General features: G+C 71.5%; 41 protein-coding genes, 6 tRNA genes and 3 pseudogenes. 16 read left to right on the top strand and 34 right to left on the bottom strand.

All coding sequences use genetic code 11. The annotated features are described in order from the left end of the window. The coding region (locus tag IF37_RS0131750; protein ID WP_030750474.1) for a hypothetical protein at positions 1-388 on the bottom strand (388 nt) is incomplete at its 3' end. 281 nt (positions 389-669) lie between these two features. Next, the gene (locus tag IF37_RS0131745) at positions 670-1,020 is read right to left on the bottom strand and encodes a metallopeptidase family protein (RefSeq protein ID WP_030750472.1); all 351 of its coding nucleotides are present in this window, start codon (positions 1,018-1,020) and stop codon (positions 670-672) included. A gap of 60 nt (positions 1,021-1,080) precedes the next feature. Here IF37_RS0131745 and IF37_RS0131740 point away from each other — a divergent pair, with 60 nt between their 5' ends. The 4 genes from IF37_RS0131740 (at position 1,081) to IF37_RS0131725 (ending at position 3,011) form a co-directional block, all read left to right on the top strand. Further along, positions 1,081-2,649, top strand: coding sequence for a metallophosphoesterase (locus tag IF37_RS0131740; RefSeq protein WP_030750468.1), 1,569 nt, complete (start codon positions 1,081-1,083; stop codon positions 2,647-2,649). A gap of 80 nt (positions 2,650-2,729) precedes the next feature. Continuing rightward, positions 2,730-2,802 (top strand) — tRNA-Glu (locus tag IF37_RS0131735). A 36-nt stretch (positions 2,803-2,838) separates the two neighbouring features. Continuing rightward, positions 2,839-2,913, top strand: a tRNA-Asp gene (locus tag IF37_RS0131730). A gap of 24 nt (positions 2,914-2,937) precedes the next feature. Then, a tRNA-Phe gene (locus tag IF37_RS0131725) sits at positions 2,938-3,011 on the top strand. A gap of 92 nt (positions 3,012-3,103) precedes the next feature. Here the strand turns inward: IF37_RS0131725 and IF37_RS0131720 are convergent. The 17 genes and pseudogenes from IF37_RS0131720 to IF37_RS0131635 form a co-directional block, all read right to left on the bottom strand. Further along, positions 3,104-4,240 (bottom strand): tyrosine recombinase XerC, encoded by a 1,137-nt coding sequence (locus IF37_RS0131720; RefSeq protein ID WP_253915908.1) that lies wholly within the window; start codon positions 4,238-4,240, stop codon positions 3,104-3,106. 65 nt (positions 4,241-4,305) lie between these two features. Beyond that, positions 4,306-4,503 carry a helix-turn-helix domain-containing protein gene (locus IF37_RS0131715; RefSeq protein ID WP_030750461.1) on the bottom strand — a complete coding sequence of 66 codons (198 nt, stop codon included), beginning with the start codon at positions 4,501-4,503 and terminating at the stop codon, positions 4,306-4,308. A gap of 171 nt (positions 4,504-4,674) precedes the next feature. Continuing rightward, complete coding sequence (locus tag IF37_RS0131710) at positions 4,675-5,841, bottom strand: DUF3631 domain-containing protein (RefSeq protein WP_030750458.1); 1,167 nt, start codon at positions 5,839-5,841, stop codon at positions 4,675-4,677. Continuing rightward, positions 5,838-6,197, bottom strand: a complete 360-nt coding sequence (locus IF37_RS39935; protein ID WP_037857482.1) for a hypothetical protein — start codon at positions 6,195-6,197, stop codon at positions 5,838-5,840. Before IF37_RS39935 ends, IF37_RS0131710 begins: the two co-directional genes overlap by 4 nt. Continuing rightward, on the bottom strand, positions 6,194-7,675 hold the full coding sequence (locus IF37_RS46475) for a bifunctional DNA primase/polymerase (protein WP_301540363.1): 1,482 nt from the start codon (positions 7,673-7,675) through the stop codon (positions 6,194-6,196). Before IF37_RS46475 ends, IF37_RS39935 begins: the two co-directional genes overlap by 4 nt. A 109-nt stretch (positions 7,676-7,784) precedes the next feature. Then, a complete protein-coding gene (locus IF37_RS0131690; protein WP_037857480.1) occupies positions 7,785-8,057 on the bottom strand; it encodes a hypothetical protein in 273 nt (90 codons plus the stop codon). A 150-nt stretch (positions 8,058-8,207) separates the two neighbouring features. After that, positions 8,208-10,292, bottom strand: a complete 2,085-nt coding sequence (locus tag IF37_RS0131685; protein ID WP_030750452.1) for a cell division protein FtsK — start codon at positions 10,290-10,292, stop codon at positions 8,208-8,210. A gap of 88 nt (positions 10,293-10,380) precedes the next feature. Further along, positions 10,381-10,578, bottom strand: coding sequence for a DUF6257 family protein (locus IF37_RS0131680; protein ID WP_253915907.1), 198 nt, complete (start codon positions 10,576-10,578; stop codon positions 10,381-10,383). A gap of 77 nt (positions 10,579-10,655) precedes the next feature. After that, entirely contained in the window at positions 10,656-11,033 is a 378-nt protein-coding gene (locus tag IF37_RS0131675; RefSeq protein WP_030750448.1) for a DUF6251 family protein, read from the bottom strand. Continuing rightward, the gene (locus IF37_RS0131670) at positions 11,017-11,364 is read right to left on the bottom strand and encodes an RRQRL motif-containing zinc-binding protein (protein ID WP_030750445.1); all 348 of its coding nucleotides are present in this window, start codon (positions 11,362-11,364) and stop codon (positions 11,017-11,019) included. Before IF37_RS0131670 ends, IF37_RS0131675 begins: the two co-directional genes overlap by 17 nt. Before the next feature lie 527 nt (positions 11,365-11,891). After that, positions 11,892-12,488: pseudogene (locus IF37_RS46470) on the bottom strand (protein spdB); the annotation flags it as partial. Then, positions 12,485-12,769 (bottom strand): hypothetical protein, encoded by a 285-nt coding sequence (locus IF37_RS0131660; protein WP_030750439.1) that lies wholly within the window; start codon positions 12,767-12,769, stop codon positions 12,485-12,487. The pseudogene IF37_RS46470 and the gene IF37_RS0131660, both read right to left, overlap by 4 nt. After that, positions 12,766-13,215 carry a Pycsar system effector family protein gene (locus IF37_RS0131655; RefSeq protein ID WP_030750436.1) on the bottom strand — a complete coding sequence of 150 codons (450 nt, stop codon included), beginning with the start codon at positions 13,213-13,215 and terminating at the stop codon, positions 12,766-12,768. The genes IF37_RS0131660 and IF37_RS0131655 overlap by 4 nt, the downstream gene beginning before the upstream one ends. Then, on the bottom strand, positions 13,212-13,478 hold the full coding sequence (locus tag IF37_RS0131650) for a DUF6284 family protein (RefSeq protein ID WP_030750433.1): 267 nt from the start codon (positions 13,476-13,478) through the stop codon (positions 13,212-13,214). Before IF37_RS0131650 ends, IF37_RS0131655 begins: the two co-directional genes overlap by 4 nt. A 98-nt stretch (positions 13,479-13,576) precedes the next feature. Beyond that, positions 13,577-13,732, bottom strand: coding sequence for a hypothetical protein (locus IF37_RS45070; protein ID WP_173457046.1), 156 nt, complete (start codon positions 13,730-13,732; stop codon positions 13,577-13,579). A gap of 161 nt (positions 13,733-13,893) precedes the next feature. Beyond that, positions 13,894-14,073: a hypothetical protein gene (locus IF37_RS0131640; protein ID WP_030750429.1), complete on the bottom strand. Its 180-nt coding sequence runs from the start codon at positions 14,071-14,073 to the stop codon at positions 13,894-13,896. An 89-nt stretch (positions 14,074-14,162) separates the two neighbouring features. Then, positions 14,163-14,543 (bottom strand): RNase adapter RapZ, encoded by a 381-nt coding sequence (locus IF37_RS0131635; protein WP_030750426.1) that lies wholly within the window; start codon positions 14,541-14,543, stop codon positions 14,163-14,165. A gap of 369 nt (positions 14,544-14,912) precedes the next feature. Here IF37_RS0131635 and IF37_RS0131630 point away from each other — a divergent pair, with 369 nt between their 5' ends. The 3 genes from IF37_RS0131630 to IF37_RS0131620 all read left to right on the top strand — a co-directional run bounded on the left by IF37_RS0131630 (position 14,913) and on the right by IF37_RS0131620 (position 17,129). Beyond that, the gene (locus IF37_RS0131630) at positions 14,913-15,755 is read left to right on the top strand and encodes a GntR family transcriptional regulator (protein WP_030750422.1); all 843 of its coding nucleotides are present in this window, start codon (positions 14,913-14,915) and stop codon (positions 15,753-15,755) included. Between the two features lie 38 nt (positions 15,756-15,793). Further along, a complete protein-coding gene (locus IF37_RS0131625) occupies positions 15,794-16,438 on the top strand; it encodes an HAD family hydrolase (protein ID WP_253915906.1) in 645 nt (214 codons plus the stop codon). Between the two features lie 385 nt (positions 16,439-16,823). Further along, entirely contained in the window at positions 16,824-17,129 is a 306-nt protein-coding gene (locus tag IF37_RS0131620) for a hypothetical protein (RefSeq protein ID WP_030750416.1), read from the top strand. Between the two features lie 24 nt (positions 17,130-17,153). On the opposite strand, the gene IF37_RS0131615 is transcribed toward IF37_RS0131620, so the two are convergent. Beyond that, positions 17,154-18,212 carry a membrane protein gene (locus IF37_RS0131615; protein ID WP_030750413.1) on the bottom strand — a complete coding sequence of 353 codons (1,059 nt, stop codon included), beginning with the start codon at positions 18,210-18,212 and terminating at the stop codon, positions 17,154-17,156. Positions 18,213-18,300: 88 nt separating this feature from the next. Between IF37_RS0131615 and hrpA the strand changes: the two genes are divergently transcribed. From hrpA to IF37_RS0131600, 3 genes are all read left to right on the top strand, one after another. Beyond that, a complete protein-coding gene (gene hrpA, locus IF37_RS0131610; protein ID WP_030750409.1) occupies positions 18,301-22,245 on the top strand; it encodes an ATP-dependent RNA helicase HrpA in 3,945 nt (1,314 codons plus the stop codon). Positions 22,246-22,338: 93 nt separating this feature from the next. After that, a tRNA-Asp gene (locus IF37_RS0131605) sits at positions 22,339-22,413 on the top strand. A 193-nt stretch (positions 22,414-22,606) separates the two neighbouring features. Further along, on the top strand, positions 22,607-22,798 hold the full coding sequence (locus tag IF37_RS0131600; protein ID WP_030750407.1) for a DUF6274 family protein: 192 nt from the start codon (positions 22,607-22,609) through the stop codon (positions 22,796-22,798). Between the two features lie 471 nt (positions 22,799-23,269). Here the strand turns inward: IF37_RS0131600 and bldC are convergent, their stop codons facing one another. Both bldC and IF37_RS0131590 read right to left on the bottom strand, forming a co-directional pair. Continuing rightward, positions 23,270-23,476 (bottom strand): developmental transcriptional regulator BldC, encoded by a 207-nt coding sequence (gene bldC / locus IF37_RS0131595; protein ID WP_003949541.1) that lies wholly within the window; start codon positions 23,474-23,476, stop codon positions 23,270-23,272. A gap of 520 nt (positions 23,477-23,996) precedes the next feature. Next, entirely contained in the window at positions 23,997-24,839 is an 843-nt protein-coding gene (locus IF37_RS0131590; protein WP_030750405.1) for a hypothetical protein, read from the bottom strand. Positions 24,840-25,039: 200 nt separating this feature from the next. Here IF37_RS0131590 and IF37_RS0131585 point away from each other — a divergent pair, with 200 nt between their 5' ends. Then, positions 25,040-26,146 (top strand): Glu/Leu/Phe/Val dehydrogenase dimerization domain-containing protein, encoded by a 1,107-nt coding sequence (locus IF37_RS0131585; protein WP_030750402.1) that lies wholly within the window; start codon positions 25,040-25,042, stop codon positions 26,144-26,146. A gap of 289 nt (positions 26,147-26,435) precedes the next feature. Then, positions 26,436-26,687: a DUF3073 domain-containing protein gene (locus tag IF37_RS0131580; protein WP_030750399.1), complete on the top strand. Its 252-nt coding sequence runs from the start codon at positions 26,436-26,438 to the stop codon at positions 26,685-26,687. 82 nt (positions 26,688-26,769) lie between these two features. Here IF37_RS0131580 and purM read toward each other — a convergent pair whose 3' ends face one another. The 7 genes from purM to purS all read right to left on the bottom strand — a co-directional run bounded on the left by purM (position 26,770) and on the right by purS (position 34,484). Further along, on the bottom strand, positions 26,770-27,837 hold the full coding sequence (gene purM, locus IF37_RS0131575) for a phosphoribosylformylglycinamidine cyclo-ligase (protein WP_030750396.1): 1,068 nt from the start codon (positions 27,835-27,837) through the stop codon (positions 26,770-26,772). Between the two features lie 34 nt (positions 27,838-27,871). Then, entirely contained in the window at positions 27,872-29,401 is a 1,530-nt protein-coding gene (gene purF / locus IF37_RS0131570) for an amidophosphoribosyltransferase (RefSeq protein ID WP_030750393.1), read from the bottom strand. Between the two features lie 201 nt (positions 29,402-29,602). Then, positions 29,603-29,968 (bottom strand): META domain-containing protein, encoded by a 366-nt coding sequence (locus IF37_RS0131560; protein ID WP_253915905.1) that lies wholly within the window; start codon positions 29,966-29,968, stop codon positions 29,603-29,605. Between the two features lie 119 nt (positions 29,969-30,087). Then, positions 30,088-30,885, bottom strand: a complete 798-nt coding sequence (locus IF37_RS0131555) for a maleylpyruvate isomerase family mycothiol-dependent enzyme (RefSeq protein ID WP_030750373.1) — start codon at positions 30,883-30,885, stop codon at positions 30,088-30,090. A gap of 403 nt (positions 30,886-31,288) precedes the next feature. Then, complete coding sequence (purL, locus tag IF37_RS39930) at positions 31,289-33,547, bottom strand: phosphoribosylformylglycinamidine synthase subunit PurL (protein ID WP_037857477.1); 2,259 nt, start codon at positions 33,545-33,547, stop codon at positions 31,289-31,291. Beyond that, the gene (gene purQ, locus IF37_RS0131545; RefSeq protein ID WP_030750369.1) at positions 33,544-34,224 is read right to left on the bottom strand and encodes a phosphoribosylformylglycinamidine synthase subunit PurQ; all 681 of its coding nucleotides are present in this window, start codon (positions 34,222-34,224) and stop codon (positions 33,544-33,546) included. The genes purL and purQ overlap by 4 nt, the downstream gene beginning before the upstream one ends. Next, positions 34,221-34,484 carry a phosphoribosylformylglycinamidine synthase subunit PurS gene (gene purS / locus IF37_RS0131540; RefSeq protein WP_014673609.1) on the bottom strand — a complete coding sequence of 88 codons (264 nt, stop codon included), beginning with the start codon at positions 34,482-34,484 and terminating at the stop codon, positions 34,221-34,223. Before purS ends, purQ begins: the two co-directional genes overlap by 4 nt. 311 nt (positions 34,485-34,795) lie before the next feature. On the opposite strand from purS, the gene IF37_RS0131535 reads away from it, so the two are divergent. From IF37_RS0131535 to IF37_RS39925, 4 genes and pseudogenes are all read left to right on the top strand, one after another. Beyond that, on the top strand, positions 34,796-35,113 hold the full coding sequence (locus tag IF37_RS0131535) for an Lsr2 family protein (protein ID WP_030750366.1): 318 nt from the start codon (positions 34,796-34,798) through the stop codon (positions 35,111-35,113). Between the two features lie 167 nt (positions 35,114-35,280). Beyond that, a tRNA-Gly gene (locus IF37_RS0131530) sits at positions 35,281-35,352 on the top strand. Positions 35,353-35,432: 80 nt separating this feature from the next. Beyond that, positions 35,433-35,505 (top strand) — tRNA-Gly (locus tag IF37_RS0131525). 402 nt (positions 35,506-35,907) lie between these two features. Further along, positions 35,908-36,347, top strand: a pseudogene (locus IF37_RS39925) (response regulator); the annotation flags it as partial. A gap of 202 nt (positions 36,348-36,549) precedes the next feature. Here the strand turns inward: IF37_RS39925 and IF37_RS0131515 are convergent. From IF37_RS0131515 to IF37_RS0131495, 5 genes and pseudogenes are all read right to left on the bottom strand, one after another. Next, positions 36,550-37,449: a phosphoribosylaminoimidazolesuccinocarboxamide synthase gene (locus IF37_RS0131515; protein ID WP_030750363.1), complete on the bottom strand. Its 900-nt coding sequence runs from the start codon at positions 37,447-37,449 to the stop codon at positions 36,550-36,552. 73 nt (positions 37,450-37,522) lie between these two features. After that, positions 37,523-39,022, bottom strand: coding sequence for a N,N-dimethylformamidase beta subunit family domain-containing protein (locus tag IF37_RS0131510; protein WP_030750360.1), 1,500 nt, complete (start codon positions 39,020-39,022; stop codon positions 37,523-37,525). 253 nt (positions 39,023-39,275) lie between these two features. Next, positions 39,276-41,096, bottom strand: coding sequence for a membrane protein (locus tag IF37_RS0131505; protein ID WP_030750359.1), 1,821 nt, complete (start codon positions 41,094-41,096; stop codon positions 39,276-39,278). 318 nt (positions 41,097-41,414) lie between these two features. Then, positions 41,415-42,683 carry a phosphoribosylamine--glycine ligase gene (gene purD / locus IF37_RS0131500; RefSeq protein WP_030750356.1) on the bottom strand — a complete coding sequence of 423 codons (1,269 nt, stop codon included), beginning with the start codon at positions 42,681-42,683 and terminating at the stop codon, positions 41,415-41,417. A 68-nt stretch (positions 42,684-42,751) separates the two neighbouring features. Beyond that, positions 42,752-42,953 (bottom strand): annotated as a pseudogene (locus IF37_RS0131495) (DNA polymerase III subunit gamma/tau); the annotation flags it as partial.

The raw sequence follows: 42,953 nt of genomic DNA, 5'->3' as shown, positions 1-42,953 counted from the left end.
GGGCGGAGCTGGCCGGGGGCGTGGGCGGCGGCTCGGTCGGCTCGGGATCACCGGGCGCGACGGTCCCGCCCGGGTCCGCCGGCTCCCCCGGCTCTCCCGGCTCCGCCGGGGCCCCCGACGCGCTGCCCGTGCCCGACGGGGTGGCGGACGCCGGGGCGGACTCCCCCGGCTTCCTCTTGCCCCCGCGGCCGTGTTCGCCGTCCCCGGCCGCGCCGTCCCCCCAGAGGCCGCCGGAGCCCTCCGCCGGCCCGCCGTCGGGCGCCTGACCGCCGAGCCGTTCCGCCGAGTGGGAGGGGCGGGCGCGGCCGGCGTCGTCGCCCACGTTCACGCAGCCGGCGGCGGTGGAGACGGCCAGTACCGCGACGACGAGACGGGCGGGTACGTACATGGGGCGCACGGCGGCCACCTCCGGGGCAGGGAAAAGGAGTCAACCTGCCCAACTCCCGCCGCCCGCAAGAGGACACGCGCCCCGCGCGGCGACCCCCGGCCCCGCGAACCCACCGGCCCCGCCCCGCCGCAGCTCAGCCGCACGTCCGCGCGGCCGGGTGTCCGCGCGGCCACTCGGCCGCACATCCGCTCAGGCGCACGTCCGTACGCGCGCACAGCCGTACCAGCCGCACAGCGACACGGCCTCGCGTCCGCCCGGCCGCCTCCCCGGGCGCTCCCCGCTCAGCCGTAGCCCAGCGAGTGCAGCCGCGCGTCGTCGATCCCGAAGTGGTGGGCGATCTCGTGCACCACCGTCACCTCGGTCTCCGCGACCACGTCCTCCCGGTTCTCGCACATCCTCAGCGTCGGTCCGCGGTAGACGGTGATCCGGTCCGGCAGGACGCCCGCGTACCACTCCCCCCGGTCGGTCAGCGGTGTCCCCTCGTAGAGCCCGAGCAGCTCGGGGTCGTCGGCGGGCGGTTCGTCCTCGACGAACACCGCGACGTTGTCCATCAGCCGTGTCAGCTCCGGCGGGATCCGGTCGAGCGCCTCGGCGACCAGTTCCTCGAACTCCTCGCGCGTCATCTCCAGCACACGGCCATTGTCCGGGAAGCGCGTCGCATATCCACCCCGTGACGTGGGCATATGGGACCAATGGCCCGCGTCCCCGCCGCCGACCTGCGCAAGCCGCCGTACCGGAGCCCGAAACGCTCCCGTCCGCCCGCCCGTCCCGGACTCGCCGCCCGCCCCCGGCCCTGGGCGCGGGCCCTCGGTCTCACCGCGGTCGTCCTCGCCGGCGCCTGGCTGGGTCTGCTGGTCGTCGGCAGCGTCCGGGTCCCGGTCGGCCCGATGGACACGACGATGGCGCTGCGCCCCTCCCTCACCGGCGGCACGAAGGTCAACGTGTCCCCGCTGGGCGCGCTCACGCTGGACAGCCATGTGGCACCGGTCCGGCTGGACGTGAACGTCGACCAGCTGGACCCGCCGCGCTCCCAGGCCCTGGTCGACCATCCGGAGCGGATCTCGGGGCTCCAGGACGAGATCGTCCGGGACGTCGAGCACGGCACGCTGGACCTGGCCGTGCGCTCCTGTGTCGCCGTGGTCTCGGGGGCCACCGCCCTCGGTCTCGCCGTCTACCGCCGCCCGCGCCGGGCCCTGGCCGCCGGCGGGCTGGCGCTGGCCCTGCTGGCCGCCTCGGGCGTGTCGGCGTACGCCACGTGGAACCCGAAGTCGGTCCTGGAGCCGAGGTTCTCCGGACTGCTCGGCTCGGCGCCCTCGGTGGTCGGCAACGCCCGCAGCATCGTCACGGAGTTCGACGTGTACCAGAAGGAGTTGGCACGCCTGGTGACGAACGTGACGAAGCTCTACGACGTCACGTCCACCCTGCCGGTCTACCAGCCGGACCCCTCCACCATCCGGGTCCTGCACGTGTCGGACATCCATCTGAACCCGGCGAGCTGGAAGATCATCGGCTCACTGGTGGAGCAGTACCAGGTGAACGTGGTCGTCGACTCCGGCGACACGATGGACCACGGCACGGCGGCGGAGAACGGCTTCCTGGACCCGGTCCGGGATCTGGGCGTGCCGTACGTCTGGGTGCGCGGCAACCACGACTCGCGGACCACCCAGCGCTACCTGGAGCGCATGAGGAACGTGCACGTGCTGGACGACGGCCGGGCCGAGACGGTGGCGGGCCTGCGGTTCGCCGGCACGGGCGATCCGCAGTTCACCCCCGACCGCTCGGTGGTGCCCGGCGGCGAGGCGTCCGAGAAGCTGGCGGGAATCCGGCTGGCCGGCGCCCTGCGCGACCAGCGGGCGGCCGGCACCCCGGTGGACGTGGCGGTCGCCCACGAGCCGTCCGCCGCCCGGGAGACGGACGGCGCGGTGCCGCTGGTGCTGTGCGGGCATCTGCACCACGAGGACACGCAGACCCTGCCGTACGGCACCCGGCTGCGGATGGAGGGTTCCACCGGGGGCAGCGGACTGCGTGCCGTGGAGCACAAGCACCCCGCCCCGATCGAGGCGTCGATCCTCTACTTCGACCGGGACAGCCGCAGGCTCCAGGCCTGGGACGCGATCCAGCTGGGGGGCCTGGGCCTCACGACGGCCGAGGTCAGCCGTCACCTGGCGGACGAGAACCAGCCCGGCGCCACCGGGGGCACACGGGCGCCCTCCCCCTCCCCCCCCACCCCCTCGCCGCGGACCGCGACGACCGCGCCGTAAACCGTTTTGGCGATACCCCCTGCCATCCCATATGCTTCTCACGTCCCCGACGCGCTGAGAAGCGCCCAGGCGGGCCGATAGCCCTCATCGTCTAGCGGCCTAGGACGCCGCCCTTTCAAGGCGGTAGCACGGGTTCGAATCCCGTTGGGGGCACGCAATACCGTGTGCGACACTGTTGCACACACGCTTGGTCCTGTGGAGCAGTTTGGAGTGCTCGCCACCCTGTCAAGGTGGAGGCCGCGGGTTCAAATCCCGTCAGGACCGCTGGTGTTTCACGTGAAACACCGTGGCTGGGTAGCTCAGTTGGTACGAGCGTCCGCCTGAAAAGCGGAAGGTCGCCGGTTCGACCCCGGCCCCAGCCACCGCAGCCCTGACCAGGGCATGAGCCCCTCTCCGGGATCAACGGAGAGGGGCTCTTTCGTGCCGTCTACGCCAACCGGTACGCCAACGATTCTCAGGTGAGGGTGTCCCCCAGCTTCCGCAGCGCCTTCCGCTGCTCGTCCAGCGACGCGTGAGCGTAGACCTTCATGGTCACCCCGATATCACTGTGACCGACGATCTGCCGGACGATGTGCGGCGGCACCCCCAGGTCAAGCAGGAGAGAGACGGCGGAGTGACGCAGATCATGAAACCTGATCTCCAGACCCAGCCGCGCACGGAGCGGGTACCAACTGCGCCGCAGGTTGTCCGGCTCCAGCGGCGTCCCGATACGGGAGGTGAAGATCAGCCCGTGTTCCTTCCACTCCGTCCCGGCTGCGGCCCGCTCCTGCGCCTGCCGCTCACGGTGATCGGTGAGCACCTTCACCACGGCCGGCGGGAGCGGGACCGTGCGGACTGAGGCGAGCGTCTTGGGCTTGACCAGTCGGAGTTCCCCGGCAACCCGCTGAAGGGCGCGTTCCACGATGAGCGTTTCCCGATCCAGGTCGACCGCGTCCCAGCGCAGCCCCAGCAACTCGCCCCGACGCATCCCGAGGACCAGGGCGAGCACATACAGGGCGTGCAGCCGGTCGTTTGCCGACTCCCGGAGGAGTAGCCGAGCATTGGCGACGCTGAGCCCCTTCCCGGTGTCGTACGAGGGCGTGGGGACCTGTACGAGCTGGGCGACGTTCCGCACGATCAGTTCCTCCCGAACGGCGTTCTGTAGGGCGTTGCGGAGGACTGCGTGGATGGACTGCACCATCCGGCGGGACAGCAGCGTCTTGCAGCACTCGCCGGCCGCGCAGCACTGCGGCTCGGGACGCTCCTTGTCCCAACCGTTCTTGCAGCACTGGCACTCGGATGCCACCCGGGCCAGCCACGTCCGCACCTCAGCGGCACGCAGCGTGCGGATCTTCTTCCGGCCGAGTCCGGGCACGAGGTGCACCCGCGCCACGCTCTCGTAACCCTGGTAGGTCTTGGGGCGACGGTGGACCTTGACTACGGTCGCCAGCCAGTAGGTCAGGTAGTCCTCCAGGTTCATGTTCGTGTCAGGGACGGGGATGCCCTGGTTCTCCTGCGCCTGAAGTTCGGTGATCTTGTGCCGCACCTCGTCACGGGTCTTGCCGTAGACCGAGACGCGCTTGCGGATGCCGCTGGTCGTGGTCACGTACACGCGACCGTGGTAGGTGCCGTCCTTACGGATAGTGATGCTTCCTTCGCCGTTGGCACGCTTGGCCATCAGGCGGCCTCCCCTAGTTGTTCCTGCATGAAGGTGTGAAGCGCATCGGCGGGAATCCGGCGGGACCGGCCGATGGTGAAGCTCGGGAGCTGCTTGGAGCGGATGAGGTCGTAGACCTTGAAGCGGCTCAGACGCAGTGCCGACATGACTTCCGGCACGGTCAAGGCTTGGTGGGTGGTGGGCAGGGCGGGATTCACTACTGCCTCCATGAGGGGCGGGGCCATTGACCCCCTCCTGAGAAGTCCGCTACATCCGCTACAGCGCTACATCGCAGGTCAGCGGGGGTTTTTTGTAGCGGAGGGGCGGTTTGTAGCGGCTACGCACGCGCTACGACGTATCGGGCGTAGCCGCTACACGCTTCGGTGCCGCTACAGATCCACGGGCTCTGAGCTGGGCTGTAGCGGCGTAGCGGATGTAGCGGAGCCCTGGAGAGGGGGCGGGCAGTAGCGGGACCATGCGTCGACCAGGTCGGCAGCGTGGAAGCCCTTGAGGACCCCGCCGGTGGTGCGGATGTTGCGGGAGCGGACTGGCTCGTTGTCGGCCGTCATGTACTCGCCGAGCATGCGGGAGAGACGCCGGTTGTCGAGCGGCTTCCCGTCCAGGTCGGCCCACGGAGCGTCATCCAGGGCATTGAGCCGGTCAAGGATGGAGATGGTGGGCAGCCGGTCGATGCCGATGAGGACGTGGTCTCGCAGATCAGTCAGCAACCGAATCCCTAGACTGTGCTTGTCGGTGTGCTGGCTGGCTTTGACCAGGGCCACGCATGCGGCGCGGGCCCGGTCGGGCCAGTCCCCGCCGGCGGCGTCGGCGACGGCGAGTAGGGGTTCCCACACATCGGCCGGCCGGTCGGTGACGCCGTCCGGCATCTGCGGCCAGGCGTCCACCACGCGTGCGCGGGCTTGTTCGGCCCACTGCGCCAGACGGTCGCGGAGCTTGTGCCCCTCGGCCTCATGGATGCGGGCACGGAAGGGTTCCACCTTCTCGTTCCTCGCGCGGCGGCGCATCCGGATGATGACGGAGCGGGTCATGATCGTGTCGGGCAGGTTGCCGAGTCCGGCGACCGCGACCGCGCAGTACGACGGGAACGCCTGCACGGTCTGGTTGCCGCCGTCGCCGATGCACCGGTAGGTGACCCCGGAGCGGCGGTGGCCGGCGTTGAGGAACCCGCGTAGTTCCTCGTTGTCCCCTGCCTTGGGGCCGAAAATGGTGTCGATTTCATCGAACAGGATCGTCGGCCGGCCGTTCGCCCCGGACACGGCCCGGAACAGGGCGGCGGCGGAGGCGTTCACGGCCGTCATCGACTGCGGGACGAGGGTCTCCACGATCTCCAGCGCGCGGGACTTACCCGACCCTGGCTCCGGGGAGAGGAACGCCAGCCGCGGGGTGGAGTCGAAGCAGTCCAGCAGATGAGCGTGGGCGTCCCACATCGCGACGGCGACGTAGGCGGCCTCGTGCGGGAAGACGTTGAACCGGCGGTGGAAGGCTTCCACCTCGTCGAGCAGCGCGGCCCCGTCGATGGTGGCGGGTGCGGTCATGCGGCGGCCCTCCCTTCCTGGGGGTTCCTGAGCGGGCAGGTGGTGCGGTGGGCGGTGTGGGCTTCGATCAGGGCGCGTACCTGGGCGTGGCCGATGGCGCTGCGGTTCCAGCCGCACTGGCACTGTGAGGCGGCGGTGGGCATGTGGCCGTACCGGGGCGAGCTGATCACCAGCCACGCGACCGGGTACCGGCCGTCGCCCGCGCCCGGGTCAGGACGAACAACAGAGGGGACGCCCTTACGGGCGGCGCCTTCCGGCTCGCCCACGGCCGTCAGGGGCGCGGCCGGTCGGGCGGCGGCCCGGTTGGTGGGCGAGACGGGTTGGCCTTCCAAGCGGGGGCGGCGGGGGGTGGTCATGCCGCCTCCCGGGGCCGGGCGGTGCGCAGGGAGCTGTCCAGGGCGCTGCGGATCGTGGCGCGGCACTCGGCGGCGGTGAGTCCCGCCGCTTCGCCTGCCCCTTGGAAGGCGTCCTCCGCCACCTGCCGGGGGAGGTCGCCCCACGCGACGAACCGCCCCACCTTGAACGCGCTGCGGTTCAGCGTCACGTTCCGCGCGCCGTCCGGTGCGGCGGCCACGGCGCCGCACTCGGCGTGCAGCGCGGCCAGTGCCGCACGGCTGCCGTCCACCGCAGGAACCCGCAGCGGGGCCACAGAGCGCGCGGGGGCGGGTCGCAGGACGGCTTGCAGCCACGCGGGGAGTACGGCTGTCTCAGGGCCGCTCAGCGCCTCGTACCGTCCGGCGGGGGTGGTGCTGCCGGCGGCGACGACGTACCCGCCCCACGCCCGGGTGTCCACCAACTCCCCGATCGTGCCTGCCGTGTTGGTCAGACGCGGGCCGGGCGGGGCGGTGAAGTACAGGTGGGTTCCCCCGCTCGCGGTCCGGGTCCGGTAGGTGGCGGGGACGGCGTGCCCGGCGCGCTCGCAGAGCGCTCCGAAGGTTGCCGCGCCGTCAGGCGCGTCCGAACTGCTGTTGTCTTTGGGTACGTCCAGGTCGACCACGACGAGCCCGGACGGGCCGCACGCGACGCCGACGTTGTACGGGGCGTGGGTCCAGGTGGCGCGGATGCGGTCGGGGTCGGTGGTGGCCCGCTGCTCCCACTTCAGGTGCCCGGCCGCGCACGGGCCGGTGCCGGGGCAGGATGCTTCCCCATGGAGGGCGGGCCGCTTCGTGCCGGGGCGGAGGGCGGCGCGGCCGATGTGCTCGGCGTAGGCGGGCGGGATGCACTCGCGGATGCCGTCGCGGTTCATCCACGGCACCCCCAGCACCTCACGGGCGAGGGGGACGCCGGAGAAGTTCCCGACGAACTGCCCGTAGTGGCCGGGCGGGACGGGGCGGCCCATCTTGGCCTGCGGAACGGTGTGGGCGGGGTGGCCGGGCTGGCCGAGGCGGAAGCCGCCGCCGGGCTCGAAGAACCGGTGCCGGTAGTTGGCCAGGCGGAACATCTGCCCGCACAGCATCACCGGGCCGCGCAGCTTCGGGACGGCCCCGCCGACGTTCTCCAGCACCCACGGCCGCCCCGTGGTCTCCAGGGCGGTGCGGGTGGGGGCGATCAGGTCGGGGTGCTCGCGGCCCTGGATGCGCTGGCAGTCGCTGTCGTGCTGGCAGGGGGGTGAGCCGTGGATGAAGTCGAACTCCGCCCCGTGCTCCAGCACGTAGGCGATGGCGTCGGCCTGCACGAACCGGAACGGGTAGCGGGGCTGCGGGTCCTTGTCGACGCCGGTCACATCGAACCCGGCATCGGCGTAACCCTTGGCCGCGCCGCCCTGGCAGCAGAACAGATCCAGCAGCCGCGGCCTGCGGCCGGGCACTCGCCGGATGAGAGTGGGTTGGGTCATGCTGGAGGTCTCCAGTTCTCTTTGACAGTGCTGGATGCCAAGGGCGGCCCCGGACTTTGCCGAGACGGGGGCCGCCCTTGGCGCTGCTACTGGGGGTCGGTCGGGGTGGTCACTGCCATGGGGTGATCTCCTCGTCGGTGTCGTAGCGGTGGGGGCGGCGGGTGCCGGCGTGGTGGATGTCGCGGCCGGTGTTGAGCAGGCGGCGGCCCATGCGGAGCCGGTAGCGCTGCCCGTGGCAGCGGCGGCACAGCTTGACCTTGTCGCGGCGGGCGAGCCGGACACCGGTGCCGGTGCACTTGCGGCACGGGGCGAACGGCCGGACCGCGCACAACACTGCGTAACCGGAGGCGAGCAGTAGGGCGGCGAGGCTAGCGAGCGCCACGGGGGCTCACTTCCCTTCTCGGGGCGGTTCCGGGGTGTTTTCGCAGGTGGGCCGCTAGACGCTAGTGAGCTGGTCAGCGGCCATTTAGAGCGCTAGTGGGGCTGCTAGACCTAGCGGGCGGGGGTGCTAGGTCTAGCAGCGCTGCTCGGGCTAGGCGGCGACCCGATCGGCGTTACGCCGTGTGATCGCGGCGGTGATGTCGGCGCGCTTGATGCCGCGCCGGTTGGCGCCCTCGCCGTCATCGGTGGTGCCCCACACCTGGCCCGGCTTGATGCCCCAGGGCTTGAGGGCGGCGGTGACGTTCTCGCCGGCCCAACCGGCGTAGGTGTCGGGGTGGGCGGCGGTCAGGCGGGCGGCGATGCGCTCGCACCACACGGCCTTCTCGTCGTCGGCGATGACGTCGAGGACGTCGGCGAGGATGTCGGAGCCGCTGCCGGTGGCTTCGGGGCCCTTGCCGAGGGCGTGGCCGGTGATGTTGCCGTAGTCCTCGCGGGCCTTGCGGGCGCGGGCGACGATGCGTTCGGCGGCGACCGCGTCCACGAACGCGGAAGCGACGATGCGGGGGTCGTCGCCCTCGCCGGCCATCCAGCAGATGCCCCGGTCGGAGCGGGAGAACATCGTGGCCCGGTAGCCGGACTTGTACATGGACGTACCCAGCACCATGTCGTTGGCGGGCTGGCCCATGACCTTCAGGCAGAACCGCAGGACGGCGTTGGCGCTGATGCCGGTGGGCAGGGACTTGGCGTCGGGGCGCTGGGTGCCGAACATGGCGACGATCCCGAGAGCGGGGCCGCGCTTGGTCAGGTCGGTGCAGATGGCCTCGATCTCCTTGCCGTACTCCTCGTGCTCGAACGGCACCTGGCACTCGTCGAACCCGGCCACGATCGGGTGCAGCCCCAGACTCTTGTCACTGGCCAGCTCGGGGGTGACCTTGGACTCCGGGCAGCGCGAGCGGGGCAGCGACTTGATGACCTTCGCCCGGCGCCGCAGCTCCTCCTTCAGCTCCCGCAGCGACTGCACGACGTATTCGATGTCCTCGTCTTCCTCACCGGCGCGGTAGCGGTGGCAGACGGGTTCCAGGGCACCGAAGTCGCCGGTCCCCTTGAAGTCGAACGCGTGGACTTCGGCGCGCGGGTCCAGAGCGGCGATCAGCAGGAACAGCCGCATCAGGAACGTCTTGCCCATGCGGGGGATGGAGCCGACCACGACGGAGGCGAACATGAGGGTGACGGCCACGTCCCGCATGCGCTGGTCGTTGCCGAACACCACCGGCCGGAACAGGTCCACCGTGCCCGCCTTGGCCAGCGGCCAGGCCGGTTTGGTGGTCTCGTTCATCGGCTTGTCACCCACCCACAGCACCAGCCTGCCTTCGTGCTGCTCGGGGTCGGGGGCCGGCCACACGCAGCCGGTCTTGCGGCGCAGACCGGAGGCAAGGGGCTTACGGGCCTCCATGATGTCCTCGGGGGTGACACCGTAGGGAAGGTCGAGGTCGGCACGGTAGCCGGGCCCGTCGCGGACGATCTCCGAGACGAACCGCAGCCCGTTCATATCACCGCCCTTCTTGATCGCGGCCGTCACCTTCGCGTTCCCGATGGAGTCCAGCCCGCGCAGGACGATGGAGCCGGTGAGCTTTTGCACCTCCGTCTTCAGCACCGCCGGCCCGACCACAGGGGCGTCCGGCTGCTGACCGCCCATGCCGAGCAGCAGCACGCCGCCGGCGGCGAACGCGTACAGGTAGGCGGGGGCCAGAACGTACAGGTACAGGGCAAATCCGAGACCGAACACGGCCGCGACCAGCGTGACCAGGCCGCGCAGCCGGATACGGCCGGAGCGGAGCCGGGCCAGGCGCATGTACTCCTCAACGTCCTCGGTGCGCACCGCGAACGCCCGCAGGGGCGCGGCCTCGCGGTCCCACACCCACCGGTTCGTCGTCGCCACGAACCGGCACGCGCCCCTCGGTGCCATGAGGGCGAGGCGTCCGGCATACACCGGCACGCGCACCCCGTGGTAGAGAGCGGCGTAGCCGACGTTCGCGCCGGTGTGGCGGGCGGTGGCGAGGAAGTCGCGCCGGTTGGTGAGCCATCCGGCAAGAACCGGCTTGCGCTTCTCCACACGCACCTTCGGGTCCGGCAACGCCGGGTTGTCGACCGCGACCGGCGCCGCCGGGGCGTCGTCGGGGTCGGTGGAGGGGTCGGGTACGGGCCGCAGGTGCGGGCCCGCCGTGGTCTCCGTCATGCTGGGTACTCCCTGCTACTCAGATGGGTGGTGGGTGGCCCGGGGGCGGCCTGTTTCCTTGGCCGGGACGACCGCCCCCGGGGCGTTGCTACCTGCTGTCGCGGTCGCGCTCCTCGCGCTTGCGGGCCCGCTCAATGACCCGGTCGAACTTGCGCTGAAGGTCGCTCTGGTCGACCCGGCCGCCGAACTGGCGGTCGTCGGCCAGACCGCGCTTGGCCATCCGGGCGACCAGCCAGGCGAGTTCGGCCCTTTCGCCGACGGTGAGGCGAGGCTCGTTGCTGCTCACGGGGTCTCCGATCCGGGCCGGGCTGTCCGGCTCCCCACAGCCCCGGGACACGAGGTGCCCGGGGCCGCAGGCAACCGTCAGCGACGGCCGCGGGCGCGGCGCACGGTCTCGGCGGCGCGCTTGCCGTCCTCACCGCCCACCGAACGGACGACCGTGACGACGCCCCACGCGCAGACAGCCGCGATCAGCGCGAGCAGGGCAAGGTTCGCGGCCATCGCGGTGAGCACACCGACCAGCAGCGGCCCGAAGTACACCCCCGCCGCGACCGCACCGGCACCGACCCCGGAACCGAGCGCGATGCGCTGCACCGTGCGGTCCGGCGGCGCCTGATGCACGTGCTGATGGATGATCTGCGGCCCGCTGGACTGCTGGGGCGGGGCGGGCAGGTGGTTGGTGTAGGCGTAGGTGCCGTCCGGGAGCTGGACGACCCGGGGCACGTCAGGCAGCGACTCCATCGGTGGCTCCTTCGGGGAAGGCGCAGGGCACGCAGGTGCCGAGCGCGGCGGGGATGACGTAGCCCGCGTCCCGCCGGCACTGCGGGCACAGACGGCGGGCACGGTTGGCCCGGTCCAGAGCCGCCCGCCGGGCGGGGGTCATGGGGCGGACGGGCTTGGCCAGGTCGACGCGGTACAGGTAGGCGACCAGCGGCCCGCGCCGGCGGCGCGGGCGTTCGAGCTGTGCCACGACCGGCTGGCCACCCGGCCGCAGACCCCGCGCACGGAGCTGACGGCGGGTGGCGTAGCCGTCCGGGGCGAGCCGCCACCGGAACACGGGCAGGGCGGCCATCACGCGGCCCGCTCGGCCCGCTCGGCGAGCAGGGCGTCACGCAGCATGCGCGCGTTCGCCGGCGACGTCCGCAGCTCACGCCGGATACCCTCCGCCGTGATCTGCGCATCCGCCCAACCTGCGGTCGTCTTCCGGGCCTCCGTCATCAACTGCTTCGGGGTGCGGCGGGTCCGGGGCGTCTTCGCCACCTGAGGGACCCGGCCGGTCACCCGGCGGGCCCGGGTCGACTCAGCCGCCGACGACCGGGCGGGAGCCGCCTCGATCGGCACCGGCCGCACGACCGGAACGGCCGGTCGGATCGACTCGATCGGCTTGCCCAGGATCGTCTGCTTGCCCAGATCCAGCGGCACAGGATCGGGCACCACCAGCCGGGAAACAGTGACCGTGACCGGGGTCGATTCCCGCAGGTCAGCCATAGACCGTTCTCGACTGTTCTCGGTCGATTCATCCGCATCCGTCCCGGTGTTCTCGATCGGGGCGGGTGGGGTGGACCAGGCGGGCAGGGCCCACCCGTCGGCGGTGTCCGCCAGCGCGCGGGCGGTGTCCTTGCCCTGGTGGGCGCCCTCCAGCTCCGACCACGCCTTGGACAGCTTGTTCGCGGTCGATGCCCGCACCCGGGCGACACGGGCACCGGCCACCGTGACCGCTGTGAGCCGAGTCTGTTCCGTTCCGGCTTCCGCCCGCAGCCGGGCGCGCTTGAGTGCGGCTTCGTCCCGGGCCCGCTGCTGGATGCTGCGGATCGACTCCAGCGCGGCCGGGGTCAGCGCGGTGCGCTCCCACAGACCGTGCACCAGCCACAGCCCCTTTGCGGCGACCGGGAGCCAGGACACGGCCAGCCACGCTCCGGAGTCGCCGGTGGTGAGCGCGTGGACGACGAGGACACCGGAGGCGACCGCGCCGAAGCACCAGCCCACCCCCGTCACCGCACGGGAGTGGTCGCCCTGCGCCGCCAGCCGGCGCTCATAGGCGAGGGTGGCCAGCCATCCGCCGTCGATCCCCAACCCGACGACCAGGGCGACGGGCCACGGCACCGCCGCGCCCAGCCACATCATCACCACGGCGAGGGTGAGCACCATGGACACCGCCGTCATCGCGACGGCGGGCAGTACGGTCTTGGCCTTCACACCGCACCCCTGCCATCGATCCAAGGGGTGTAGGTGACCGGCTCGCCGGCCGTCCACTCGGTCAGGCGGGCGGCGGCGGGGCCCAGGTCGTGGCGGTCGGACAGGACACCTTCCAGGACGATCCGTGCGTGGCTCGCCCTGTAGTGCAGGAGCACGTGGTAGGCGCGTTCGTCGGCGTCGGTCAGCCCCGGCAAGGGAAGGTCCAGCGAGTCACGCACCGCCCGCAGCAGCTCCGCGACGGGCGCGGGCAAGGAGTCGATACGTACGATCGGCTCGCTCATGCCGCACCCCCGATCGCGAGCACGGCGGCGAGGACGAGCAGGGCGCCGCCGGCCAGGGTGAGGTCGACCGCGCGGCGCAGGGTGGTGAACTTGCCGACCGCCAGCCGGGACAGGCCGGCGACGTCGGCGGCCAGGTCCCGCGACACGGTCTCGGTGATCTCCTCGGCGGTCAGGGTCGCCCACAGCGGGAAGCCGTGCCGGCCGCCCAGGGAGGGGCGGACCGACCGCAGCAGCAGACCGGCCGCCACCAGCAGCAGCGCCAGCCCGGCGCCGCCCGCGATCCGGGCGGGCCAGGCAAGCTCCAGGTCGTGGCCCACGGTCCAGGCCCCGGCCAGGACGGCGCCGACGAAGGCCAGCAGGAGGGAGGTCTTGCCGTCGGTCCGCGCGATCTCCGCCTTCACCTCAGCGTGCGCGGCCGTCAGATCCCGTCCGAGAGCGGCGCTCATGCCGCACCCCCCGCCGGCGCCGTGGCGGTGCGGTTGGCGAGCGCGGCCCGCTCCGCCAGCACCCGGCGGCGGGAGCGGCGCAGCCGGCGGGCGTCCAGCTCGGTCGGGGTGCGGTCCAGGGTGATGATCTGCGCGTCGAGCAGGTCGACTTCCGCCAGGATCAGCGGCATCTCCTGCTCGATCGCGTCCAGCTCGGCGCCGGTCGGCTCCATGAAGTCGGCGAACGCGGTAACAGCGTCCTGAACTGTGACGATGTGATGCATTGGGTCGTGGTCTCCCTAGTCAGGTGGAACGGCCCGAACAGCGGCTCCCGGGTGGCCTCCCGGGAGCCGCGTGCCGTTCTGTGAGTGGTCGGGTGTGGTCAGCTCTTCTTGGGCTTCGTGCCGAACGTCGCGTGCAGCTCCGCCGTGGGGTGCTTGCACTGGCCGCGCTCGATGCGGTCGTAGATCTTCTGGCCCTTGGCGACGTTCTCCGGGCTGGTCAGGTCGGTCGACTGCTGGTTCTTCTTGCCGAACATCCGAACCCCCTGGGCTTGGTGAGTGGGCGGACCCGGCCGCCCTGCGGGCGGCACCGGCTCCCCGCGCTCCCGCCCGTCCGGCACCGCGCCAAGCGGCCCGTACGGGCGGGAGAGGCAGCCAGCCGCAGCGCTGAGCACTGCGGAACCAGCGGTCTCGGTGTTCAGCGGCCCCAGCGGGGGAAGCCGCGACGCTCGGACTCTTCGATCATTCCGTTGAGGTCCTCGTGGAACGCGGCCTCCCGCTTCTTGTCGCCGCTGTTGTGCGCTTCCTTGGCGGCGGCGGAGGCCAGTTCCATGCTCTGCACCAGGTCCGCGTCGGAAGCCTTCTTGAACCACGCCATGACGGTGTCTCCCTGTGTGACGTCGGGGTTGTGGAACGCTGAACGGTTCCCCTCACCGCCCGTGCGGGACGGGCGGATCGGGCAGCCCTTCAGCGCTGGACGACGTCCTTGCCCAGGTCGCGGTGGTGGACGCTCACGCGGTGCCCGGCGGCCGTCAGCCGCTCGGCGAGCGCGCCGGCGAAGGTCGGGGCCCGGTGCCGACCGCCCGCGCATCCGTCGGCGACGGTCACCGTCCCGGCACTCGGGCCGGACGCGAACGCGTCGATCGCGGCGGCGGTGGCCTCGACCAGGTCCGTGATGCCGGGCGTGCCCAGCACGGCGGCGCGGACCGGCTCGTCCTCGGCGGTCATGTACCGCAGCTCGGGCGATACGTGCGGGTCCCGGAAGTGGTGACGCAGGTCGATGGTGAGGTGCGCCGCCGGGGGCGCGTCGTGCAGGTAGCCGAACGAGACGATCTCGACAGCAGCCATAGGGACTCCAGAGAGGTGAAGGGGTGTTCCGGCTCCCCTCGGCACTGCTCGTTCGAGACGAGCAGCGGAGGCAACCGGCCGCAGCGGACTGGCTGCGGAAGTGGTCGATGCGCGATCTAGCCGCGCGGTCCGTCTTTTCGACTCGGGGAGACGGGGCCCACCTATGCAGTTGTCAAGGAACGACCAGCTCAGGGCCCCACTTGCACGAGCTATCCCGAACCGACAGACCCAGAAGGCAGCCCAAAGAAGGCCCTCCCGGCGCCGCCCCTCGTTTCCTCGGTGCGACATGCTCAACGTAGCCAACCTGCTTAGACAGGTCAAGCAGGATGACAAGGCCGCTCAGGATGGGCAGGTGGGTAACATGTCGGTATGAGCCTTGACCCAAACGACGAACGCCCGCCGTACTTGCAGGTCAGCGGCATTCTGCGGGCCGAAATCCTCACCAAGAAGTTCGAGCCTGGAACCCAGCTCCCGTCGGGCCCGGAGCTGTCCAAGCGCTTCGGAGTCGCTCGCGGCACGGTGACTAAGGCCCTGGACATGCTCCGGGACGAGGGGTTGATCGTGACCCGGAAGGGGTCGGGCTCCTTCGTGCGTGAGCGCACGGAACGGCCGGTCGGACTGCGCCCGCACCTGGAGATGGCCTTCGCGGACTCCCAGGTATCTGTGGACTTTGCCGGGTTCTCCAGCGAGACCCTGCACAGCGCGATGCAGGAGCCGCTGGACCGTATCCGCGCGGGTCGTCTGCGCCCACAGTCCATCGCGGTCCGACTGCTGCTGCCGGACACGTCAGCACCTATGGCTGTGCCGACGCTGGTCGACGGCCTCAAGGATGACCCGGTGCTGCGTGACCGCGCCCGGAACATCGCGCTGACCAACGCGGCCGGCATTCAGCACTCCGTCGAGGTGCTGGCCGAGATGGGCTTGGTCGAGACCGCGACGGTCGACGTCAAGGTCTACCGGGCGACGTCCCTGTTCAAGCTCTACATCATCAACCGCCGTGACGTGTTCTTCGGCTTCTATCCGCTGCGTGAACGAACTCTCGCGGTCGAAGGTGAGGCCCGTACGTTCTACGACGTCACGGGCAAGGACACCACGCTCTTCCACCACGCGGCGGGGCCGGACGGAGAGTCCATGGGTTCGCAGTACGTCACGCAGGCCACGACGTGGTTCGAAAGCGTCTGGAGCACCATCGCGTTCGAGCGTGACGCATGAACGCAACCGTGCGGTCTCTGGCGTCCATCCTCGCCCCTGTGCGTCACGTCCTGCTCGACTTCGACGGCCCGGTCTGCTCGGTGTTTGATGGCTTCCCTGCGCCAGAGGTGGCACGGGAGCTGCTGAGTCAGATGCCCGAGCGTTCGGACGTGTGGGCCGGCGAGACAGATCCGCTCGCCTTGCTCCGGCGGATCGGAGACGAACGGCCAGACCTTGCTCCCGCGGCGGACGACCGCTTGTCCGCTCTGGAAGTGGAGGCGGTTCTGCGGGCTCGACCGACGGCTGGCGGAGCGGCATTCATGGAGTCATGCAGGACGAGCGGGCGCCGCGTGTGGATGGTCAGCAACAACGCCACAGCGGCCATCACCCGGTACCTCACCGATCACGGCCTGGATGACTACGTCTCAGGCAGTTTCGGCCGTGTACACGGTCAGCCTGCCTCCATGAAGCCGTCTCCCCGGCTGCTGGCCGACGCGATGCGGGCAGCCGACGCGAAACCCGGGGAGTGCATCTTCGTCGGTGATGCGGTTCGGGATGTTGAGGCGGCCCACGCCGCAGGGATGAACGCAATCGGCTACGCGAACAAGCCGGGCAAGGCCGAGTCCCTGACCACCGCCGGGGCAATCGGCGTGGTGACCAGTATGGAGACTCTGGCAAGAGCGGCCCTGGTGAGTCGGCTGTAGGGGCCAATCTCGCAATCTCCGAGAGTGCCTCACCGGGCACGTTGTCGAAGGGCCCCACCGCAAGCGGCGTCGGGATCGTTGGCGTACGCCAACCCGTACGCCAACACCGGCGCACAACCGCGTCCCACCGACAGCACCGACACCCTACGCGGCGAGTCCCTCACTCATTAGGACACGGCCTGAAAAGCGGAAGGTCGCCGGTTCGACCCCGGCCCCAGCCACCGCAGCCCTGACCAGGGCATGAGCCCCTCTCCGACACCAACGGAGAGGGGCTCTTCACGTTCCCCGCGGCGAAGTGCGGCGATGTACGGCGACGCCTTGGCACCGCGACCGGTCGGCGCTACCTTCGGCCCGGTCGCGCGTGGCGCGCGGGGACGGGGGAGACATGGGCAGGGACGAGACCGGAGCCGTCCGGGGCACCGAGCTGGAGAAGACCCGGGCGCGGTACGGCCTGCTCGCGGTGGTCACCAGCAATCTCGCGATCACGGCGGTCGCCGCCTTCGGCGTGTGGCGGCTCGACGGGGACAAGGCAGTGATCGTCGGGGTCCTCACCGCCGCGTTCACCGCCGTCACCGGGATGACCACCGCCTATCTGGGCATCAAGGCCGTTTCCAACACGGCGCGGTCGATCGCCCTCGGGGACGGCACGGCCCGCAGACACCCCGAGCCGGCTCCGCCCGCCCAGCCCTGAGCCGGGTGCGCCCGGGCCGAGCGCCTAGGCGGCGTGTGCCGGGCCGGTGGGCCGGCCGCCCGGATGCCGGTGCCGCCAGACGAGGAACACCGCGCAGGAGACGACGGCCCAGGCCACCAGCACCAGGAACGGCAGCGCGTGCTGGTGGCCCCGGAAGTACACCGCCGTGTGCTGGGCGTTCACCGAGGCCCCGTTGGGCAGCCAGCGCCCGATCGTGCCGAGCGGCGACGGCAGCAGCGGCCAGGAGACGGCACCGCCGGACGACGGGTTGCCCAGCAGCACCATCAGGCCCCAGGTCGGCAGCATGGCCCACCGTCCGAACAGGGTGTTGAACATCGTGAACACCATGCCGGACGTGAACATCGTCAGGGCGAGGATTCCCCAGGACTCCAGGAAGGGCAGCCTCAGCACCCCCATCCACCAGTCCACCACCGCGGCGATCGTGAACCCGCCGAGCACGGCGTAGGCGACGGTGTAGACGATGCGCTCCAGCGGGTTCAGCGCCTTCGCGTGCACGCTGAGCTGGATGGCCCCGATGAAGCCGATGATCACCGCGGCCAGGGTGATGTAGAAGATCGCCAGGCCCCGCGGGTCGCCCTTCTGGAGCGGCTTGAGGTCGTGGACCACCACGGGGGTGCCGGTGGCGCCGCCGACCCGCAGCGCCGCCTCGCTGAGCACCTGGGCGACCGTGGCCCCGGACGCCCCGGACACGTCCAGGGCGATCGCCCGGCCGCCGGCGGGCGCCTCGATCACCGCGAACACCCGCTGTTCGTCCACCGCCCGCACCGCGTCCCGCCGGCTGCCGTACGGGTGGAGCTTCAGGGAGGCGCCCAACGCCCCCTCCATGCCGTCGATGAACCGCCGGGCGGCCGGCCCTCCAGGGTCGCCGGTGACCGCCGCGGGGATGCTGTGCGGGGTCGGGTTGGCCATGGCGTACGTGTAGGAACCGGCGAAGAGGCCGGCCGCGGCGGCCAGGATGAACAGCAGGACCGTGGCGGGCAGGAAGGGCGACGCCCGGAACGCCGCCCAGCGTTCCGCGCGGGTCGGGGGGCGGCCGTGCTCTCCATGGGGCGCATCAGGCATATCGACCACGCTAGGTCATGTGGTGACATCTCGCCCCGAGTCAAATCGTTCGCGTGATTTTCCGCCGAGGTGAGATCCTGGATCGCGTATGTCTACGCATCCCGCCCCCGCACTCGGCACCCTCGCCCCCCGCCTGACCGAGCTGTCCCTGCGCGACGCGCACCGGCTCGGCCGGCGGCTGGAGGGCGCGCGCAAGATCCGCAAGCCGGAGGCGCGCTCCTCCGTCCTGGCCGAGATCGAGACCGAGATCGACCGCGCCGCGGACCGGATGGCCGAGCGGCGCTCCCGCGTGCCGGCCGTCACCTACCCCGAGCAGCTGCCGGTCAGCCAGAAGAAGGACGAGATCGCGGACGCCATCCGCGCTCACCAGGTCGTCATCGTGGCCGGTGAGACCGGGTCCGGCAAGACCACGCAGATCCCCAAGATCTGTATGGAGCTGGGCCGGGGCGTGCGCGGCATGATCGGGCACACCCAGCCGCGCAGGATCGCCGCCCGGACGGTCGCCGAGCGTGTCGCGGAGGAGCTGAGCACCCCGCTCGGCGAGGCCGTCGGCTGGAAGGTCCGCTTCACCGACCAGGTGAACCCGGACGCCACCTTCGTGAAGCTGATGACGGACGGCATCCTGCTCGCCGAGATCCAGACCGACCGCGAGCTGCGCGCCTACGACACGATCATCATCGACGAGGCCCACGAGCGGTCCCTCAACATCGACTTCCTGCTGGGCTACCTGGCCCAGCTGCTGCCCAGGCGCCCGGACCTGAAGGTCGTGATCACCTCCGCGACCATCGACCCGGAGCGTTTCTCCCGGCACTTCGGCGACGCCCCGATCATCGAGGTCAGCGGACGCACCTACCCGGTGGAGGTCCGGTACCGGCCCCTGCTGGAGGAGGAGTCGGAGGACGCCGACCGCGACCAGATCACCGCCATCACCGACGCCGTCGAGGAGCTGATGGGCGAGGGTCCCGGCGACATCCTCGTCTTCCTCTCCGGCGAGCGGGAGATCCGGGACACGGCGGACGCGCTGGAGAAGAAGAAGTACCGGTTCACGGAGGTGCTCCCGCTCTACGCCCGGCTGTCCCACGCCGAGCAGCACCGGGTCTTCCAGCCGCACTCCGGACGCCGGATCGTGCTGGCGACCAACGTCGCCGAGACCTCGCTCACCGTGCCGGGCATCAAGTACGTCATCGACCCCGGCTTCGCCCGGATCAGCCGCTACAGCCACCGCACCAAGGTCCAGCGGCTGCCCATCGAGCCGGTCTCCCAGGCCAGCGCCAACCAGCGCAAGGGCCGCTGCGGCCGTACGTCCGACGGCATCTGCGTCCGCCTGTACTCCGAGGACGACTTCGTCGCCCGTCCGGAGTTCACGGACGCGGAGATCCTGCGGACCAACCTCGCCTCCGTCATCCTCCAGATGACCGCGGCCGGCCTCGGCGACATCGAGAAGTTCCCCTTCATCGACCCGCCGGACCACCGCAACATCCGCGACGGCGTACAGCTGCTCCAGGAGCTGGGCGCGCTGGACCCGGCCCAGCAGGACCCCCGCAAGCGGCTCACGGACACCGGCCGCAAGCTGGCCCAGCTGCCGGTCGACCCGCGGCTGGCCCGGATGGTCCTGGAGGCCGCCCGCAACGGTTGCGTCCGCGAGGTCATGGTCATCGCTGCCGCGCTGTCCATCCAGGACCCGCGCGAGCGCCCGGCCGACAAGCAGGCCCAGGCCGACCAGCAGCACGCCCGGTTCAAGGAGGAGACCAGCGACTTCCTCGCCTATCTGAACCTGTGGCGTTACATCCGCGAACAGCAGCGGGAACGGGGCTCGTCGTCCTTCCGTCGGATGTGCAAGCAGGAGTACCTGAACTTCCTGCGCATCCGCGAGTGGCAGGACATCTACACCCAGCTGCGCACGGTCGCCAAGCAGATGGGCATCCACCTCAACGAGGAGGACGCCCCGGCCGACCGCGTCCATGTCTCCCTCCTCGCCGGCCTCCTCTCCCACGTCGGCATGAAGGACGTGAAGGACGGCAACAAGAACGAGTACCTGGGCGCGCGCAACGCCAAGTTCGCCCTGTTCCCGGGTTCGGCGCTGTTCCGCAAGCAGCCGAGGTTCGTGATGTCCGCCGAGCTGGTGGAGACCAGCCGGCTCTGGGCCCGGGTCAACGCCAGGATCGAGCCCGAGTGGGTCGAACCGCTCGCCGGGCACCTCCTCAAGCGCACCTACAGCGAACCGCACTGGGAGAAGGACCAGGCGGCCGTGATGGCGTACGAGAAGGTCACGCTGTACGGCGTACCGATCGTCGCCCAGCGGAAGGTGAACTACGGCCGGATCGACCCCGAGGTCTCCCGCGAACTGTTCATCCGCAACGCGCTCGTGGAGGGCGACTGGCGCACCCACCACAAGTTCTTCGCCGACAACCGCAGGCTCCTCAGCGAGGTCGAGGAGCTGGAGCACCGCGCCCGGCGCCGGGACATCGTCGTGGACGACGACACGCTCTTCGACTTCTACGACCAGCGGGTGCCCGAACACGTCGTGTCCGGGGCCCACTTCGACTCCTGGTGGAAGCGCAAGCGGCAGGAGCAGCCGGACCACCTGGACTTCGAGCGGGAGATGCTCATCCGGGAGTCGGCGGAGGCGGTGACCAAGGCCGACTACCCGGACACCTGGCGCCAGGGGAACCTCAAGTTCAAGGTGACCTACCAGTTCGAACCGGGTGCGGACGCCGACGGCGTGACGGTGCACATCCCGCTCCAGGTGCTCAACCAGGTCACGGACGAGGGCTTCGACTGGCAGATCCCGGGCCTGCGCGAGGAAGTGGTGACGGAGCTGATCCGTTCCCTGCCCAAGCCGATCCGCCGCAACTACGTACCGGCGCCGAACTACGCGAAGGCGTTCCTGGAGAAGGCGGTGCCCCTCCGGGAGCCGCTGGACGTGACGATGGCCCGCGAACTGAAGCGGATGGTCGGCGTGCCCTTCGAGGCCGACGACTTCGACTGGTCGAGGGTCCCCGAGCACCTCAAGATCACCTTCCGGATCGTCGACGAGCGGCGCCGGAAACTGGACGAGGACAAGGACCTCCAGGCGCTGAAGCTGCGTCTGAAGCCGAAGGCCCGCAAGGCCCTGTCCCAGGCCGCGGCGGCGACCGCCTCCCGCGAGGGCGGCGAGTCGCTGGAGCGGCGCGGCCTGACGGACTGGACGATCGGCGCGCTCACCCGGGTCTTCGAGACCCGCCGGGCCGGGCAGCCGGTCAAGGCGTACCCGGCGCTGGTGGACGACGGCGACACGGTCTCCGTGCGGCTCTTCGACACCGAGGCGGAGCAGGCCGAGGCCATGTGGAAGGGCACCCGCCGGCTGATCCTGCGCAACATCCCGGTGAACCCGGCGAAGTTCGCGTCCGAGAAGCTGACGAACGCCCAGAAGCTGGCGCTGTCCGCCAATCCGCACGGCTCCGTCCAGGCGCTGTTCGACGACTGCGCGATGGCCGCGGCGGACAAGCTCATCGGCGACTTCGGCGGCCCGGCGTGGGACGAGGAGTCGTACCGGAAGCTGTACGACAAGGTGCGCGCGGAGATCGTGGACACCACGGTCCGCACGGTCGCCCAGGTGCAGCAGGTGCTCGCCGCCTGGCAGGCCTGTGAGCGCCGTCTGAAGGCCGTGGCCAGTCCCGCGCTGCTCGCGAACCTCACGGACGTCCGCAAGCAGCTGGACGCCCTCGTGAAGCCCGGTTTCGTCACCTGGGCGGGCATACGCCGGCTGCCCGACCTGATGCGCTATCTGGTGGCCGCCGACCGCAGGCTCCAGCAGATGCCGGCGAACGTCCAGCGCGACACCACGCGCATGGAGAAGGTCCACGAGATGCAGGACGAGTACGCCTGGCTCCTGGAGCAGCTTCCCCAGGGCCGCCCGGTCCCGGCCCCGGTGCTGGAGATCCGGTGGATGCTGGAGGAGCTGCGGGTCAGCTATTTCGCCCACGCGCTGGGCACCGCGTACCCGGTCTCCGACAAGCGGATCGTGAAGGCGATCGACGCGGCCGCGCCGTAGCCGGACGGGTACGGAGGGTGAGTTCGACCAGGGCCCTCACCCTCCTGTACAGTCCTTCTCGCAGCGCAACGCAGCAGCAAGCGCCGCGATCGAGGTCCTGTGGAGCAGTTTGGAGTGCTCGCCACCCTGTCAAGGTGGAGGCCGCGGGTTCAAATCCCGTCAGGACCGCATATGGAAGGGCCCCCGGAAGGGGGCCCTTCCGGCGTTTGGGGAGGCCGGCGACGCCAACGGCCCTCGCCGGTGCCCCGGCCGCCGTCCTGACGGCGTTCCGCGCGGCCGTCCCCGGCCTTGACGGCGTCACATTCCCTCGGTACCCAGGGAGCAGGGCTCGTTCCCCCTGTGCGGCTCCCGGAGGTGGCGTATGGCGGCGTCGGTCAGGCACGAGACGCGGGCGCTCCTGAGGGCCCATCTGTCGGCCGCCTCCTCCTACCGGCACTTCACGCGCCACTGCCCCGTCTGCCACCGTCTGCTGCGGCTGGCGATGGACGCGGGTCCGCGCGGCCGGGAGGCCGGACAGGAGGCCGTCACCGAGGAGAGTCCCCGGCGGGCATGACCTCCCGCCGGAGCCGGCGGCCCAACACCCTTACAGGCATGGGCAGCTGGCACGGCCGGCCCCCTTTAACGCATGCCGAGCGCGAGCAGCAAGCGCCCGATCGTGTGACGGGAGTCACCGCATGGGTTCTCGGAACAGCGGTACTTACCAGCGTCATACAACGGGTCAATTTAATATGTGCAATTGCACCGCTCCCACGGGCCGCGCACAGCCGTTCCGACAGGCATCCCCAGACTCCGACAAGGACGCTCACCGGCGCCGCCCCCGCCCCCGACCTGCGCACAAAAAAGATCGCGCTGGACTCTGCGGAGTCCAGCGCGATCCACGACGCACCCTGTGGCGCTTGCCTACGACGTTCTCTTCGGCTTGGGCGAGGGACCTGTTGGGGCAGGCCCCGCGTCGCTTACAGCTAGGGGATCGGACACTCCGGCCGATTGGGGGACCGACCGTCTTGTCCGGTTATGAAGTTGTTCAGGCCTCGCTGCGCTGCTGCGGGATGCCCGCCAACAGGGCGCGGACCTCGGCCTCGCGGTAACGTCGGTGTCCACCGAGCGTGCGGATGGACGTGAGCTTGCCGGCCTTGGCCCACCGCGTGACCGTCTTGGGGTCGACGCGGAACATGGTGGCGACCTCGGCGGGGGTCAGCAGCGGCTCGGCATCAGGGGTGCGAGCGGTCATGAGCGGCCTCCTCGGGAGAACCGAACCTTCTCGGTTCTTTCCTCTAAATTCTGCACCTTGACCCGCGTTGCCCGAAATGGCGGACGCGAGTCGAGTCGGTTATAGGACGAACGGCTTGTCCTCGGCACTACAACTACACCATCTGTCCAGCCGCGTCGGCCAAACCGATGGAATTGCCCTCCCAGGTGTTCATCAGCGACGGAAGCCGATGGACCATGCCATAGCGGACAGTCACGCCACTGTGACGATCAGTCACAGTGGCGTTCAGGAGTCACCGGACCCCCCAAAACGTGCAATGCTGAGAATCCGCCCACAGTGGAGCATAGTTGGACGGACGGAGACCTCCCCGGACTCCTTGTCCTATTTTGGCACGAGGGGTGGCAAGAGGCGCAAGGGCCGGGTAAGTGCTGTCCATCACCCTTGGGGTAAAAGTCCAGATCGAGACCAACGCCCCATCAGGTGGTGTAAGCGAAGGAGAACGTACGTCGTCCGACCCCGGTTTGACCGTGACCTACGTCACTCAGTTCGCCGAACGCCTGTTCCGGACCGCCCGCCAGCGCTCGACCAGCCGCCCGTACGCCTCCCCCGCGGCCGCGCCGTCGCCCCGGCGCAGCGCCTCGATGCCGGCGGCCACGTCCGCCGCCGAGCGGTCGTCCGCCAGCTCCCCCGCCGGCAGCACGTGCACCAGCCCGCCGTAGTCCAGTTCCACCAGCGAACGCGGATGGAACTCCTCCAGCCAGCGGCCGACGTCCACCAGGCCGTCGACCAGCGGCCCCTCCCCGATGGCGTCCCGCAGCGCGCGCAGCCCCCGCGCCACCCGGCGCCGGGCCTGCACCATCGGCGTGCGGTAGCGCAGCGCCGGGGGCACGTCGGCGGTCCCCTCGTCGTACCGCCGCTCCTCGTCGGAGACCAGCACGAACCAGTTCAGCGGCACCTGCCAGGTCGCCGTGCGGATCCACGGGCGGGCGTCGGGGTTGCGGGCGAGCCAGCGCTCGTAATCCTGGGCCGCCTGGCGGCGCACCACCGGCGGCAGCACCGCGTCCAGCACCGGCGGGGGCAGTTCGTCCGCCAGCCCGTCCAGGGCCTGCCAGCCGCGCAGCCGGGTCCGCCAGGGGCACACGCACACCGTGCCCTCGACCTCCAGCACGAAGGCGTCGCCACTCTCGTGCACCGGCACCGCGATCGGCGGGGTGGGCAGCAAGTCGGCCAGGGACCGGCGCAGTTCGTCCTGGTAGGTGGGGCGGTCCGGACGCCGGGCGTAGCGCGCCCAGTGACCGCGCTCCGGCTCCTGGAAGGCGCTCAGCGGCTCGTACACGCGCAAGTAGGCGGCATAGGGGACGACCACGGAGGACACCTTCGGCACGCCTGCTCCCTCCCCACCCGGTCCGGCTCGAAACCACTGCGCATCGTGCCATGGTCACGCGTGCGCGGCGGGCCCGGGAGAGTGATCCTGAACACTGCGCGGATGGTGAACGGGCCGAGGCTCTACGCTCATGCCACGGCTCCCCGCCACCCGCACGGGGACCGCACCCCACCCGCCGCTAGTACACAGGAGTCACCACAGTGACCGACGTAACCGGCGCGCCTGCTGATGTCCTGCACACCCTGTTCCACTCGGACCAGGGCGGCCATGAGCAGGTCGTGCTCTGCCAGGATCACGCCAGCGGCCTCAAGGCCGTGATCGCCATCCACTCCACCGCCCTGGGCCCCGCCCTCGGCGGCACGCGCTTCTACCCGTACGCCACCGAGGCCGAGGCCGTCGCCGACGCCCTCAACCTGGCGCGCGGGATGTCGTACAAGAACGCCATGGCCGGTCTCGACCACGGCGGCGGCAAGGCCGTGATCATCGGCGATCCGGAGCGCGACAAGACCGAGGAGCTGCTCCTCGCCTACGGGCGCATGGTCGCCTCCCTCGGCGGTCGCTACGTCACCGCGTGCGACGTCGGCACGTACGTCGCGGACATGGACGTCGTGGCCCGCGAGTGCCGCTGGACCACCGGCCGCTCACCGGAGAACGGCGGCGCCGGCGACTCCTCCGTGCTCACCGCCTTCAGCGTCTACCAGGGCATGCGCGCCTCGGCCCAGCACCTGTGGGGCGACCCCTCGCTGCGCGGCCGCAAGGTCGGCGTGGCCGGTGTCGGCAAGGTCGGCCACCACCTGGTGCGGCACCTGCTCGACGAGGGCGCCGAGGTCGTGATCACGGACGTGCGCGCGGACGCCGTCCGGCGGATCCTCCAGGAGCACCCCGCCGGGGTGACGGCCGTCGCCGACACCGAGGCGCTGATCCGGGTCGAGGGGCTCGACGTCTACGCCCCGTGCGCCCTCGGCGGCGCGCTGAACGACGACACCGTGCCGGTGCTGACCGCCGCGGTGGTGTGCGGCGCGGCCAACAACCAGCTGGCCCACCCGGGGGTGGAGAAGGACCTCGCCGACCGCGGGATCCTCTACGCGCCGGACTACGTGGTGAACGCCGGCGGGGTCATCCAGGTGGCCGACGAACTGCACGGGTTCGACTTCGACCGGTGCAAGGCGAAAGCGGCGAGGATCTTCGACACCACGCTGGCCATATTCGCACGTGCGAAGGAAGACGGCATCCCGCCGGCCGCGGCGGCCGACCGGATCGCCGAGCAGCGGATGGCCGACGCCCGCGCGGAACGCGCCGCGCGCTAGCCCGTTCGCACACATGAGCGGTACCCGTCGGCGGGAACTTGGAGAGAACTCTCACTTCCACCGGCGGGTCGTTCCCCGATAAGTGGTTAAAATCGCCACTGACCAGCGAGGACGGGGCGCCTCGAAGGTCATGGGCAGACGCGCGTGCTGCGGGCGACGTACCGTATGGGCGCGGGCTCAGGTACCGTGGAAGCCCTACGGACCGGCCTCTCCACGGAGGGTCCGTTCCGATCATGAACGCGTGTCAGACTCTGGGGCCGTCGAGCCCCGTCACCGAGGGGGTCGAGCCATGGGGCGCGGCCGGGCCAAGGCCAAGCAGACAAAGGTCGCCCGCCAGCTGAAGTACAACAGCGGTGGGACTGACCTGTCACGTCTGGCCAGTGAACTGGGCGCATCGACTTCGAGCCAGCCGCCGAACGGCGAGCCGTTCGAGGACGATGAGGACGACGAGGACGATCTTTACTCGCGGTACGCCGATCTCTACGGGGACGACGACGCAGACGAGGACGAGGGCCCCTCACAGCACCGTCGCGGCGCTTGACCCAGTACTCAGCACCAGCCCGGTCGGTGGCACTGCCACCGACCGGGTTCTGTGCTACCCCTGGGTCCGGCCCGCGGCGCCGTCAGACCGCGTAGGTGCCGACCAGCTCGGCGCCGGTCTCCTTGTCGCCCCGGTCGGTGATCTCGCCGGCGACCCATGCCTCGACCCCGCGGTCGGCCAGGGTCGCGAGGGCCACCTCGGTGGACTCCTCCGGGACGATCGCCATCATGCCGACGCCCATGTTGAGGGTCTTCTCCAGCTCCAGGCGTTCGACGTTCCCGGTCCTGCCGACCAGGTCGAAGATCGCGCCCGGGGTCCAGGTGGAGCGGTCGACCACGGCGTGCAGGCCGTCCGGGATGACCCGGGCCAGGTTGGCCGCGAGCCCGCCGCCGGTGATGTGGCTGTAGGCGTGCACATCGGTGGTACGGGTCAGCGCCAGGCAGTCCAGCGAGTAGATCTTGGTCGGCTCCAGCAGTTCCTCGCCGAGGGTGCGGCCCAGTTCGGCGACCTCGCTCTCCAGGGCCAGTCCCGCCGTGTTCAGCAGGACGTGGCGGACCAGGGAGTACCCGTTCGAGTGAAGCCCGGAGGACGCCATGGCGATCACGGTGTCACCTGTGCGGATGCGATCCGCCCCCAGCAGCCGGTCGGCCTCCACCACGCCCGTACCGGCGCCGGCGACGTCGAAGTCGTCCGCGCCCAGCAGGCCCGGGTGCTCGGCCGTCTCGCCGCCCACCAGGGCGCAGCCGGCCAGCACACAGCCCTCCGCGATGCCCTTGACGATGGCCGCGACCCGCTCGGGGTGCACCTTGCCGACGCAGATGTAGTCGGTCATGAACAGCGGCTCGGCACCGCACACCACGATGTCGTCCATGACCATGGCGACCAGGTCGTGGCCGATCGTGTCGTAGACGCCGAGGCGGCGGGCGATGTCGACCTTCGTGCCGACGCCGTCCGTGGCGGAGGCCAGCAGCGGGCGCTCGTAGCGCTTGAGGGCGGAGGCGTCGAAGAGCCCGGCGAAGCCGCCGAGGCCGCCCAGGACCTCGGGGCGCTGGGTCTTCCTCACCCACTCCTTCATCAGCTCGACGGCGCGGTCGCCCGCCTCGATGTCGACGCCCGCCGCTGCGTAGCTGGCACCAGTTGTCTCAGACATGGCTGTGAGAGCTTTCGTGTCGTACTGCGGGGTGTTACGGGCGGCGGATCGCGTCGGCCGCGGCCGTGGCGGCGGGACCGGCGGCCAGCTCGGTCTCCAGCAGCTGCTTGCCGAGCAGCTCGGGATCCGGCAGCTCCATCGGGTATTCGCCGTCGAAGCAGGCGCGGCAGAGGTTCGGCTTGGCGATCGAGGTCGCGTCGATCATGCCGTCGATGGAGATGTAGGCCAGCGAGTCGGCGCCGAGGCTGGTGCCGATCTCCTCGATGGTCATGCCGTTGGCGATCAGCTCCGCGCGGGTGGCGAAGTCGATGCCGAAGAAGCAGGGCCACTTCACGGGCGGGGAGGAGATCCGGATGTGGACCTCGGCGGCGCCCGCCTCGCGAAGCATGCGGACCAGGGCCCGCTGGGTGTTGCCGCGCACGATCGAGTCGTCTACGACGACCAGGCGCTTGCCCTTGATGACTTCCTTGAGCGGGTTCAGCTTCAGCCGGATGCCCAGCTGGCGGATGGTCTGCGAGGGCTGGATGAAGGTCCGGCCGACGTAGGCGTTCTTCACCAGGCCGCTGCCGAACGGGATGCCGGAGGCCTCCGCGTAGCCGATGGCGGCCGGGGTGCCGGATTCCGGGGTCGCTATGACCAGATCGGCCTCGACCGGGGCCTCCTTGGCCAGCCGGCGGCCCATCTCCACCCGGGAGAGGTAGACGTTCCGGCCGGCGATGTCGGTGTCCGGGCGGGCCAGGTACACGTACTCGAAGACACAGCCCTTGGGCTTCGCTTCCGCGAATCGAGTGCTGCGCAGGCCGTTCTCGTCGATGGCGACGAACTCGCCCGGCTCGATCTCCCGCACGAAGCTCGCGCCGCAGATGTCGAGTGCCGCGGACTCGGAGGCGACCACCCAGCCGCGCTCCAGCCGGCCGAGGACCAGCGGGCGGATGCCCTGCGGGTCACGGGCGGTGTAGAGGGTGTTCTCGTCCATGAAGACGAGCGAGAAGGCGCCCCGCACCTTCGGAAGGACCGCGTGGGCGGCCTCCTCGATGGTCAGCGGCTTGCCGTCCTCGTCGACCTGGGCGGCCAGCAGGGCCGTCAGCAGGTCGGTGTCGTTGGTGGCCGCGACCCTGGTGGAGCGGCTGTTGTTGTCGTTGGGCAACTCGGCGACCATCTCGGCGAGCTGCGCCGTGTTCACCAGGTTGCCGTTGTGGCCGAGCGCGATCGAGCCGTGCCCGGTGGCACGGAACGTCGGCTGGGCGTTTTCCCACACGGAGGCCCCGGTGGTCGAGTAGCGGGCGTGTCCGACCGCGATATGACCCTGGAGCGAACCGAGCGAAGTCTCGTCGAAGACCTGGGAGACCAGGCCCATGTCCTTGAAGACGAGGATCTGGGAGCCGTTGCTGACCGCGATTCCCGCGGATTCCTGACCCCGGTGCTGGAGGGCGTAGAGCCCGAAGTACGTGAGCTTTGCGACCTCTTCACCCGGAGCCCAGACGCCGAAGACGCCGCAAGCGTCCTGGGGGCCCTTTTCGCCGGGAAGCAGATCGTGATTGAGTCGACCGTCACCACGTGGCACGCCTCCGAGTGTAGGCGAGGTCGACCACTGGTCCGAATTGGCGATACGTGGCCTCCACCGGCCGGACACCGCCGAGCATCTTGGTGGATTCCGCGTTCGCGCAGGTCAGCACGGTTTCCGGGGTGGCCGGTGCACTGTGGGACCAGGTGCGCGGGACGCTCTCGGGCCATTCCCCGGCCTTGATGAGTGAGGTGTCGCACATCATTCGGGTGCGTGACGGCTGAGGTGCACGCGCTCCCCGTGACCGCTGGTGAGCGTGAGGGTGCCGTCGCCGGTGACGCCGGTGAGCGTCCGGCCGTCCAGCGCCCGCGCGAGCACCCGCTCGAAACTCATCCGGTCGGGAGCGCAGGCCATCTTGGTGGTGCGCAGCGCGCCGAAGGTGATCCGGTCGCCGTGCACGGTGGCCCGGGCGCTGAACCGGTTGCAGCCGAGGTCGCCGGCCGCGCCGCCGTCGGCGTCGATGCGCAGGCGCGGGGAGGCGGAGGCGGGGGCGGAGTGCGTGGTGCCGTCGGCGGTGACGCTGTCGACCCGCCACTCGACCCCGGTCACCGGTGCGGGAACGGTCATCGCACCACTGTCCGCCTTCCCGGCGCCGCAGGCCACCACCAGCGGGGCCGCGGCCAGGGCAAGACACTTCTTGTACCGGTTCATACGGTTTCGACGTGCCCGGCCCCGGCCCGGTTCCGTCATGCCAGCAGCGGCAGCAGTCCGCCGAGGTCCGCCCGCTCCCCGCTCGCGCTGACCCGTGCGTCGGCCAGTGCGTCCGCCCAGGCCAGGCGGCCGGTGGCGAGCCGGATCCAGGTCAGCGGGTCGGTCTCCACGACGTTGGGCGGGGTGCCGCGGGTGTGCCGGGGCCCGGCCACGCACTGCACGACGGCGTACGGCGGCACCCGCACCTCGGTGGAGCCGCCGGGCGCCTTCACGGCGAGGGCGTCGGCGAGCAGCCGGGTCACGGCGGCCAGCGCCTGCCGGTCGTAGGGAACCTTGAGTTCCGGCAGGGCGGCGTTGAGGTCGTCGGTGTGGACGACGAGTTCGACGGCGCGGGTGACGAGGTAGTCGTCCAGCGGCATGGCCCCGGCGTTGGTCGCCAGCAGCCGCCCGGCGGGGTGCGCGGCGAGGAGGGCGCGCAGGCCCTGGTCGACGTCGTCGAGGTAGGCGTCGAGGTCGGGGTGGTCCGCGGCGACCTGCCGGGTGAAGTCGGCGATGGCGGCGGAGTTCGCGGAGGTGCCGAAGGTCCACTGGACCACCTGGACCTCCTGCTTCGGCGGGGCCGGCCGGTCCAGGGCGCGCTGCACGGCGGTGACGGCCATGCCCATGTGCGCGATCAGGTCCCGTACGGTCCACTCGCCGAGCCGGGTGGGCAGGGCGAGCCGTTCGGGGCCGAGGCCGCGGACGGCCTCCCGGACGTTGCCGAGCTGGGCGAGGACCGCGGCTCGGGTCTTGGCGGGGTCATAGGTGCGGGCACGCTTCTTGGCCGGTGGCATGGCGGCGAGCCTATGCCTGCCCGGGGGCCTCCTCAGGCCCTTTTCGGCCAGGTCGCGGCGCCGCCGCGCGCGCCGGGCGGCGGCGGCCGCCGTCCGGCGCGTCCCGGGTTCCCGGGCCGCCGCCCGCCCCCGGCCCTGCTTCCCGCGCCGAGCCGACCGGGGGCACGGGGCGCCCGCCGGACCCGTGGCCGCTCCGGGGCGGGCCGAGGCGGGCCGAGGCGGGCCGAGGCGGGCCAACGTAGGCCGGGGCGGGCCGACGCGGGTAGACGCAGGCCGACGCGTGCCGGCGCGGGCCGACGCGTGCCGGCGCGGGCCGACGCGTGCCGGCGCGGTGACCGGTGACCGCGTGCGGAAGGCCCGCCCGGAACACCGGGCGGGCCTTCGCGCCGTACCGGCTCCGCGCCTACGCCAGCAGCGCCGGGATCGTCGCCTCGTGGGCCTCGCGCAGCTCGGCGAGGGGCAGCGTGAACTCGCCCTGCACCTCGACCGCGTCGCCGTCCACGACACCGATGCGGGTGGCCGGCAGGCCGCGCGCACCGCACATGTCGTTGAACCGGACCTCCTCCGAGCGCGGCACCGCCACGACGGCCCGCCCGGCCGACTCGGAGAACAGGAAGGTGAAGGCGTCCAGCCCGTCGGGCACGACCAGCCGCGCGCCCTTGCCGCCGAGCAGCGCGGACTCCACCACGGCCTGGACCAGACCGCCGTCGGACAGGTCGTGCGCGGAGTCGATCATGCCGTCGCGGGAGGCGGAGATCAGGATCTCGGCCAGCAGGCGCTCCCGCTCCAGGTCCACGGCCGGGGGCAGGCCGCCGAGGTGGTCGTGGACGACCTGGGACCAGGCCGAGCCGCCGAACTCCTCGCGGGTGTCGCCGAGGAGGTAGAGCAGCTGGCCCTCCTCCTGGAAGGCGACCGGGGTGCGGCGGGCGACGTCGTCGATCACGCCGAGCACGGCCACCACCGGGGTCGGGTGGATCGCGGCCTCGCCCGTCTGGTTGTAGAGCGAGACGTTGCCGCCGGTCACCGGGGTGCCCAGTTGCCGGCAGCCGTCGGCGAGACCGCGCACGGCCTCCGCGAACTGCCACATCACCGCCGGGTCCTCGGGCGAGCCGAAGTTCAGGCAGTCGGAGACGGCCAGCGGCTTGGCGCCGGTCGTGGCGACGTTCCGGTACGCCTCGGCCAGCGCCAGCTGCGCGCCCGTGTACGGGTCGAGCTTGGCGTAGCGGCCGTTGCCGTCCGTCGCGATCGCGACGCCGAGGCCGGTCTCCTCGTCCACGCGGATCATGCCGGAGTCCTCCGGCTGGGCGAGGACGGTGTTGCCCTGCACGAAGTGGTCGTACTGCTGCGTGATCCACTTCTTGGACGCCTGGTTCGGCGAGGCCACCAGCTTCAGGACCTGCTCGCGCAGTTCCCCGGAGGTCTCCGGGCGGGGCAGCTTGCCCGCGTCGTCCGCCTGGAGGGCGTCCTGCCAGTCGGGGCGGGCGTACGGGCGCTCGTAGACCGGGCCCTCGTGCGCCACCGTGCGCGGGTCGACGTCCACGATCTTCCCGCCGTGCCAGAAGATCTCCAGCCGGTCGCCGTCGGTGACCTCACCGATGACGGTGGCGATGACGTCCCACTTCTCGCAGATCTCCAGGAAGCGGTCGACCTTCTCCGGCTCCACGACCGCGCACATGCGCTCCTGCGACTCGCTCATGAGGATCTCCTCCGGCGAGAGCGTGGAGTCGCGCAGCGGGACGTCGTCCAGGGTGACGCGCATACCGCCGGAGCCGTTGGAGGCCAGCTCGGAGGTGGCGCACGACAGACCGGCCGCGCCCAGGTCCTGGATGCCGACGACCAGCTTCTCCCGGAACGCCTCCAGGGTGCACTCGATGAGCAGCTTCTCCTGGAAGGGGTCGCCGACCTGGACGGCGGGGCGCTTGGACGGCTTGGCGTCGTCGAAGGTCTCGGAGGCCAGGATGGAGGCGCCGCCGATGCCGTCGCCGCCGGTCCGGGCGCCGTACAGGATGACCTTGTTGCCCGTGCCGGAGGCCTTCGCGAGGTGGATGTCCTCGTGCCGCATCACGCCGATGGCACCGGCGTTGACCAGCGGGTTGCCCTGGTAGCAGGCGTCGAAGACGACCTCGCCGCCGATGTTGGGCAGGCCCAGGCAGTTGCCGTAGCCGCCGATGCCCGCGACCACGCCCGGCAGCACGCGCTTGGTGTCGGGGTGGTCGGCCGCGCCGAAGCGCAGCGGGTCCACGACCGCCACCGGGCGGGCGCCCATCGCGATGATGTCGCGGACGATGCCGCCGACACCCGTGGCCGCGCCCTGGTAGGGCTCGACGTACGACGGGTGGTTGTGCGACTCGACCTTGAAGGTGACGGCGTAGCCCTGGCCGACGTCCACCACGCCGGCGTTCTCGCCGATGCCGACGAGCAGCGCGTCCGACTCGGGCGCCTTCTCGCCGAACTGGCGCAGGTGGACCTTGGAGGACTTGTACGAGCAGTGCTCGGACCACATGACCGAGTACATGGCGAGCTCGGCACCGGTCGGGCGGCGGCCGAGGATCTCCACCACCCGCTCGTACTCGTCCTTCTTCAGACCGAGTTCGGCCCAGGGCAGCTCGACGTCGGGGGTCGCGGCCGCGTGCTCGACCGTGTCCAGAGGCGTCCGGCTCATGCGTTGACCAGCTTCTTGAGGATCGAGGTGAAGAACGGCAGCCCGTCGGTACGGCCCGTACCGATCAGCGGCTCGACGGCGTGCTCGGGGTGCGGCATCAGGCCGACGACGTTGCCGGCCTCGTTGGTGATGCCGGCGATGTCCCGCAGCGAGCCGTTCGGGTTGTGGTCCAGGTACCGGAAGGCGACGCGGCCCTCCGCCTCCAGCTCGTCGAGCGTGTACGCGTCGGCGACGTACCGGCCGTCCATGTTCTTCAGCGGGATGTGGATCTCCTGACCGGCGCGGTAGTCGCCGGTCCAGGAGGTCTCCGCGTTCTCCACCCGCAGCTTCTGGTCGCGGCAGATGAAGTGGAGGTGGTCGTTGCCGAGCATCGCGCCCGGGAGGAGGTGGGCCTCGGTGAGGATCTGGAAGCCGTTGCAGATGCCGAGCACCGGCAGGCCGGCCTTCGCCTGCTCGACCAGGGGCTCCATCACCGGCGAGAAGCGGGCGATGGCGCCGGCCCGCAGATAGTCGCCGTAGGAGAAACCACCGCACAGGACGACCGCGTCGACCTGCTTGAGGTCCTTGTCCTTGTGCCACAGGGCGACCGGTTCGGCGCCCGCGACCCGGATCGCACGCTGGGTGTCCCGGTCGTCCAGGCTGCCCGGGAAAGTGACGACGCCAATACGAGCGGTCACTTGGCCGCCTCCGCGACTTCGTCGACGCGGACCGTGAAGTCCTCGATCACGGTGTTGGCGAGGAAGGATTCCGCAAGATCGCGGATGCGGGCGAGCGCGGCCTCGTCGACCGGCCCGTCAACTTCCAGTTCGAAACGCTTTCCCTGACGTACGTCCGAGATCCCTTCGAATCCCAGGCGCGGCAGCGCACGCTGGACCGCCTGGCCCTGGGGGTCGAGGATCTCCGGCTTGAGCATGACGTCGACTACGACGCGTGCCACTGGCACTCCCGGTGTGTGGTGCTGAGCAGGTTCCTTCAGACTACCCGCACAAAATTTCTACGCGAGTAGAGTTGGAGGAAAGTACGTGAGGAGCGTCACGATCGGGTGTCGAAGCCGTACGCCCGCGAAAAGTTCTGGGAAAGTTCCACAGTCCGTCCGGCCCGCCTATTGCGCCCGGACACGCGGACGGATTTAGTCGGGCTTCACTTTCCTTTGCCGGGCACTGTACAAATGAATTGGCAATAGCCGATACTCGGCATGTCGTCGGCGTTGAGCTGTAACGACGTGCCGCACGAAGGGACCGAATATTCGTGGCGCAAAAGGTCGTGGTCACTCTCTTTGACGACATCGACGGCTCGGAAGCGGCGGAAACGATCGCCTTCGGACTCGACGGCAAGTCGTACGAGATCGACCTGAACGAAACCAACGCCGGGAAACTGCGCGAAGCGCTCGCGCCCTACGTCGAGGCCGGCCGCAAGCGGTCGCGGTCCGGCAAGGCGTTCCGGCAGACGGAGGTCGCCCCCGACCCGGCGGCCGTCCGCGCCTGGGCCCAGGCCAACAAGATGGACGTCCCGGCCCGCGGACGCATCCCGAAGAAGGTCTACGAGGCGTTCAGCGCCGCGCAGTGAGCCCCGGGAGAACCGAGTCCTCAGGGTCCGTCAGCAGGCCCTGAGGACCGCGCACTTGGGGCATACGGGGCGCGGGGCGGAGCCGACTTGCGCTACCCCCCCGCTGATCAGCTAATGTCTGGGACACGCCGAGGGGCGAGGCCGACAGGCCGAATCCCGAAGGCCATGCGGGTGTAGTTCAGTAGCAGAACATCCTCCTTCCAGGAGGAAGGCGCAGTGTGCGATTCCTGTCACCCGCTCTGCACCGCCGGCACGACCACTCCTGTGGATCGGGTAGGCTGGTGCTCGCACCGATCGGTGGGAGCCGATCGGGAGCAGTGCGGACGTAGCTCAGTTGGTAGAGCGCAACCTTGCCAAGGTTGAGGTCGCGAGTTCGAGCCTCGTCGTCCGCTCGGGGAGAAGGCCCCGGTCCACTGGACCGGGGCCTTCTCGTTTTCCGGGACCGGCCCAGACATTTGTCATGCCGGACGATGACATCGCGCACTGCCCGCGGGACCGCGCCGCCGGGACGCCGGGACGCCGGGGTCATGGACACAGCCGGACACGAGACGTGATCGAGGCCACCGGCCTCAGGCGTGTCTGCGGGGGCGGGTTCGAGGCCGTACGCGGAATCACCTTCTCCGTGGCCCGCGCGGAGATCTTCGCCCGGCCCTCACCCCCCGGCCGCCTCGCTGCGGCGGCTGCGCGCGCCGGCCCGCGCCGAACCCGCCCTCCTCGGCCACGACCGCGGGGTCGTGTTCACCGCGCTCGTCGCGCCGCTCGCCCTGCCGCTCAGCGTGCGGCCGGCCCTGGACCGGCCGCCGGACGCCGACGGTGTGACAGTCACCACATCCCTGCGGGCGGAACCGCCCGGCTGCCGGGTGCTGATCGTCACCGGGCACGGGCGGCCGGGCATCTGAAGCGGGCGCTCGCGGCCGGTGTGCGCGGGTTCGTCCCGAAGACCCTCAACGCCCGGCGGCTCGCCGGGATCATCCGTACCGTGCACGCCGGAAAGCCATATACCGACCCGGAGTTGGCCGCCGACGCGATCTCCGCCGGGGACTCCCCGCCGACCGCGCGGGAGGCCGAGATGCCGGAGCCGGCCGTCGGCGGCACACCGGTCACGGAGATCGCCGAGCGGGCCGCGCTGTCGCCGGGGACCGTGCGGAACCACCTCTCCTCGGCCGCCACCGAACCGGGTGCCGAGAACCGTCATGCGGCAGTGCGTCTCGCACGCGACCGAGGTTGGGTATAGTTGCTCTCGCGCCACGGCGCAACGCGGGATCAGGTCGGATCAGGCCGCGGCGTCCGGTGCGGTGCATCGCAAGGCGGAGGATCACCCGCGTACTGGGCGTACTCGGGTGGTCCGACAACGCGGCGCGGGGGTCCCCCCGGCCGAAGGCTGGGGGAGTGCCGTGCCGGGCGTCGCGGACCCGGGCTGATCCAAACGAAACCCCCTAGCTCCAGCTGGCTCCTGTGAGCCGTTCGTAGGCTTCCACGTACTTCTGCCGGGTCGCCGCCACGACCCGCTCCGGCAGTGCCGGCGGCGGCTGCTCGCTCCTGCGGTCCCAGCCGGACTCCGGCGAGGTCAGCCAGTCGCGCACGAACTGCTTGTCGTACGACGGCTGGGCGCGGCCCGGCTGCCACTGGTCGGCCGGCCAGAAGCGGGACGAGTCCGGGGTGAGGACCTCGTCGGCGAGGACGAGGGAGTCGCCGTCGAAGCCGAACTCGAACTTGGTGTCGGCCAGGATGATCCCCCGGTCCCGGGCGATGTCCCGGGCGCGGGAGTACACCGCGAGCGTGGCCTGGCGCAGCTGGGCGGCGGTCTCCGCGCCGACCTGGCGGGCCACCTCCTCGTAGGAGACGTTCTCGTCGTGCTCGCCGACGGCGGCCTTGGTGGCCGGGGTGAAGATCGGGGCGGGCAGCTCGGAGCCGTCGACGAGGCCCTCGGGCAGGGCGAGACCGCAGACCGTACGGGACTCTTCGTACTCGGCCAGGCCCGAGCCGGTGAGATAGCCGCGGGCCACGCACTCCACCGGGACCATCCTCAGCGACTTGCAGACCAGGGTGCGGCCCGCCCAGTCGGCCGGGGCGCCCTCGGGCACCTCGGTGCCGATGACGTGGTTCGGGGCGAGGTCGCGCAGCTGGTCGAACCACCACAGGGAGAGCTGGGTGAGCACCCGGCCCTTGTCGGGGATCTCCGTGGGCAGCACCCAGTCGTAGGCGGACATGCGGTCGCTGGCGACCATCACGAGGTCGCCCGCCTCGTTCTGGTACAGCTCGCGCACCTTTCCGGTGTGCAGGTGCACCAGGCCCGGAACCTCGATCGGCTCGGGCTTTTCTACGAATCCGGACACGGTTCCTCCCCGTGGTTCTGTCCAAGTGCCTCGATTCTCCCGTATGCGGGCGGTCGGGGTGCGGTCAGGGTGGTCAGTCGCGTTTGCAGATGCGGTCGAGCAGGTTCGCCGTGGCGCGCTGGATGCGGGGGTCCACATGGCCGGGCCGGTCCAGGGACGGGGACCAGGCGAAGGTGCCGGAGGCGAACACCCAGGCGCCGGAGGGGGCGCGGTAGAGGGACGTCTCCTGGTGGCGCAGGACGCCGTCGTTGTCGGTGTAGGGGGAGTGGGCGAGCAGGATGCGCTCGTCGTGCTCGGGCAGCGGGGTGCGCGGGAAGTAGCGGTCCGCCTCGCCGGCGACCAGGCCGTCGATCTCGTCGCCCTCGTGCGCGCCGGTCGCCTCCCACAGCCAGTGGCCGCCGTTGCGGACGATCAGCGGGTGCGGCTCGGGCACCCGGCCCGCGTACTGGATGCCGACCAGCTGCTGCTCGGGCCGGTCGACCTCCCGCCAGAGCACCGGCCGGCCCGGGCCCCTGCGCTTGCGGCAGGTCAGCAGCCGGTCCGGGACGCCGGACGGGGACGGGCCCAGCTCCACCTGCCAGTACATGGTGTTGGCGGAGAGGAAGACCAGCGAGGTGCCGCGGTCGCGGGCGTCCTCGACGGCCCGCCGCATCGGCACCGACCAGTACTCGTCGTGGCCGGGGAAGACCAGGCCCCGGTAGCGGGTGGGGTCCACCCGGCCGGCGTGCAGGTCGCGGGCGTCGGCGTAGGCGAGGTCGTAGCCGTAGCGCTCGGCCCAGCGGATGAAGTCGTAGGCGTGGCCGACGTGCAGGGGCAGGCCCGCGCCGGCGTAGGGCCGGTCGAAGGAGACCGTGGTGGCCGCGTCCGCCTCGCCGAGCAGCCGGCCCTTCTCGTCCCAGGCGTGGTACAGGCTGGCGCCGGTGTGGCCGTCCTCCGGGTAGAGGTTGTACGCCTGCCAGGTGATGTCGGGCAGCAGCAGGAGCAGGTCGGCGGGGTGGTCGTCGCGGACCGTGAAGGGCACGTGGGAGCGGTAGCCGTCGGCGGTGGTGAGGACGGCCACGTAGGCGCCGATGCTCCAGTAGGCGGGCACCTGGAGGCGCCAGGACAGCCACCAGTGGTGGCAGGAGACCGTGCGGTCGGCGGTCAGCGGCGGGGGCTGGACGATGCCGGAGAGCCGGGGGCTGGTGGTGATCTTCGCGGCGCCGTCGCCGCCGTAGTGGCCGATGCGGTAGATGTCGACGCCGAACTCCTGCGGCGGGTCGACCGTGATGTGGAAGTCGATCGCCTCCCCGGGCGTGACCGCGCCGGTGGAGGTGAAGCCCTTGATCTGGCGGTGCACGTCGTCGGCCGAGCGCGGCTCCGAGCCGGACGCGCGGGGCGCCGGGACGCACCGCTTCCCGTCGGCGGAGAGCCGCGGCGGGGCCGGGTCGACGTACCACGGCACGACGTGACCGGTGTCGTCGAAATAGGTCTCGCTGCCGCGCAGCCAGGGCACCGGGCCCTGACCGAAGGGGTCCGTGACGGCGTGCGCGAGTGCTCCGGACTCCCAGCGGCGAATGTGGTCCGAGACCATGGCCGCTCCCCTCCCTCATCCCCCCGTGCCGGCTCGGTGGTGCTCGCTGTTCTGGATGTGGCCTGCGGTGCGCGATGGACGCGCTGCGCGCCGTGTGCCCGGCCGTGCTGTCGTATGTCGCGTGGGTTTGCCAACGGCGTGGTCGGTCCAGCACATCACATGACGCACGGGTCTGGTCACTATTCGTTGCGAATTGACCTGAAGTGGAAAAGGTCTTTCCGTTAGCGCGGTGCCGGACGGGGCCCCGGCGGCGTCAGACGAGACGTACGGGCTTCTCGGGCCGTATGCCGGAGGCGGCCAGCCAGTCGCGCAGCGGGCCCGGGTCCCCCTCCTCGATCAGGCTGAGGACCCTGGGCGTCAGGTCGGCGGCCCGCTCTCCGCCCAGCAGCAGGGACGGGCCGTCCAGCCAGTCCAGGGCGGGCACCGCGCCGGCGGTGTCGACGGCCGCGCAGCACACCATCGCCGTGACGTGGTCGGCGAGCAGTTCGCGGGCGGTGCGGTGGGGCTGCGGCGGGAAGGGCGGCGGCACGCAGTCGCAGGAGGTGCCCCGTATCGGGCCGTCGGGCCGGCCGGCGGTGCCCTGCGCGGCGGACGGGGACTGCCGGGCGCTCTGGGCGCGGGCTTCCTCGCGGGCCAGCTCCGCGCTGAGGCCGGCGGCCAGCGCGGCACTGCGTTCGGTGCCGGGTTCCGTGTCGGCATCGGTACCGGGCTCGGTGCCGGGCTCAGTGCCGGGCTCGGTGTCCGGCGGGCCGGACGGCTGCCGCGGCGGGTTCCCGCGGTCGGCTCGCGGGCCGTTCCGGGGCCGCTCGGTGAGGTGGTCCAGGAGCCGGGAGAGGGTGGGACCGTCGGGGTCGGGGGCTCCGGGGGCGCGGGAGGGGCGGACGCCCAGGGAGTCCAGGACGCGGTGCAGACGGGCCGCGTCGGAGCGCCAGGTGCGGTCCACGACCTCCTCCGGATACGCCTGCCAGTCCACCGGCGCCCAGTCGGGGCGCGGTTCCGCGGGACCGCCGTGGAAGAGGTGGGCGGCGAGCAGCGAGGTCGCCTCGTCCACCGCGCCGGGCTCCTCCAGCAGATCGCAGGCAGGCCGCTCGCCCAGCCGCGAGGTGAAGCCCTCGGCGAGCCGGTCGCGGCGGGAGAGCTCGGTGAGCGCCGCGACCACGCCGGCGTCCAGCCGGGACGGCCAGCGGCCCATGCGCCAGGCGGGCAGCGCGACCCTGGTCAGCAGCCGGTCCCAGCCGGCGTACGCCAGCCCCACCTGCTCCTGGGCGACGATCCGCAGGCCGTAGTCGACGGCCTGGGCGCGCTCGGCCGCCGCCACCGCGACCCCGCGTTCCATCAGGGTGGCGTGCTCCCGGCAGCCGCGCAGCAGCAGCCGGGCCACCCAGCCGAGGGCCGCGCACAGCCCGCGGGTCAGCGGGCAGCGGCCCGGCGCCGAGGCGACGGCGACGGCCGCGTCCAGCCCGCGCACGAAACGGCGGGCGGCGGCTATGTCCGGGTGCGCCGAGGGGCCCGTCCCCGCGATGACCGGGGCGAGGACCGCGCGCAGCTCGCCGACGCGCATCCACCACAGGAACGGGGAGCCGATGACGAGGACCGGTGCGACGGGGGGCCTGCGGCGGCCCGGGCCCGCCGCCTCGTCCGGTGCCGGCCGCGGCGGGCCGTGGGCGCAGTGCGCCCGGTCCTCCAGCCAGCTGTCGCAGTCCGGGGTGAGCGCTATGGCCGACGGCACCGGCACGTCCAGGCGGTCGGCGAGGTCGCGCACCATCCGGTACAGGTCCGGGGCGGACTCCTCCGGGACCGGCACGGTGGGGGTCGTGGCGGGCCGGGCCCGGGCCACCACCGCGGCGACGCCGGCCGCGGCCAGCAGCACCAGCACCGCGAGCACGCCCACCGCCCAGCGGGCGGCGTCCCAGTCCCGGCCGACGAGATGGCCGGTGGTGGCGCCGGTCAGCAGGATCACCGCGGCGCCCGCGGGCAGCAGGGCCACGGCCAGCGCCCGGCCCCGGACCCGCAGCACGGCGAGGGCCCGGGAGCGCGCCGCCTGTGCGCCCGCCTCCACACCGATTCCACTCACGTGCCGACCTCGCCCCCTGCCTGCCGATCGCGTGCTGCCCTGGTGTTGCTCACTCCCCCACTGTGGCACCCGCCCGTGACATCGCAATGCCGGTGGGCCAAGTGCCGGAACGCTTGCGCGGCACCCTAGTTGGGGCCCGCGCCCCCGTCAGCCGGAAAGGCGATCGCTCACTCGATGGAATGGCTTTGGTCAGAGCTGGGTGACGGAAAGCAAAGATCAGGCCCCGGATTCTCATCCGGGGCCCGATGGGGTGCGAGGGTTCCGCGGCCACCGCGCCGACCTGCGGCGCCGCACCGCGCCACGCCGCGCTACGCCGCGCTACGGCTGTGTCGGCACAGCCGCCGCGGCCGCCTCGGCCGCGATGTCGGTGCGGTGCTGCGAACCGTCCAGACCGATCCGGTCCACCGCCCGGTACGCCCGCTCGCGCGCCTCGGTCAGGTCCTTGCCGGTGGCCGTGACGGACAGCACCCGGCCGCCCGCGCTGACCACGGCGTCGCCGTCCCGCCGGGTGCCGGCGTGCAGCACGTACGCGTGCGGGGCGTCCTCGGCGGCCACCGCGTCCAGGCCGGTGATCGGGTCGCCGGTGCGCGGGCTGCCCGGGTAGTTGTGGGAGGCGACGACGACGGTGACGGCCGCCTCCTCGCTCCAGCGCAGCGGCGGCAGGTCGGCGAGGTTCCCGGTGGCGGCGGCCAGCAGGACACCGGCCAGCGGGGTCACCAGCCGGGCCAGCACGACCTGGGTCTCCGGGTCGCCGAAGCGGGCGTTGAACTCGATGACCCGCACCCCGCGCGAGGTGATCGCGAGACCGGCGTAGAGCAGCCCGGAGAAGGGCGTGCCCCGGCGGCGCATCTCGTCCACCGTCGGCTGGAGCACGGTCCCGAGCACCTCGTCGACCAGCTTCGGGTCGGCCCACGGCAGCGGCGAGTACGCCCCCATGCCGCCGGTGTTCGGGCCCTCGTCGCCGTCGAGCGCGCGCTTGAAGTCCTGGGCGGGCTGGAGCGGGACGACGGTCTCGCCGTCGGTGACGGCGAACAGGGAGACCTCGGGGCCGTCCAGGAACTCCTCGATGACGACCCGCTCGCAGGCCGCCGCGTGCTCCTTGGCCGCCTCCAGGTCCGAGGTGACGACGACGCCCTTGCCGGCGGCGAGGCCGTCGTCCTTGACCACGTAGGGGGCGCCGAAGGCGTCGAGGGCCCGGGCGACCTCCTCGGGGGTGGTGCAGACGTAGGAGCGGGCGGTCGGCACCCCGGCCGCCGCCATGACGTCCTTGGCGAAGGCCTTGGACCCCTCCAGCCGCGCGGCCTCGCCGGACGGGCCGAACACCGGGATGCCGGCGGCGCGGACGGCGTCGGCCACACCGGCGACCAGCGGGGCCTCCGGGCCGACGACGACCAGCCCGGCACCGAGGCGGTTGGCCAGCTCGGTCACCGCGGCGCCGTCGAGCGCGTCGACGGGGTGCAGCTCGGCGACCTCCGCGATGCCGGCGTTGCCGGGGGCGCAGTACAGCGCGGTGACGTCGGGATCGAGGGACAGGGAGCGGCACAGGGCGTGTTCGCGGGCGCCGCTGCCGATGACGAGGACCTTCACGGGGTCAGCCTAATGGCAAGGTTGCCGAAGGCCGGGGCCCGGGATTGTCGTGCTTTCCTCCGAACCCGTCACTCGTTGGACAGTTCCTCCACGACGGTCGCCCCCAGCTCCCGCACGATCAGCTCGTGGCCGGAGAGGGCCGACTCGTCCAAATCCGGGTCGTCGTCCTCGGGGATGTCGTCCTCGGGAGCGACGGGCGGGGGCTCGGACGCGACGGCCGGGCGGGACGCGGCGGCGGGCGCGGCCGGAGCGCTGTGCCGGGGCGCGGCG

Source organism: Streptomyces sp. NRRL S-31 (assembly GCF_000718775.1).
Lineage (GTDB): Bacteria > Actinomycetota > Actinomycetes > Streptomycetales > Streptomycetaceae > Streptomyces.
The sequence above is the reverse complement of the archived record's forward strand: the minus strand, read 5'-3'. Positions and strand labels throughout refer to the sequence as shown.

Bases quoted from the DNA above. Each gene is read 5' to 3' on its own strand.
- IF37_RS0131740 (WP_030750468.1), top strand. From the start codon at position 1,081: ATGGCCCGCGTCCCCGCCGCCGACCTGCGCAAGCCGCCGTACCGGAGC.
- IF37_RS0131710 (WP_030750458.1), bottom strand. From the start codon at position 5,841: ATGACCGCACCCGCCACCATCGACGGGGCCGCGCTGCTCGACGAGGTG.
- IF37_RS39935 (WP_037857482.1), bottom strand. From the start codon at position 6,197: ATGACCACCCCCCGCCGCCCCCGCTTGGAAGGCCAACCCGTCTCGCCC.
- IF37_RS46475 (WP_301540363.1), bottom strand. From the start codon at position 7,675: ATGACCCAACCCACTCTCATCCGGCGAGTGCCCGGCCGCAGGCCGCGG.
- IF37_RS0131685 (WP_030750452.1), bottom strand. From the start codon at position 10,292: ATGACGGAGACCACGGCGGGCCCGCACCTGCGGCCCGTACCCGACCCC.
- IF37_RS0131675 (WP_030750448.1), bottom strand. From the start codon at position 11,033: ATGGAGTCGCTGCCTGACGTGCCCCGGGTCGTCCAGCTCCCGGACGGC.
- IF37_RS0131670 (WP_030750445.1), bottom strand. From the start codon at position 11,364: ATGGCCGCCCTGCCCGTGTTCCGGTGGCGGCTCGCCCCGGACGGCTAC.
- IF37_RS0131660 (WP_030750439.1), bottom strand. From the start codon at position 12,769: ATGAGCGAGCCGATCGTACGTATCGACTCCTTGCCCGCGCCCGTCGCG.
- IF37_RS0131655 (WP_030750436.1), bottom strand. From the start codon at position 13,215: ATGAGCGCCGCTCTCGGACGGGATCTGACGGCCGCGCACGCTGAGGTG.
- IF37_RS0131650 (WP_030750433.1), bottom strand. From the start codon at position 13,478: ATGCATCACATCGTCACAGTTCAGGACGCTGTTACCGCGTTCGCCGAC.
- IF37_RS45070 (WP_173457046.1), bottom strand. From the start codon at position 13,732: ATGTTCGGCAAGAAGAACCAGCAGTCGACCGACCTGACCAGCCCGGAG.
- IF37_RS0131640 (WP_030750429.1), bottom strand. From the start codon at position 14,073: ATGGCGTGGTTCAAGAAGGCTTCCGACGCGGACCTGGTGCAGAGCATG.
- IF37_RS0131635 (WP_030750426.1), bottom strand. From the start codon at position 14,543: ATGGCTGCTGTCGAGATCGTCTCGTTCGGCTACCTGCACGACGCGCCC.
- IF37_RS0131630 (WP_030750422.1), top strand. From the start codon at position 14,913: ATGAGCCTTGACCCAAACGACGAACGCCCGCCGTACTTGCAGGTCAGC.
- IF37_RS0131620 (WP_030750416.1), top strand. From the start codon at position 16,824: ATGGGCAGGGACGAGACCGGAGCCGTCCGGGGCACCGAGCTGGAGAAG.
- IF37_RS0131615 (WP_030750413.1), bottom strand. From the start codon at position 18,212: ATGCCTGATGCGCCCCATGGAGAGCACGGCCGCCCCCCGACCCGCGCG.
- hrpA (WP_030750409.1), top strand. From the start codon at position 18,301: ATGTCTACGCATCCCGCCCCCGCACTCGGCACCCTCGCCCCCCGCCTG.
- IF37_RS0131600 (WP_030750407.1), top strand. From the start codon at position 22,607: ATGGCGGCGTCGGTCAGGCACGAGACGCGGGCGCTCCTGAGGGCCCAT.
- bldC (WP_003949541.1), bottom strand. From the start codon at position 23,476: ATGACCGCTCGCACCCCTGATGCCGAGCCGCTGCTGACCCCCGCCGAG.
- IF37_RS0131580 (WP_030750399.1), top strand. From the start codon at position 26,436: ATGGGGCGCGGCCGGGCCAAGGCCAAGCAGACAAAGGTCGCCCGCCAG.
- purM (WP_030750396.1), bottom strand. From the start codon at position 27,837: ATGTCTGAGACAACTGGTGCCAGCTACGCAGCGGCGGGCGTCGACATC.
- IF37_RS0131560 (WP_253915905.1), bottom strand. From the start codon at position 29,968: ATGACCGTTCCCGCACCGGTGACCGGGGTCGAGTGGCGGGTCGACAGC.
- IF37_RS0131555 (WP_030750373.1), bottom strand. From the start codon at position 30,885: ATGCCACCGGCCAAGAAGCGTGCCCGCACCTATGACCCCGCCAAGACC.
- purL (WP_037857477.1), bottom strand. From the start codon at position 33,547: ATGAGCCGGACGCCTCTGGACACGGTCGAGCACGCGGCCGCGACCCCC.
- IF37_RS0131510 (WP_030750360.1), bottom strand. From the start codon at position 39,022: ATGGTCTCGGACCACATTCGCCGCTGGGAGTCCGGAGCACTCGCGCAC.